The sequence below is a fragment of the Candidatus Manganitrophaceae bacterium genome, assembly GCA_012960925.1.
Taxonomy (GTDB): domain Bacteria; phylum Nitrospirota; class Nitrospiria; order SBBL01; family JAADHI01; genus DUAG01.
This window is the reverse complement of record DUAG01000011.1, coordinates 115344-159324: the sequence shown is the minus strand read 5'-3', so window position 1 is coordinate 159324 and position 43981 is coordinate 115344. Positions and strand designations below refer to the sequence as shown.

General features: G+C 50.8%; 35 protein-coding genes (1 of these 35 running past the window's edge). 26 read left to right on the top strand and 9 right to left on the bottom strand.

Going from position 1 to position 43981, the window contains the following annotated elements:
- Positions 1-391 precede the first annotated feature (391 nt).
- Complete coding sequence (locus EYQ01_02105; protein HIE64607.1) at positions 392-805, top strand: DUF4365 domain-containing protein; 414 nt, start codon at positions 392-394, stop codon at positions 803-805.
- On the opposite strand, the gene EYQ01_02100 is transcribed toward EYQ01_02105, so the two are convergent.
- Positions 785-2032 (bottom strand): IS256 family transposase, encoded by a 1248-nt coding sequence (locus EYQ01_02100; GenBank protein HIE64606.1) that lies wholly within the window; start codon positions 2030-2032, stop codon positions 785-787. The two genes, EYQ01_02105 and EYQ01_02100, sit on opposite strands and share 21 nt — an antisense overlap.
- A gap of 1079 nt (positions 2033-3111) precedes the next feature.
- On the opposite strand from EYQ01_02100, the gene EYQ01_02095 reads away from it, so the two are divergent.
- From EYQ01_02095 to EYQ01_02085, 3 genes are all read left to right on the top strand, one after another.
- Positions 3112-4569 carry a hypothetical protein gene (locus EYQ01_02095; GenBank protein HIE64605.1) on the top strand — a complete coding sequence of 486 codons (1458 nt, stop codon included), beginning with the start codon at positions 3112-3114 and terminating at the stop codon, positions 4567-4569.
- A 1281-nt stretch (positions 4570-5850) separates the two neighbouring features.
- Positions 5851-7311 carry a circularly permuted type 2 ATP-grasp protein gene (locus EYQ01_02090; protein ID HIE64604.1) on the top strand — a complete coding sequence of 487 codons (1461 nt, stop codon included), beginning with the start codon at positions 5851-5853 and terminating at the stop codon, positions 7309-7311.
- Entirely contained in the window at positions 7312-9261 is a 1950-nt protein-coding gene (locus EYQ01_02085; GenBank protein ID HIE64603.1) for a hypothetical protein, read from the top strand.
- Between the two features lie 17 nt (positions 9262-9278).
- On the opposite strand, the gene EYQ01_02080 is transcribed toward EYQ01_02085, so the two are convergent.
- From EYQ01_02080 to mpl, 4 genes are all read right to left on the bottom strand, one after another.
- Positions 9279-9497 (bottom strand): hypothetical protein, encoded by a 219-nt coding sequence (locus tag EYQ01_02080; protein ID HIE64602.1) that lies wholly within the window; start codon positions 9495-9497, stop codon positions 9279-9281.
- A 205-nt stretch (positions 9498-9702) separates the two neighbouring features.
- A complete protein-coding gene (locus tag EYQ01_02075; GenBank protein ID HIE64601.1) occupies positions 9703-10614 on the bottom strand; it encodes an LD-carboxypeptidase in 912 nt (303 codons plus the stop codon).
- Positions 10607-11731: a class A beta-lactamase-related serine hydrolase gene (locus tag EYQ01_02070; protein HIE64600.1), complete on the bottom strand. Its 1125-nt coding sequence runs from the start codon at positions 11729-11731 to the stop codon at positions 10607-10609. The genes EYQ01_02075 and EYQ01_02070 overlap by 8 nt, the downstream gene beginning before the upstream one ends.
- A complete protein-coding gene (mpl, locus tag EYQ01_02065) occupies positions 11728-13149 on the bottom strand; it encodes a UDP-N-acetylmuramate:L-alanyl-gamma-D-glutamyl-meso-diaminopimelate ligase (GenBank protein HIE64599.1) in 1422 nt (473 codons plus the stop codon). The genes EYQ01_02070 and mpl overlap by 4 nt, the downstream gene beginning before the upstream one ends.
- Positions 13150-13313: 164 nt before the next feature.
- Here mpl and trpE point away from each other — a divergent pair, with 164 nt between their 5' ends.
- The 7 genes from trpE (at position 13314) to EYQ01_02030 (ending at position 20152) form a co-directional block, all read left to right on the top strand.
- Positions 13314-14795: an anthranilate synthase component I gene (trpE, locus tag EYQ01_02060; protein HIE64598.1), complete on the top strand. Its 1482-nt coding sequence runs from the start codon at positions 13314-13316 to the stop codon at positions 14793-14795.
- A 169-nt stretch (positions 14796-14964) separates the two neighbouring features.
- Entirely contained in the window at positions 14965-15528 is a 564-nt protein-coding gene (locus EYQ01_02055) for an aminodeoxychorismate/anthranilate synthase component II (GenBank protein HIE64597.1), read from the top strand.
- Between the two features lie 30 nt (positions 15529-15558).
- A complete protein-coding gene (gene trpD / locus EYQ01_02050) occupies positions 15559-16587 on the top strand; it encodes an anthranilate phosphoribosyltransferase (GenBank protein HIE64596.1) in 1029 nt (342 codons plus the stop codon).
- Positions 16588-16592: 5 nt separating this feature from the next.
- Positions 16593-17375 (top strand): indole-3-glycerol phosphate synthase TrpC, encoded by a 783-nt coding sequence (gene trpC, locus EYQ01_02045; GenBank protein HIE64595.1) that lies wholly within the window; start codon positions 16593-16595, stop codon positions 17373-17375.
- A 1-nt stretch (position 17376) separates the two neighbouring features.
- Positions 17377-18006, top strand: coding sequence for a phosphoribosylanthranilate isomerase (locus EYQ01_02040; protein HIE64594.1), 630 nt, complete (start codon positions 17377-17379; stop codon positions 18004-18006).
- Positions 17990-19177 (top strand): tryptophan synthase subunit beta, encoded by a 1188-nt coding sequence (trpB, locus tag EYQ01_02035; GenBank protein HIE64593.1) that lies wholly within the window; start codon positions 17990-17992, stop codon positions 19175-19177. The genes EYQ01_02040 and trpB overlap by 17 nt, the downstream gene beginning before the upstream one ends.
- A gap of 177 nt (positions 19178-19354) precedes the next feature.
- The gene (locus EYQ01_02030; GenBank protein HIE64592.1) at positions 19355-20152 is read left to right on the top strand and encodes a tryptophan synthase subunit alpha; all 798 of its coding nucleotides are present in this window, start codon (positions 19355-19357) and stop codon (positions 20150-20152) included.
- Between the two features lie 38 nt (positions 20153-20190).
- Here the strand turns inward: EYQ01_02030 and EYQ01_02025 are convergent, their stop codons facing one another.
- Positions 20191-20940, bottom strand: a complete 750-nt coding sequence (locus EYQ01_02025) for a ribonuclease HI (GenBank protein HIE64591.1) — start codon at positions 20938-20940, stop codon at positions 20191-20193.
- Positions 20941-21736: 796 nt separating this feature from the next.
- Between EYQ01_02025 and EYQ01_02020 the strand changes: the two genes are divergently transcribed.
- The 5 genes from EYQ01_02020 (at position 21737) to EYQ01_02000 (ending at position 27330) form a co-directional block, all read left to right on the top strand.
- Entirely contained in the window at positions 21737-22723 is a 987-nt protein-coding gene (locus EYQ01_02020; protein HIE64590.1) for a hypothetical protein, read from the top strand.
- The gene (locus tag EYQ01_02015) at positions 22716-23855 is read left to right on the top strand and encodes a M20/M25/M40 family metallo-hydrolase (protein ID HIE64589.1); all 1140 of its coding nucleotides are present in this window, start codon (positions 22716-22718) and stop codon (positions 23853-23855) included. Before EYQ01_02020 ends, EYQ01_02015 begins: the two co-directional genes overlap by 8 nt.
- A gap of 150 nt (positions 23856-24005) precedes the next feature.
- Positions 24006-25460 (top strand): aldolase, encoded by a 1455-nt coding sequence (locus EYQ01_02010; protein HIE64588.1) that lies wholly within the window; start codon positions 24006-24008, stop codon positions 25458-25460.
- Between the two features lie 205 nt (positions 25461-25665).
- On the top strand, positions 25666-26469 hold the full coding sequence (locus EYQ01_02005) for a hypothetical protein (protein ID HIE64587.1): 804 nt from the start codon (positions 25666-25668) through the stop codon (positions 26467-26469).
- Between the two features lie 90 nt (positions 26470-26559).
- On the top strand, positions 26560-27330 hold the full coding sequence (locus EYQ01_02000) for a DUF481 domain-containing protein (protein ID HIE64586.1): 771 nt from the start codon (positions 26560-26562) through the stop codon (positions 27328-27330).
- A gap of 49 nt (positions 27331-27379) precedes the next feature.
- On the opposite strand, the gene EYQ01_01995 is transcribed toward EYQ01_02000, so the two are convergent.
- Positions 27380-27820: a hypothetical protein gene (locus tag EYQ01_01995; protein HIE64585.1), complete on the bottom strand. Its 441-nt coding sequence runs from the start codon at positions 27818-27820 to the stop codon at positions 27380-27382.
- Positions 27821-28073: 253 nt separating this feature from the next.
- Between EYQ01_01995 and elbB the strand changes: the two genes are divergently transcribed.
- Positions 28074-28736 (top strand): isoprenoid biosynthesis glyoxalase ElbB, encoded by a 663-nt coding sequence (gene elbB / locus EYQ01_01990; GenBank protein ID HIE64584.1) that lies wholly within the window; start codon positions 28074-28076, stop codon positions 28734-28736.
- A gap of 273 nt (positions 28737-29009) precedes the next feature.
- On the opposite strand, the gene EYQ01_01985 is transcribed toward elbB, so the two are convergent.
- Positions 29010-31217: a hypothetical protein gene (locus EYQ01_01985; protein ID HIE64583.1), complete on the bottom strand. Its 2208-nt coding sequence runs from the start codon at positions 31215-31217 to the stop codon at positions 29010-29012.
- Between the two features lie 162 nt (positions 31218-31379).
- Here EYQ01_01985 and EYQ01_01980 point away from each other — a divergent pair, with 162 nt between their 5' ends.
- The 3 genes from EYQ01_01980 to EYQ01_01970 all read left to right on the top strand — a co-directional run bounded on the left by EYQ01_01980 (position 31380) and on the right by EYQ01_01970 (position 36038).
- Positions 31380-32981 (top strand): hypothetical protein, encoded by a 1602-nt coding sequence (locus EYQ01_01980; protein HIE64582.1) that lies wholly within the window; start codon positions 31380-31382, stop codon positions 32979-32981.
- Positions 32982-32984: 3 nt separating this feature from the next.
- Positions 32985-35426 carry a primosomal protein N' gene (gene priA / locus EYQ01_01975; protein HIE64581.1) on the top strand — a complete coding sequence of 814 codons (2442 nt, stop codon included), beginning with the start codon at positions 32985-32987 and terminating at the stop codon, positions 35424-35426.
- Between the two features lie 261 nt (positions 35427-35687).
- Positions 35688-36038, top strand: a complete 351-nt coding sequence (locus EYQ01_01970; protein ID HIE64580.1) for a hypothetical protein — start codon at positions 35688-35690, stop codon at positions 36036-36038.
- A gap of 266 nt (positions 36039-36304) precedes the next feature.
- Here the strand turns inward: EYQ01_01970 and EYQ01_01965 are convergent, their stop codons facing one another.
- Positions 36305-36796 (bottom strand): hypothetical protein, encoded by a 492-nt coding sequence (locus EYQ01_01965; GenBank protein HIE64579.1) that lies wholly within the window; start codon positions 36794-36796, stop codon positions 36305-36307.
- A 764-nt stretch (positions 36797-37560) separates the two neighbouring features.
- Between EYQ01_01965 and EYQ01_01960 the strand changes: the two genes are divergently transcribed.
- From EYQ01_01960 to gspE, 6 genes are all read left to right on the top strand, one after another.
- Positions 37561-37917, top strand: coding sequence for a hypothetical protein (locus tag EYQ01_01960; GenBank protein ID HIE64578.1), 357 nt, complete (start codon positions 37561-37563; stop codon positions 37915-37917).
- A complete protein-coding gene (locus tag EYQ01_01955; protein HIE64577.1) occupies positions 37874-38545 on the top strand; it encodes a hypothetical protein in 672 nt (223 codons plus the stop codon). Before EYQ01_01960 ends, EYQ01_01955 begins: the two co-directional genes overlap by 44 nt.
- Before the next feature lie 223 nt (positions 38546-38768).
- Positions 38769-39482 (top strand): rhomboid family intramembrane serine protease, encoded by a 714-nt coding sequence (locus EYQ01_01950; GenBank protein HIE64576.1) that lies wholly within the window; start codon positions 38769-38771, stop codon positions 39480-39482.
- 263 nt (positions 39483-39745) lie between these two features.
- Entirely contained in the window at positions 39746-40735 is a 990-nt protein-coding gene (locus EYQ01_01945) for a hypothetical protein (protein ID HIE64575.1), read from the top strand.
- 9 nt (positions 40736-40744) lie between these two features.
- Complete coding sequence (locus EYQ01_01940; GenBank protein HIE64574.1) at positions 40745-42220, top strand: hypothetical protein; 1476 nt, start codon at positions 40745-40747, stop codon at positions 42218-42220.
- Between the two features lie 190 nt (positions 42221-42410).
- A protein-coding gene (gene gspE, locus EYQ01_01935; GenBank protein HIE64573.1) for a type II secretion system protein GspE crosses the window boundary here: on the top strand, positions 42411-43981 show its 5' portion. 139 nt of this gene lie beyond the right edge of the window; 1571 of the gene's 1710 nt are visible here — the first part of the coding sequence; its start codon is at positions 42411-42413; its stop codon lies off the right edge, out of view.

Here is a 43981-nt window from a genome sequence, read left to right as displayed (position 1 = left end):
TTTGCGACAGAACCTAGAAACCCAGTTACAAATAACTACGATGAGCGTAAGTACTTTCTTGATTCATTGGGCGATATGTCGCTTTTAGAGTGTGAAATCTTAGCGTTCATAAAAACACAGCCTCAGCAAACACAAGTTGGTGAAATCAGTAAGCCAGGAGTAGATCAATATGCAATCGTTGGAGTAATTGGTCGTCTTAAATCTCGTGGATTTATAACTGGGGCTCAAGGCTCATTTTCAATCGGTGGCGGCGCAGACAATTCTCTTCAGGGGTTAGTTTCAATATCACCGTATGGTGAGCGGTTTTGTATATTTTGTCTAAGCGCATAACAAGGTGCTCAAGCGAGGACGCGCTAATGCGCGCCGCTGGGGTTAGGCCCCTAGAAGTTAGATGCTGAAAACCACATATAAGCACCTTAATACAGTTCAAAAAGGATCATTTGGAGAGGCCTTCTCCAAGATGGCCTTCACACTAGAAGGCTTTGAGGTATACAGCTCTGAATATGATGATCGTGGTATTGACTTTATTGTAAGGAATAATTCTGGGAGGTATTTTGCTGTCCAAGTAAAGTCGACTGACGCCAGTTCAAATCCGTCTATAAAGAAAGACAAGTTTCAGGTAACTGCCGATTTTCTTTTTTGTGCAGTACGAATAATAGAAGGTAAGCAACCTGCCCTATATATCGCCAGAGGCTCCGACTGGCAGTCCAACATTGAGTGCCTGAATTATAATCCCAAGGGCGGTGCATCGAGTTATTGTCAAATCTGGTGTATGAGATCTTCATTAAGCGGCGACCTGATCTGATTTATTGATCTCAATCCCATCTTTAAATGGAACTCCTTCGATGACTTTGGCGAGGTAGTTAAAACCTCTCAACCTGCGCCAGTTCAGCTCAGCACATTGGCTGAGTTTGAACATCATATGCAACATTCCATCTCTGGATAAACAACCTTTCGAACGTTTGGTTCGATGCCGAATGGTGCCAAAGGTGGATTCGATCGGATTACTCGTTCTCAGACTTTGCCAATGTGTGGCAGGGAAATCATAAAAGGCCAATAACTCCTCTCTGTCTTTTTGAAGACAAAGTGTCGCCTTCGGATATCTGGCCTCATAGGTTTTTATAAATAAATCAAAAGCACTTTCTGCATTTTCCAGCGTATCCGCCTGCCAGATATCGTGTAATGCCCCTTTCCCTTTGGCTTGTAGCGACTTTGGCAAGGCATTTAATACACTGCAGGTCTTATGCATCCAGCAACGCTGTTGGCGTGTGTCCGGATAGATCTCTTCCAGGGCAGCCCAGAACCCCATGGCCCCATCTCCGACAGCAAGCTGAGGACTGTTCATGCCCCGAGATTTCAATTTCAACAGGACTTCACGCCAACTCTGTGTGGATTCCCGGACCCCATCTTCTATTGCCAAAAAGTGCTTTTCACCTCGGTCATTGACCCCAATGATCACCAAGGCACACAGCTTTACCTGTTCCCCTCTCAGGCCGCTGTAGATGCCGTCTGCCCAAATATAGACCCAACGATCTTTGCCCAATTCGCTCCGATTCCAATCTCGATACTCCTGTCCCCAGATCTGCTTCAAGCGTGAAACGGTATTGGCCGAAAATCCAGAAGCCTCGGGGCCAAGTAATACCTTGAGGGCTTCACTCATCTCTCCGCTACTCACGCCCTTCAGATATAACCAGGGGATGGTCGCTTCCAGCGAACGGGTCTTCCGGATATACGGCGGAACGATGGCAGACCGGAAGGTGACGGATTCTCCTATTCGAGACCGGACTTTCGGAATCTTCACGGTCACTGGGCCGATGCCAGTCTGAATGGATCGCTCAGGAAGGGAGCCATTTCGAACAACCGCAGCATGACCTTGATCGGTTTGTTGTCCGGAATATTGAGATAACATCTCTTGCAATTCCACTTCTATCGCCTGTTCAATCAATTTCTGGGCGCCCGTCCTAAGTAAATCTCTGAATGGGTCTGAAATCTCTTCTCGATCTTTTAACGAAATAACGGTATGATCTTTCATGGTGGCGTATCCTCCAGGTTGTTTGATTCATTCGCAGTTTCAAATCAACCAGATACGCCGCTTTTTTTCAAGCCCTCCATACACCACTTTCAGTTATAACTCTCGTAAAACGGGTTGCTGATTCATTAGATGCCACAATTAATTTAGACGCAGGCAATCAAAATAAAGGCCTGAACATCTCCATCTCCATTCCCAGGGCCTAGAGTTAGGCCTTCTCGCAATAAACGATGTTCGCCCGGAACACGGGGAGGACGCACTTTTCAGACCCCCGATACGCTAAAAGTACTGCATTACTTTATATTTTCCTAAGCTATTGCTAAGATTCAATCCGTATACTCACTTACATTTATCACTAGGGTCTCAATGTTTCCAGGTTCCATTATCGGGACCATATGAATTAACGAACAAATTTACCCGAAATTTGGCCCGTATCTATGACTGTCTCATCGTAAGAACTTGCACAAACCTTACTGATGGAGGAAAGGCCCGTACGACAAGGAGTTATCCCAGAGAGTCGGTAAACTAAAAAAGGGTGTTCTGTGGGCTCTCGAGGCCATATGGAGGCTGATGATGATAAAACCCTGTACTCTGGATTTCTATTCGAGTGGTGGGCGAATACCTTAAATAGCGATTTAAAAATTCTCGTGTGCGGATGCGTTCCGGCACGCAGAAAATATGGCCTTAAAAGAAAGATCATCGAATCGTTGCGTGTGTTTCAAAATTTCCAGGCGAAGAGCCTGGAGACTTCTGAATAAGTTATGGATCATTTTTTCGGGGCAAAAATGTCTCGTTTCTGCGTTGTAAACTATTGAAAGTAGCGGGCTATTATCTGCAATTTTCGTCTTGAAAAGACTAATTCAAGGTTTGTCTGACAGCATGATTATTAATGTTTATCGTGCTCGTGAAAATTCAAAATAGGATAACAACAAAGAGGAGGTAGAGGAGACTGGAGAAAAGAAAGTTAATCTCGAGCGTGTGCTTTGCACACGAGGCCATAACTAACTGACTTGGGACCGTGGATGACGAAACGAACGCCAAGAAGATCCGTTCCCTGGTGGGTTGATTAAGGAGGATGTGTAATGATTATTAAAGAAAGAGCACTGTCTATTGGAGACAAGACCTGGAGGGTAATCCGCAGGTGTGGTACTTTCAGCCTTGTTATAAGTGTTATCGGGTTTTCCGGCATACAGGCCTTTGCTCAGACGGCAACACTAGCGAACGGAACCGTATTGACGCGAGTGAACCCACCCAAAGTGTTTGCGACAGAGGGTCCAATAACGGATATCAACGTTGCAGATAGGACACTCACCGTCACCGGAAAGCTCCTGACCTTCCCGGTGACGCTCAACTCGGGTTTAGTGGGTGCCCTTGATGTGCCATTCGAGATGAGCGGTTCGTCGGCCCTCGGACAGGACGGAGAGGCCACGACTGGGATCGGCCCGGTAGGGACCTTTGATCGCCTGCTCGACGCCAATGCCACGGTTCGTGATGTGAATATGACCGACCCCACGCTTTTGACGCGTGAAGCAACTAAGGACCGCCGAGGCGCCGCCCGGTCGATCTTCAGCTCGATCGAAGCTGGCAGGGACCCAATTGCATTGGCGGCTTTGCAGGACAATTACTTTAGTTATGTTCAGAAGGCTTGGGCCGTTCATCAGGCCAATCTTCCATTAGATTTCCTCGATCGCGCAGGGATTCGAACTGGTGGCAATGTCTATCCGGCGACCGCGGGTGCAACCCTTAAGTCGGCCGGCCATGTCTATGAAGATAGCGCGGTTCCACCTAACCCATATTTCATCACAGACATCGAGACCGTTCTCGAACTCTCTGAGAATGTCGCCAGCGGGGAAGTCGTCAGCATCGATGGGGGAGACAAGGCTTCAGGTCGACCGGCCTCTATGGTGATCGGCGATTTACTCCTGATCTTCAACCAGGATCCCCGCTTCGGTTCCGATATCTTCGGAATCCTTGAAACGACGATCCCGTTTAACCTCTTTCTCTCTTCAGGAACGGGTATAACGGTTGACACCATCGGGCACATGGTCGGCGGACACGTCCTCTTCATCCAGGAACTCGTCACTGAGCTGCTCGACACGACCGGGGGTGTTTTTGCGATCACCGAACGTTGGCGTTTCGATGAAGGGGGCAACAGGATTCGCTTCCGCGGCGAAGTCAGCGAGGTGAATGTCGATACCGACGACGAAATTGAAATGGAGGTCGTAATTTTTGACCCAGGACCAGACTCCCAGTGTAATGCTACGACCGGTTGTCGATTTGATGTCGACATTCTGCCACCCGAGGCAGCTATCGGCGTAGGTATCGGTGCCGGAACAACTCCGGGCGGGGTCTTCGGTTTCAGGGTCCGTAGAGATGTCACCGTAGCGAATGTTTCTTTTGTTACCATCAACTTGCGCTACAAGAAGGACATTGGGGCTCCTGTCCCCGGAAGTTCTCGAGATCGCCTTGCGCATCCCAACAAAGGAGACATAGCCTTCACCGAAACGATAGCTCGGGTGGAGGTCGATGGAGTCAGGTAAGAGAGTGTGGAGGTAATAGAATAGGGGCAAGATCCGTCTGGCCCATTGGATGAACACGCCGACCCCGGGAGCATAATCTTCCGGGGTCGGCGTCATTTGAAGGTAGAATCATAAACCTTTCCATGCCCCGCTTATGACTGCTCCAGTTTGAGAGATCGCTGAGTTATCTCCATTGCATGAAGAGGGTAGTAACGTATCCCTTTTCGGTTTTCAGGGTTTAATCAAAAAACTGGCTAACACCATACATAATGCTAAAATAGAGGTCGATATACCGCTTCGCCTTTATCATAGAAATTCCGAGGTTTTCTGAGGAGCCATAAGGGCTCTGGCCCGAAATAATTCCGAATCCACGGCCTTGATCGTCCGGCTCATCTCAGAGGTGATTGCCCTTTTGGGAGATCGAAGATCTCAATCGCCGCCCGTGTATGTACAACCTCCCCTACAAAGTACACAATCAGTTTCACATCTTCGGACATATTGTACCCCCCCCCATAATAGGGGAGGGTTACATGTAGACCGGGGGCAGCAACAAGTATTTTTTTAGTTGGCGAACATGAAACCGCCGGATTTTAAACTAAAAAGATCTAAGAAATGGGGATATTTGCCATCATCCGGGAAGCCAGATTCTGCTTTTTCGTGAGGCCCCGGTCTCAGCATGTGGGAGGATTCGTGCCTGAATGGTTTTGCGTTCTCTCGGTTCAGGACTGGGATCAGGGCCAGGTGAGGAGGTTTATCTTCAAACCCTCTGCATCGAAATCGAATGGACGGAAACCCCTGTCGAAGGTCACCCTCTGGTGATGACCACCCGGGTAAGAGTCACCTCGCCCTTCAGGGACCGGGTTTCACCTAATTGAGAAAAGAGGAAGCCTGAGCTATTCTCTTGGGCACTTTGGTTCCAGCATTTTGTTTATCTGTTCGAATTCGCAGGGGGGGGCACCAATAATTTATTTTGTTCCAGAACTTAAGGAAACTGTATGCGATTTTTGTAAACGGGACAGAAAACTCAAGAAAGCCTTCTGGTTTCGCCACCAATTTCATTTTCTTTCCACATTCAAAGCACCGCATTATTTTTCCCTCATTGGAGGACCTCTCACGCGTCCTGACAAATTTATCAGGCGGTTCCCCGAGGATCAATACGAATAACTTGTCATTTGGCTGAACATTTCAAGATCACAACAAAAATATTCCGAATCCCACGAATTTTGTTATTTTTTGGTATAGTGGTACATTCAATAAACGAAAACTCTTTTTGGCCTTCAAAAGGCCAGTTGAATCTTGCCTATGAAAAATCTCATCTCTGCCTATAAAACAGACAACTTTTTTGACGAGATGTTTGAAAGCCCGCAATCGCCTCGTCCGCACTACCGCCAATTCTGCAAGCGGCTTTCAGAACTTTCTATGAAAGAATTTGACAGGCGGCGGCGTCAAGCCGATCAGGTTTTTTTGAATCAGGGGATTACCTTTACGGTCTATGGAGATCCACAGCAGACAGAACGGATCTTCCCCTTTGATCTGATCCCGCGCATTATCCCGAATAGTGAATGGCAGCATATCGAGCAGGGTTTGCGCCAGCGCATCCATGCCCTGAACGACTTTTTGGGGGATATTTATGGAAAGCAGCAGATCTTAAAAGACAAGATTGTTCCACGTGAACTGGTGGAAGGCTCTGCGGAGTTTCTCCCGGATCTTGTCGGGTTCCGACCGGAAAAGAATATCTTTGTCCATATCTCCGGTGTCGATCTGATCCGTGACGAAAAGGGCACCTATACGGTCCTGGAAGACAATCTCCGTGTCCCTTCCGGGATTTCATATGTCCTGGAGAATCGTGTTGTGATGAAACAGGTCTTCCCGAACCTGTTTTCGCGGATGCGTGTCCGGCCAATCGATCACTATCCCAACCAGTTGCTGGAGAACTTAAGATACCTTGCGCCGCGCTCAGTTGAAAACCCTACGATCGTCCTCTTGACCCCCGGTGTTCACAACTCCGCCTATTTTGAGCATACCTACCTTGCCTTGCAAATGGGAATCGAACTGGTTGAAGGTCAGGACCTGGTGGTGGAAGGGGACCGCATCTATATGAAAACGACTGAAGGGCTCCGAGCCATTGATGTCATCTACCGTCGTATCGATGATTCTTTCTTGGACCCGGAAGTCTTTCGAAGCGATTCAACGCTAGGCGTTCCCGGACTGATGCGCGCCTATCGTGCGGGCAACGTGACCTTGATTAACGCGGTCGGGACGGGTATTGCGGATGACAAGGCCATCTATGCCTACGTCCCCAAGATGATAAAATACTATCTGAACGAAAACCCGATCCTCCCCGGGGTCCAAACCTATCTTTGTCATCATGAGTTGGATCGCTCATATGTCCTGGAGCATCTTTCTTCTCTTGTGGTCAAGGCGGTCGGCGAATCCGGGGGATATGGTATGCTGATGGGGCCGGCCTCGACCAAGACCGAACAGGAGGAGTTCCGGAAAAAGATCATTGCCTCCCCACGAAACTATATTGCTCAACCGGTCATATCGCTTTCACGGCACCCCTCCCGTGTGGGAGATCGCATAGAAGATTTTACATTGGCCGGACGTCATGTCGACCTGCGGCCCTATGTTCTTTATGGCAAGGAGATCACGATGTCCCTTGGCGGGTTGACCCGGGTGGCCTTGAGAGAAGGGTCCCTCGTCGTCAACTCATCGCAGGGCGGGGGCAGTAAAGACACCTGGGTCCTTTACGGAGAAGGATAGATGCTCAGCCGTACCGCAGAAATGTTTTTTTGGATCGGCCGCTACATGGAACGGGCAGAATATACCGCGCGCCTGATCGATGTTTATTACGACCTTCATCTTGAAAGCGCGGGCTATGATGAATCTGTTGCTGATTGGGAGCGCTACCTGGACGGAAGAGGGGATGCCCCTTCCTATGGTGCTTTGTATCAGGAGATCAATACAGAGAATGTCCTCGATTTTCTCATTCTCAACAAGCAGAATAAAAATTCATTGGTCAACCTCATCCAGATGGCGAGAGAAAATGCACGCGGCATTCAGGAGCAGCTTTCAATCGAAGCCTGGTACCATCTGAATCGTTTTCACCTCAGTCTCAGAGACCGCACACTTTCTGAGTTAAGGGCAAACCCGCATAATCTTTTGAACGAGATCAAAGTGGGATGTTATACCCTGGCCGGTGTTTTTCGGAGTACCCTGCTCCGGGGTGAGGGATGGGCCTTTTATCGGCTTGGCAAAAACGTTGAGCGGACCCAGCATACCGCACTCTTGCTGATTCACCCGGCACTCCTTTCCCCGGACCCGGATGTACGGGCCTTGCCCGCATACCAGCAGTGTATTGCCATCTTGAAATCAGCAAGCGCGCTTCAGGTTTATCGGAAAGTCTACGGCGGGCACCTTTCTCCCAAAACCATTGTGCAGTTTCTACTGTTTCATAACCGCTTTCCCCGGTCCGTCCGTTTTTCCATCAACCTGGTTCAGGAACTGCTGCCGGGTCTCTCGGGTCCTGCTCGAAGCCCCAAGCGGCGTGAAGCAGAACGGTTGTCCGGGCAGTTGGTTTCCGATTTAAAATACAGCAGTGTTGAGGAGGTTTTTCAGTTGGGTCTGACCACCTTTATTACCGAGGTGCTCGAACGTCTTGACCTCTTGAGTCATGGGATCGAAAATATTTTTTTTGGATCAAGCCATTTTTCCGATCAACTTGTGCCGGCTTTACAGCGAAAACGGCATCGTCATCGCGAACCCGGGGTTTCTCCGGGCCATGCCACCAAGGCGGTCCTTTCTGTTCGTCACCAGTTTGTCTACACCTATGACTCCCTGGTCACACAGGTACAAACACTTATGCGCCTTGCTCCGCCGCAACGCTACGGACGTCAGCGACGCCTGGATATCCGCTGGCATATGGAACCGCCGGCGGACTATCGAAATTTTACCGATGCCTTCGGAAACCTGGTTTGGCAACTGGACCACGTGAACATTAAAGAGATCAGCTGTACCATAGAAATGCGGGTCGAAACACAGGCCCTCTATGGGATGGATCGGTCATTGATCTACCAAGGGATCTCCGCACAGGAATCGGAATGCACCGTGGATGCAATGGAATTCAAGCGCTTGACGGCCCTGGTCGACCATTCAGAGACGATTGACCGGTGGGCAAAGAATTTGAAAGAACGGGGGGTATCTTCAATTGAAATGGCGGAGACCATCCTTCATCAGGTGGGGTCTCATATGCAGTATGAGGCCGGGCAGACCCATGTCGGAACACGGGCTTCTGAGGCCTTCAAGCTGGCAAAAGGCGTCTGTCAGGATTATGCCCATATCATGCTCTCTCTTTGCAGGCTGGCGGACCTTCCCGCCCGATATGTCTCCGGCTATCTGCCTGGAGAGGGACAGATGCACGCCTGGGTGGAGGTCCTCCTCCCGGTGGGCCCGGAACAGATCCCGATATGGGTTGCGTATGATCCGACCCACATACGCCGATGCGACGAGCGGTATATTACCGTTGGGATCGGTCGGGATTATCAGGATGTCGCCCCGACCAGCGGTTTTTATTCCGGAGATGCGGCCAGCACACTGGAATCACAGGTATCGGTCACGGTTGACTCACAAGGCCCTGCGGAGAAACTCCTCCCTCCACCGCTGATTGGTGGGAATGCTTCCCCCTCAAGGGCGGAAGCGCAGCAACAGCAGTAAGCATCACTTCCTGAGATCTATTCCTTTCCCGAAAACCCCTCTAATGTTTTGAGTCGCCTCTCCTCAGCTTCTTGTAGCGTTTTCTCTAAGCCCCTTGCCTTTTTCAGTACATTTACTCGTGATTGAATAAACGTATCCACTGTACCTTGAACCTCATTCTTGGGCGGGGTCTGTTCCATTTTTGGAGCATTATTTTCTTCTAATGAGCATGCTGTGCTCAGCAACAGCATGCTCATTAGGATGATGTGTCTGGTTTTTATCATTAGAGTTCACCTTTTAGGATCCCGACAAGAGGTTGCACCAATATTTTTCGTTGATATTTTCTGTCCATGATCAACAATTATACCTGATGCTTGTCTTTTTCGGGTTTCAGGGAGAAAGGGAGTGGTATTTTAAGGAATACGGAAAAATGGAGGAGATGGATACGAAGGCTCCATCAACTTATGAGACGGCCGGCTCAAGCATGCGAAGCGTTCCGGTGTCTGCATTCAACTGCATGGGAATCCCGAGGGGGAGGGTGGCTATTCCTAAGCCATGTCCGGAGGGAAACCCAAGAAGCATGGGACACTGGAAATCCCCTAATATGTCGAGGATGATTTCCGGAAGATTCTTGGGGTTGCAGCCAGGCATTTCACCAAAAATAACCCCTCGCACGCGGTCAAACTTCCCCAGCAGTTTTAAATAAGAAAGCATTCGGTCGATTCGATAGGGGGCCTCATTGATATCTTCGATGAAGAGAAGCCTATCGTCGGTTTCGATCTCAAAGGGGGTTCCGATCGTGGTGCAGAGCAGCGTAAGACACCCCCCTGTCAAAATCCCTTCAGCGGTCCCGGATTTGAGGGTTTGAAGGTCTGGAAATTTCATTTCAGCAGTCTTCCCGGAAAGGATTTCGAATAAATGCGTTTCCAGCGCCGGAGAGGCTTCCCTGCCGAAATGAGTGGCCGCCATCGGGCCGTGGAATGTGACCCAGCCCAGGGAATGTGTGAGGTAGAGGAGCAGGGTGGTAATGTCGCTTGAGCCGACAACAATCTTCTGAGATCCAGCCAGAATATTTCGATCCAGATGGGGAATCATCCGGGCCGTCCCCACCCCTCCGCGGGCACAAAAGATGGCGTCAACCTTTTTGTTCAAGGCCATGGCCTGAAAATCTCCGGCCCGGTCGAGATCTGTCCCGGCGAAATAGCGTTGGCGCCGGGTCACATTTTTCCCCGGAATAACATGGAAGCCCAGGTGTTCCAGTCGGGCAATTCCTTTTTGGAGCAAGTCTGACTCGACCCAGCCAGCGGGCGCGACGATGCCGATGGTCCCTCCCGGAGAGAGTCGGGGTGGTTTCTTGAGGGAGAGACTATGCATGGATCACTTCCCGGTAGATGATGTTATGCAGAACGGGGCGAAAAGCCCGGATCTGTTCGTTTGCTGTGTCCGGATGGACGCGGTTGGTCAGGAGGATGACGGCGAGGTCTGTCGTTGGATCGACCCAGATCGAGGTTCCCGTGAAGCCCAGATGGCCGAAACTTGATTTGGAAAAATGGCGACCTGAGGAAGAGGGTCGCGAGGGGGTGTCCCAACCCAGGCCCCGTGAAGACCGCGCCGGGATCATTTTTCCTCTTTGACACGTGACAAAGTTTTTTGCCAGGGCTGCGTTGAAAATCCCTTCTCCTCGGAGTCCATCAAGCCAGAGCCGGACCAGTTGGTAAACTTCTTTTGCCGTTGAGAAGAGACCGGCGTGGCCGGAGACGCCTCCCATCGCGTAGGTGTTGTCATCATGGACAATGCCACAGACAACCCTTTTCCGCCGTGCGGAGTCTTCCGTCGCCGCGAAGTCCCTGTTTCGGGCGGCGACAGGCCGACGGCCCTGATTGATGAAAAAGGTTTCCCTGCAAGGGATCTTTGAAAAGAGGCGCCGGGAACAGATCCGGTGAAGAGATGCCTCTCCAACCTTCTCAATGATCTCTCCCAGAAGCATAAATCCGATATCGCTGTAGCGGCTGACCTCTCCGGGGGCGGAGATAAGCGGCTCCTTCCGGGCCAGTGTGTAAACGGCTGCTTTGGCCTCAGATGACCCGAGAAAGCCGGATTCTTTTTTTGCCCGCCTTGCAATCGTCTGGAAATAGGGCTTCCAATCGGGGAGTCCGGAGGAGTGGGTTAGGAGGTGGCTTAGGGTGATCTCTCTTTTTGGGCCGCGCGTAAAGCCAGGGATAAATCGGGTCAGCGGGTCCTTGAGGCTTATCCCTTCCTCCTGGATCATGAGGAGAAGGATGGCGCTAGTCGCCAGCGGTTTGGTCAGGGAGGCGAGATCAAAGAGGGTATTGCGTTTCATTGGTTTTTTTTCAGGAAGGAGTGAGGCGTGACCAAAGGCCTTGTGATAAACGACTTTTCCCCGATGATGGATCAGTAAGACCCCTCCCGGGAAGACCTTTGTTGAGAGGCCTTCTTTCATCTTTTCTGTCGTTGCGGCAAAGGGTTTCATGAAGATTGTAACTGCGAAAGGAGTTTCTGGTGAATGCCTCCGAACCCGCCGCTGGACATGATGCAAACCAGATCACCAGCTTGAAGTTGGCCGGAAAGTTCAGAAATGATCTCTTCCGGTGTCGGGATGAAGAACGCTTTTTCCCCCGCACGCGTCAGATCTCCAATAATTTTATCAGGATTCAGTCGCTCGTCCGGAGGGAGTTTTTCCAGGGCAAAGGGCCGGGCCAGAACAATCCGGTCGGCTTTCTTAAAGGCTTCTACAAAGGCGTCCTGAAAAATATTACGTCGGCTCGACGCCGATCTGGGTTCAAAGACGACCCAGATCCGTCGGGTGGGATACCGCAGGCGGAGAGAGGCCAGGGTTTCTGAGATGGCGGTCGGATGGTGGGCAAAATCGTCCATGATGATAATATCTCTGGCGATGCCGACAATCTCCTGTCGTCGTTTTACGCCTTTAAAGCTTTTAATCCCCTCCTGGATCTTTTCCCAGGAAAGACCGAGGTGATGGCTGAGCGCGATGACGGCCAGGGTGTTTTTGATATTGTGCCGACCGAAAAGGGGGCTCTCGATGCTCCCCAGTCTCTTCTGATGATAGGAGACATCAAAACGGATCAGACCCCCCGCAACCTGGATGCCCTCGGCCAGCCAATCCATCTTGTTTGCCTGTGCGTTATCGTCCATCTCTGTGCCGTATCGTTCGACTCGACAGCGCAGGTTTTGTGTGACCTCATCAATGGCTTCATCTCCGGCTCCGGCCAATAAAAACCCATCCGGCGGGAGGAGCCGGACAAATTTCTGAAAGACCGCCTTCACGGCTTTGAGGTCTGAGAAGATGTCGACATGATCAAATTCAATACTCGTCAGGATGGCATGGCGCGGGTGGTAATGGAGAAATTTAGGACCTTTGTCGAAGAAGGCGGTATCATATTCATCCCCTTCAATCACAAAATGCGGTCCCGCCCCAAGTCGATGGTTGCTGTTGAGATTCTGGACCCAGCCGCCGATCAGCATGCTCGGATCGCATCCGGCAGAGGTCAGTACCCACCCCAAAATAGAGGAGGTGGTTGTCTTGCCATGTGTCCCGGCGACCACCAGGGACTTCCGCGGCCTAAGAAAATATTCCTCCACGGCCGCAGCCATCGAAAGCGTAGGGAGCTTCCGTTTCAGTGCCTCAACAACCTCCGGATTGTCTTTTCCGACGGCGTTTCCGATAATCACGAGATCGGTTTCCGGATCAATATGATCCGGCGCAAACCCGCTCTTGCAGACAATCGCGGCCTTCTCGAGGAAGGTACTCATCGGGGGATAGACCTGGGCATCGGAACCGGTGACCTCATGCCCTGCTTTTTTCAAGAGCCCGGCCAGGGCCGCCATCCCGGTGCCGCAGATGGCGATCATGTGGATATGTTTGGGCAAGACGGATATCTCCTGATGAACAAGTTGGGAGGAGTTTAACAAGCGAATTTCATTTTATCAAGCCTCGGATGTGATGCAAGCTGGAAATTCTTGCAAGCCCGTTGAATGATTGACAATTTTTGGCCTCTATGGTAGCGTGAATCCTTTTCCGAACGAGAGATTACATGGTCATTCCTTCGTTTAAAGACTTTTGTGAAAAAGCCAAAAAAGGGAACCTGATCCCGGTTTATCGCGAGATTCTGGCCGATACGGAGACCCCTGTTTCCGCTTTTCTGAAGATCAAAGAGGGGAATTACGGCTATCTTCTTGAAAGTGTCGAGGGCGGCGAGAAGTGGGGCCGATATTCCTTCCTGGGGACGGCCCCCTCGGTTGTTGTCAAGGGAGAGGGCCATTCTGTCTCGATCATTCGAAATGGAAAATGCGAGCTTACGACGGTCGAAGGCAATCCCCTTCTCGTCTTAAAGCGGGTGCTCGCGGAATACCGACCGGTTGAAGTTGAGGGACTCCCGCGATTTTTTGGCGGGGCGGTTGGAACCCTTGGCTACGACATGGTCCGTTTTTTTGAGCCGCTACACTTCAAGAAGGGTGGTCGGACGATGCCGGACTTTTTTTTTATGTTGACCGACACCCTCCTCCTCTTTGATAACGTCAAACACCGAATCAAGGTGATCTCGAATGCCTTTATCGGGAAGGACGATCTGAAGGTTGTTTATGAGAGGGCCATTGAAAAGATTGACGCCTTGATTCGACGTTTGGCGCAACCGCTTCCGGCGCAGGCCCCGGCCCCGGGGGGTTTGCAGGCGCCTGTTGCAGCACCTAAGTCTAATTTCACCCGGGACCAATACAAAAAGGCGGTTCTTTCGGCCAAGGAATATATCAAGGCCGGAGACATCTTTCAGGTCCAGATTTCCCAGCGGTTTTCAAGCCGTCTAAAGGCCGAGCCCTTTATGGTTTACCGGGCGCTTCGAAGCATCAATCCCTCTCCCTACATGTTTTACCTCCATATGGGTGAACGTCATATGGTCGGAACTTCGCCCGAGGTTCTGGTCCGTCTGGAGGGAGAGCGCGTCGAGCTGAGGCCTATCGCCGGGACGCGCCCGCGTGGCCAGTCACCGGAAGAAGATTTGTCCCTTGAAAAAGAGCTGCTTGCAGATCCAAAGGAACGGGCCGAGCATGTCATGCTGATTGATCTCGGCCGAAACGACGTTGGCCGCGTCTGCCAATACGGGACGGTGAAGGTCGATGAAGTCATGGTGATCGAACGTTACTCTCATGTGATGCACATCGTCTCAAACGTGATCGGAAAACTTCTCCCGGGAAAGGATGCTTTTGACGTCCTGAGCGCCTGTTTTCCGGCGGGAACCGTGACCGGAGCCCCGAAGATCCGTGCGATGGAGATCATTGATGAACTGGAGCCGGAAGGGCGCTCTCTCTATGCGGGTGCGGTTGGTTATTTCAGCTATCAGGGGAACATGGATACATGCATTACTATCCGGACCATTGTTATTGAAGGGGATGTGGCCACCATACAGGCGGCGGCCGGCATTGTCGCCGACTCCGATCCGGACCGTGAATATGAAGAAACAATGAACAAGGCCAGGGCGATGCTGGAGGCGATCAGCTTGGCGGAACGCGGCTTAGTGTAACGGTCTAGCTCACCCGTCTAAGGCGCCATGGCGGCGTTGTTGCGGTGCTCGAATCCTCATGTAAATATACGTTGCGGTTCTACGCTCCTCATGCCTTGCCCTGAAGCCTGATCCGGGCAATCTGAACCGTTACGGATTTAAAAAATAATAATCTGAGGTTTTAATAGAAATGCTGCTTGTGATTGACAATTACGATTCTTTTACCTACAACCTGGTTCAATATCTGGGAGAGATGGGGGAAGAGATCGCCGTCCATCGAAATGATCAGATCACCCTGGAAGAGATTGATAGCATGCGCCCTGATAAGATTGTCATTTCTCCGGGTCCGGGGATCCCGAAGGATGCCGGAATCTCAATAGAGGTGGTCCGGCGGTTCGGGCAGGATATCCCGATTTTGGGGGTTTGTCTGGGACACCAGGCCATCGGAGAGGCCTTCGGCGGTGAAGTCATTCGCGCCGACCGCCTGATGCATGGGAAAACATCCATTATCTCGCATGATGGTCGTTCGATTTATCTGGGTCTTCCGGTCCGCTTCCCGGCAACCCGGTATCATTCGCTTATCCTGAGGCGGGAGAACCTCCCTGATCTTTTTGAGGTCACCGCATGGACTGACGAAGGGGAACTCATGGGAATCCGGCACAAGACGGCCCCCATTGAAGGGGTGCAATTTCATCCGGAATCCATTCTGACCGAAGTCGGGAAAGATCTTTTGAAAAATTTTCTGAAGAAATAAAACCTGAAAGAAAAGATCCCAGGAGAGATCATGATTAAAGAGGTAATCAGCAAGGTGGTCGAGCGTGTTGATCTGACGGAGGCCGAAGCGGAAGGGGCGATGCGCGAGATCATGGAGGGGACCGCAACTCCATCCCAGATCGCCTGCTATATCACGGCGCTCCGGATGAAGGGAGAAACCGTCGCGGAGATTACCGGGTCAGCGCGGGTGATGCGGGAGAAAGCGACCCTGGTCCGGGTTGATGATCCCCTGGTGGTCGATACCTGCGGGACCGGCGGAGACCGAATGAATACCTTTAATATCTCGACCACTGTGGCCTTTGTGGTGGCCGGGGCGGGGGTGACAGTGGCGAAACATGGCAACCGCTCTGTCTCAAGTTCCTGCGGAAGTGCCGATGTTCTGAAGTCGCTGGGCGTTCGGATTGATCTTCCGCCGGATGAGGTGGAGCGCTGTGTCAATGAGCTCGGCGTTGGTTTTCTCTTCGCGCCGCTCTTTCACGGGGCGATGAAGCATGCCATGATTCCTCGCAGGGAGACCGGTATACGGACGATATTTAATATTCTTGGCCCTTTGACCAATCCGGCCCGGGCATCGGTTCAGGTCCTGGGCGTTTTTTCGGAGGAACTGACCGATCTTCTGGCACAGGTTCTTGTCAATCTCGGAACCCGTCACTGTTTTATCGTGCATGGGATGGATGGACTGGATGAGATCACGGTTTCCGGAAGAAGCCGTATTTCAGAAGGAAAAGAAGGGCGGGTCGCGGCCTATACGCTTGAGCCGAAAGACTTTCAGTTTTCCAATCGGGACTTGAAAGACCTGATGGGAGGGAGTCCCGAAAAGAACGCGGAGATCCTCCTCTCCGTCTTGAGAGGCGAAAAAGGGGCGAGGCGCGAGGTTGTTTTGATGAATGCCGCTCCGGCGTTTGTGGCAGTCGGGAAGGCGAAGACTTTGCAGGAAGGGGTGGCCCTGGCCGCTGAATCGATTGATTCCGGTCGCGCGCTGGAAAAACTCAATCGCCTGATAAAGATCACAAATCAATCGTCACGACCGGAAAGCTGAGGACGATGCGCTTTTTAGACGAGATCGTCAAGGTGAAGCGTGAAGAGGTCGCTGGTCGCTTAAGCCGGGCCGCCCTCAGGGAACTTCGATCACGGATTGGAGATGCTGAACCGACGCGCCCTTTCCAAAAGGCGCTGTCCGCTAAGGACCACGGTTGGCCGAGCTTGATCGCTGAGATCAAGAAGGCCTCGCCGTCGAAAGGGATTATCCGGGAGAGGTTCGATCCACTTGAGATTGCACAAATCTACGAAGACGGGGGCGCTGCCGCCCTGTCCATCCTCACGGAAGAACATTTTTTTCTTGGAAACCCTGCCACGCTTAAGGCGGTGCGGTCGAAGGTCTCTCTTCCGCTTTTAAAGAAGGATTTTATCATTGATGCGATTCAGGTTTATGAGGGCCGTGCCTGGGGTGCCGATGCTATTCTCTTGATTGCGGCCCTGTTGGAGAAATCGGAGGTGAAAGATTACTTTGATCTGGCGAGGGAACTTACTCTGGATGTTTTGGTTGAAGTGCATACTGAGAAAGAGTTAGAGATGATTGTTGAGTGGGCGCCGATGATCGGGATCAATAATCGGAATCTGGAAACCTTCGAGACGAACCTCGAGACGACGTTTCGCCTGCTCAAAGAGGTTCCGGAAGGGCGGACCCTCGTCAGCGAAAGTGGGATTGCTTCACGAAAAGATATCGAGGCACTTCAGGAAGCGGGCATCGATGCCATCCTGGTGGGGGAGTCCTTGATGGCATCGGAAGACATCGGAAAAAAAATGAAGGAACTCATTGGAGAGTAAAATGAAGGTCAAGATCTGTGGTTTGACAAATTTAGAAGATGCGCTGGCCGCTGTTGAATATGGGGCGGATGCCGTCGGTTTTATCTTTGTGCCCGAGAGTCCGCGCTTTGTTTCGTTTGAGGATGTTGCTGAGATAACCTCCAAACTCCCGCCGTTTGTGACCACGGTTGGCGTTTTTAATTCGGCGGGAAAGGGGATGCAGTCTGTAATTGATCGGTGTGCGATTGATCTGATCCAGCTGTATGGGGCCTTTCCCAAAGAGATCTCGTTCGACTTTCCAAGGAGGATCATTCAGGTGATTCGTGTTCAGGATGAGAAAAGCCTCGATGTCGTCCCTCCCGGTCCGGTCCGGGCCTTTCTTCTCGATACCTACCGGGAGGAGGTTCTTGGCGGGAGTGGCGTTTCGTTCGATTGGGATATCGCTGCCAAGGCAAAACGCTTTGGAAAGGTTATTCTTGCCGGTGGTTTAACGCCCGAAAATGTTCAGACCGCGATTGAGAAGGTCAGGCCGTATGGTGTTGATGTGAGCAGCGGGGTGGAGATGCGTCCGGGGAAGAAAGATCATCTTAAGTTGAAAGCGTTTATCAAAGCGGCAAAAGAAATGAAGGAGACTCATGCTTCTTCCGAATAAGAAGGGCCGCTTCGGCCCCTATGGCGGGAGATATGTTGCCGAGACCTTGATGCCGGCCCTTCAGGAATTGGAAACGGTTTATCAGTCGGTTCGTCGAAAACCGGTATTCAAGAAAAAGCTGGCGGATATCCTGAAGCATTTTGTCGGTCGTCCGACCCCCCTTTACTTTGCCCCACGTCTTTCGGAGCACCTCGGCGGTCTGAAGATTTATCTGAAAAGGGAAGACCTTTGTCATACCGGTGCCCACAAAATCAATAATACCCTTGGACAGATCCTGCTCGCAGAGGAAATGGGAAAGAACCGGGTGATTGCCGAGACCGGAGCCGGTCAACATGGTGTGGCCACCGCGACCGCGGCGGCCCGTTTCGGTCTAAATTGTGAGGTTTATATGGGGACGGAGGACATGAAACGCCAGGAACTCAATGTCTTCCGGATGCGCCTGCTCGGGGCGAAGGTCACCGCCGTTGATGCCGGGAGCAGAACATTAAAAGATGCGATCAGCGAGGCCTTACGGGACTGGACGGCGAATGTCCGGGACACCCATTATATCCTCGGGTCGGTTCTGGGACCGCATCCTTATCCGATGATGATCCGGGATTTCCAGTCGGTCATCGGTCAGGAGGCGCGGGAGCAGATCCTGCGCACCGAGGGACGCTTTCCAGATGTCATGATTGCCTGTATCGGGGGAGGAAGCAATGCGATTGGTCTCTTCACTCCTTTTCTCTCCGAGCCCGCAATTCGGATGATTGGGGTGGAGGCGGGCGGCCTGGGTATCGAAACTGGAAAACACGCGGCCCGGTTTGCCACCGGGACCCTGGGTGTCCTCCACGGAACGATGACAACCCTGTTGCAGGATGCTGATGGTCAGATTCAGGCAACCCATTCGATCTCAGCCGGCTTGGACTATGCGGCGGTCGGTCCGGAACATAGTTATTACCGGGACAAACAGCGGATCGAATACACTTCTGTCACGGACGATGAGGCCTTGTCGGCCTTTCGCCTGCTGGCCGAGGCGGAAGGCATCCTCCCCGCCCTGGAGTCTGCGCATGCGGTGGCCTACCTGGTGAAGCTGGCGCCCTCCCTCCCCAAGGGACAGATTGTTGTCCTCAACCTATCCGGTCGGGGAGACAAAGATGTGGATCAGTTGTCCCGAATGGAAGGTTTTATGTAACGACCCAACACTCCGATCTTTACCTCCATGGAAGCGTTGCTGTGGTACTTGAATCCTCGCGTAGTGATCCCTACGCTGCGGGTCTGCGCTTCTCGCGCCTTACCCTGAAAGTAAATCTAGGCATGCTGAATCGTTACACGGATTGAATGAATATCTTAGAGTAAAAGGGAGTACAGAATGAGCCGAATCGAGGCCGCCTTGAGAAAGGTCCAGGCTAAAAGGGAGAAAGGCCTGATCGCCTATGTGATGGCAGGCGATCCGAGTCTGGAAGAGAGCGCAAAGATTATCCTGGAGATAGAGAAAGGAGGCGCCGACCTGGTTGAAATCGGCATCCCCTTTTCCGACCCGATTGCGGATGGTCCGACCATTCAAAAGGCATCTGAGCGTGCCCTTCGACAGGGGGTTAACGTCAGGAAGGTTCTGGACCTTGTTGCAAACCTTAGACGGCAGACAAAGATCCCGTTGATTCTCATGAGCTATTGCAATCCAATCTATGCCTTCGGTATTGAGTCTTTTTTTAAAGAGGCCAAGCGTGCGGGAGTGGATGGGTTGATTGTTCCGGATCTTCCTCCCGAAGAGGCCGCTGATTTTATCCTGCAGTCACGAAAGACGTGCATCGACCAGATCTTTCTGGCCGCACCGACGACACCTCTTGAACGACTTGAGAAAATCATCAAAGTGGTGACGGGGTTTCTTTATTATGTTCCGCTCACCGGAGTCACCGGTTCGGAATTGAAGGGAAAAAATAGTATTGGCGAGAGAGTCCGTCAGATCAAATCGCTGACGGAGAAACCGGTCGCTGTTGGGTTTGGGATCTCAACGCCTGAAGACGCCAAAAAGATCGGGTTGGAAGCCGATGCCGTCATCGTCGGAAGTGCTTTGGTGAGAATCATCGAAACGGCATCAAGTGATTCCGACTATCTTTTACGCCTGTCCGGATTTGTGTCTTCCTTAAAACAAGCCCTCAGGTCTTAGATTTGAAGCGGGTTGACGCGACAGGTTATTTTAAAAAATTACCCCCTTCGATAATCCAGGAGTTTCTTGATATCCATCGGCTCAGAATACCGGAAAAAAGAAAGCTCTCTTCGGTCGATCCCGAAAACGGACATGCGGTCGGCCAGTTCGTTGCCTTCAATTCCGCTGTGGGCTTTGACATGTGAGATGACAGCACCCTTTCTTATTTTTTCATACAGGGCATGCGCTTCCTGGATGATTTCCAGGTTTTTGATGTCTCCCGCCTTCTTTCTTCTCCAGCCCTTTTTCTTCCAGCCATAGGCCCAAACCGTGACGCAATTGATGGTGTATTTTGAATCGCAAAAAATTTGAACGGCCCTCCCCTGAGCAGTATAAGGTTTCGCGATGAGCAGGGCCTGATGCAAGGCATTCAATTCTGCGGTGTTGTTCGTCCCATGGGGGTTGTAGAGCCCGTACCAGAGTTCCACGAGTCTGCCACTACGATAAACAGCCAGCCCTGACCCTGCTTTGCCTGGATTGGGATCACAGGCGCCATCACAGTAAATCACAACCTCGAATGTTTTAGTGGAGGCAAGCTCTAACCCGGACAGCTTCGTGATTTCTTTTCTAACCTTTTTCGTAGGGGATGATTTCCACCCTGCGGTATAAGCTGCTTCTGATTCTTCCCGGCTTGTAAACGACTTGTATATTGCCCCGGGAAACTGATCAACCTGTTTTTTCGTATACAACCAGCTTGTGAAAACCCCCGTCTTCCGACCCACCCAGACGACATAAAACTTTTTTGGCATACCTTTTTACCTGGGAAATCAGTGATTCTGAGAAGATCTAGACGCTTTCTCCCTCATCCGGAGACTGATCTGAGTTCTCATTGGCCTGCGCATCGCTCTTTTCCAGTTTGCGTTTCTTTTTTTCTTCTTTCTTTTTTAACTTTTCTAATTCTTTCTTTCTTTTTTCAAATTTGAAATTTGTTCTCGCCACTCTGTGATCCTCTCTGATAAGATTTTTAATTCTTCTCCGCTTACATTGGGTCTCTGTTAAGGAAGCTCTGATTAAGTCTGAGTTGATTTTTTTTCAGGAGATCTTATGTTTCGTTTCAAAGCGAAAGTCGCAGAGAATCGCCCCCTATGTTCAAGATTTGCAACGCAAAAGCGGGACATCAGTGCCCTGAAAAAACAATTCATGACTTATTCAGAGGTTCCTTAATAACGCTTATATCTTTGTAAGTCAACCTGGCATCGGGGTCACTGTTTTTGAAATGACGGGGTGTTTCTGCTATAGTGTCGTCCAATTGGAAGACAGAGATTAAAGAATAATCTTTTGTAACTATTCGACAAGCCCCTCTTCGGCTTCGCGTGACCCATTTCTCCATGAGGCGGCGTTGTTGTGGTATTCGATTCTCACGTATGATACATACGTTGCGGTTCTGCGTTCCTCGTGCCTTGCCCTGAAGCCTTATGGTGGCATGCTGAACAGTTACAAACCTTATTTAACGCGGATGTAAATCAGGGCGCTGTGGTGCGTCTCCTTGCGGATGTTTTTCGTTGAGTGATGCGACTGATTTCCCCATTCAGATATTGAAGGCCAATGGTTTTTTATCTTTACGAAGAGGCAATGAAGGGTGTTGCCAAGATTTCGGTCGATGGCATTGTCCCGCAAAGTTTTCACCTCAGTCACTGGAAGGGGAATAAAACCCCTACGCCTCTGAAAGCAGACACCGCCACAGAGATTGCGATGCGCTATATTTCCCACCCGGATCGCAAGTCCTTCTTCCCGCAGGTCAATATTCTTACGAATAATCATTTTGATACGGACGGTCTCTTGTCGGTATGGGCGTTGTTGCACCCACATAAGGCGGAACCGATTTCTGGGAGATTGGTCGCCGCCGCTGAGGCGGGAGATCATTCCATCTTTTCATCGGAAGAGGGAGTTCAGGTGAATCTTTTGATCGATGCCCTCTGCCATTCTGAAGAAAGTCCGATCGCTTCCCAGATCGCCAGCTACACTGGCCCCAAAGAAGTGTTTTATTACAAGGCCCTCCTTCCCCTCCTGCCGGATCTTTTTAGAAAAAAGGATGACTACCGTTCGCTATGGCGGGGAGCTTTTGACGAAATTCTCCTTTCAATGGAACTTTTCGAAAAAGGGATTATCGGCCTGGAGGAATATCCGGAGGCCGGTCTTTCCGTCGTGATCGATGAGCAGCGTCCGCCGCGAGAGGCGATTGATCACTTCTGCCAAGGGAACCTTTTCCTGGTGATTGAAGACCGGGAGCGTGAAGAGGGCGGGTTCGCTTATGAACTGGAATACCGCTACTACGCCTGGGCCGAGACGGTGACACGGCCTCTTATTCCAATGGTTCCGATGGAGTCTCTGGCGGAGCATCTTAACCGGGAGGAAGGTCCTGCTGAAGGGAAATGGCTCACACAGGGCTACTCGGGGCGGTCGATGACCTCTGCTCTGAGATTTACCGACCCGGATGGAAAACGGCACCTCAGCCGGCTTCACCCGGATCAGGTGATTCAATGGGTTATTTCTCACCTCCCATCTTTGGAGGAGGATTTTGATGATGATTAACACGGACCGGATGATTGCGCATTTTCTAAAGCTGGTCCAGATCGACAGCCATTCAAGGAAAGAGGGTAAGGTTGCCCTTCAACTCAAGTCAGACCTGGAGGCCTTGGGTGCGGAGGTCGTCTTTGATGAGGCGGGGGAAGCGGTTGGGGGAGAAGTCGGGAACCTGATTGCCCGAATCCCGGGCACGAGTAAAGGCCATGCGCCTCTTCTCTTATCTGCTCATATGGATACCGTTGTGCCGGGAGAAGGGATCAAGCCGGTTATCGAAGGAAAAATCATAAAGAGCGACGGGACGACGATTCTCGGCGGAGATGACAAGTCGGGAATCGCGATTATCATTGAGGTTCTCAGGGTTATCCGGGAAGAGAAGGCGGAACATGGTGAGATTGAAGTGGTTCTGACCATATGTGAGGAGGATGGTCTGGTCGGAGCGAAACACCTTGATTACAAAAATCTGCATGCCAGAAACGGCCTGGTGCTCGATTGCGACCGTGTGGATTTTCTCTTCACCAAATCACCCGCGTCGGACCGGATGGAGTTCATTGTTCACGGACTTGAGGCGCACTCCGGACTCGCTCCGGAGGCCGGAGTCTCCGCCATACAGATTGCGTCTGAGGCGATCAGCCGGATGCGTCTCGGGCGGATTGATTCTGAAACGACCGCGAATATCGGCTTGATTGAGGGTGGATCGGCGGTCAACATCATCCCCAAATGTGTCCGGGTCAAGGGAGAATCGCGGAGTCGGGACGAGGAAAAGCTTGAGGCCCAGACCGCCCATATGAGCGACTGTTTCCAGGAGGCCGCCGCAAAGTATTTTGTGGAAATTGATGGCAAAAGAATTTCCGGTCGGGTTGAAGAAAAGATCTGGCGGGATTACAATAAAATGAATCTTTCAGATGCCACGCCGATAGTGAAATCGATCATGCGTGCGGCCAAACGGCTTTCCGTTTGTGTTCAAACCCAGGCAACTGGCGGGGGCTGTGACGCCAATATCTTTAACGAAAAGGGAATCGTGGTCGCAAATCTCGGGACCGGGATGCATGCGATACACACGGTCCGGGAGTGGGTTCATATTGACGAAATGAGTCAATCGGCCCGGATGGTCCTGGAAGTGGTCAAAGATCCCCCCTGATCGTCCTCCTGGGACTTTCTGCAACCTTCAAGACTCTTTATCCTGCCTGCACTCGCCGTTCTTCGGCGGGGTTCTTCAATTGACCTTTTTGTGTGCTTTTGATAAGGTGGCGTCGGTTTTATATTCAGGCCTCATTTCAGGGAGAATCAGATGTTTTTTCAGACCATGAGCCAGCTGGGGGACACCCTGAAAGGGATTATTGAAATCTCGGACAGGAAGATCTCTGTCATCGATGCCAGTCGGGTCCGGGGTGCGCTCATCGACCGCCTGGTCTGGACTGCCGTATTTCATGAGAAGGATGAGATGCGAGGAACGGCTCGCTGGATCATCAAGATGGCTGCGCCTCATTTGGGCATTCATTTAAGTTCCATCCAGCCGCTTTACGAGGCCAGGGGGAGGGGAGAAAATAGTGGATTTACCGTCCCTGCGATCAACGTCCGGGTGATGGCCTACGACACGGCACGTGCTATTTTTCGGGCCGCTTCCCATGGGGAAGTCGGGGCCTTTATCCTGGAGATTGCCAAGTCGGAAATGAATTATACGCATCAGTCTCCCGCAGAATATGCCGCTGTCATGACTGCGGCAGCGATACAGGAAGGTTTTACGGGGCCTCTGTTTATCCAGGGAGACCATATTCAAGTTAGCGCGAAGAAATACACCGCAGATCGTGAGACGGAGCTGGGCGGCATTCGTCAACTGATCAAAGAGGCGATCACAGCAGGTTTCTACAACATTGACATTGACTCTTCAACCCTCGTCGTCCTTGATCGCCCGAATATCATTGAACAGCAGCGGGACAACTTCGAGGTTGCGGCAGACCTGACGGCCTATATCCGCTCTCTTGAACCGGCAGGAGTAACAATTTCTGTGGGTGGGGAGATCGGTGAGGTTGGGGGGAAAAATTCGACGGTGGAGGAATTCGAGGTTTACCTCGATCAGTTCCTCGAAAGTCTTCAAAGGCAAGGATCTAAGCTTACAGGGATCAGTAAGATCTCTGTACAGACGGGAACCAGTCACGGGGGGGTTCCTCTGGCCGACGGAACGGTTGCAGAGGTCAAGCTTGATTTCAGCGTTCTTAAAGAAATTTCTAAGGTGGCCCAGGTAAAATATGGCTTGTCCGGCGCCGTCCAGCACGGGGCATCCACCTTGCCGGCTGAAGTGTTTGACCGCTTTCCCACGACCGGAACCGCCGAAATTCATCTTGCCACCGAGTTTCAGAATATGATCTATGACCGTATTCCAAGAGTGTTGAGAGAAGAGATCTATACCTATTTGCGGGAGACCTGCAAGGGGGAGAGGACGTCGGACCAGACAGAAGAACAATTTATTTATAAGACCCGAAAGAAGGCGATTGGCCCCTTTAAAAGACGCCTTTGGGAGCTTCCCTCTGATCTTCGTGAAAAGATTGGTCGGTCACTTGAAGAGAGGTTTGTCTTTCTCTTTAATAAGTTAAACGTCGTCAAGACCCGGGATGTGGTTGCGAAAACAGTCCAACCCGTCGCCGTGTCTTTCACGATACGGGACGAGATCGCCGCCGCAGAAGCAGAATCTAGGAAGGCCTCAGGGCCGCAGGTTCAGAAAGATATAAACCCCCTGGCCGATTAATGTAACTATCCAGCACACCCCTCCTTTCCTCCATGGCGGCGTTGCTGTGGGCTCCAACCCACGTAGCATACACCTGCTGTGGTTCTGCGCTCCTCGCGCCTTGCCCTGAAGGATGGGTCTCGCGAAGCCAAAGTAGTGGCATGCTGAACAGTTACAGTTGGATAGGCTCAGAGTCAAAAGTTTACGAACGATGTAGGAGGAAGCAATGTTTCAGCGGAAGATCGGTTTCTTTATTTTTTTAATTATTACGATGTCGGCCTCTGCCGCCTCCGCCGGTCTGATGCTTCGCTTTGAGGCCAAAAATTCAAGCGGAGAGCTGAGCCATATGGTGACCTTCATGCTGGAAGGAAAAAAACTGCGTGTCGAGGATTCGAGAGGCGGCATCATGATTTTTGATGGTGATCAGCAGAAGCTCTGGACGATCGATTCAGAACAAAAAATTTATTCCGAGATCAGCGATGCGGACATTGCGCGAATCAAGGAAATGCGGGACAAGATGAAGCGCCGGATTGAAAAGCAGATGGAGCGATTGCCCCCGGAGCAGCAGATGGAACTCAGGGGCATGTTGAAACAGATGGCGCAGGGGACGGCTGAACCTCCCAGGGCACTGACCTTTAAAGCAAGTGGGACAAAACGAAAGACGAAAGATGGCTTCTCCTGTACCCCTTTTCGTGTGATGGAGAAGGAGCTCCCGCTTGAAGAGATCTGTTTTATTGTATGGGATAAATCGGGGTTCTTGCTTGAGGATTTTCAGGCCTTTGACGCCTACGAACGGTTTTTGGTCAGGATCGGGGCCAACACCACAGGTCAAAATAAGATTTTTTTTGACCTGAAACAATCGCCGGGAATTCCGGCCCATGTTGCCGTGGTCAGCCCGGGCAACCGGAGCGGGCGAGAGCAGGTCCTTACGCTGCTGCACCGGAAGCGGATCCCTAAAAAGAAATTCACGCCTCCCCAAGGATTTCAAAAAAAACCGACATTAACCGGTCCGGGCGAACTCAGCCGCTAGAGAATGCTTGTGTGTGCAGATCCTGGATGAGGCCTCATCCCTCGGAACGGGCTTCTGTTCGAGTTAACCCCGTCCTTTATAAGTGAAGTTATGAACCGAAAAATTCTCTGGACTATCCTCCTGAGCTTAAGCCTCTGGCCGAGTTTCGCGACAGGACAGATCGTCAATATCCTCGACGAGGTCGATGACCTTCCTGAGGGATATTCCGGTGCCGTGAGCCTTCCGCTGCAATGGCGGACGGGAAATCCTGACCTCTTTCAGGTTTCAGGAGAGGTGGATGTGGGGTTCCGGAAAAGGGATCGTCTTATCCTTTTTATCGCGAGAGGCGAATACGGGGAAAAAGAAGGCGAAAAGTTTCTCTCCGGTCACTTTGAGCATCTACGCTTCCGTAAGAAAAAGACAGATCGATTCTCTTGGGAGCTGTTTCTTCAGAATTCTCACGATGAATTCCAGAGGTTGTCTATTCGTGCCCTGGCCGGTATCGGTGTCCGCTTGACACTTGCAAGGTGGGATGAGGGTCGCTTTACTTTTGGGACGGGATATATGGCGGAGTATGAGGAACTGACCGGATCCCCGGAAAGCAGTCAGAACGATCTGACGACCTTTTCGAACCGATGGTCGAACTATATTCAGCTGAATCTGAACCTTCAGGAAAACCTCTTATTTTCAGAGACGGTTTTTATTCAGCCGGTGATTGAACAGCCGGATGATTTACGGATCCTCAATGATACCTCTTTGAAGATCAGCGCCGGGGCCTTTTTTATCAGGAACAGCTTTCTGCTGACGATTGATACCCGTGCCCCGGAAGGGGTCGAGCGGCTCCAGACCACTCTAAAATCGAGACTCGGGTTCGACTTTTGAACAGGTATTCCAAGTGCAATCTCCGTCCCTCAATCGTTTGTCTTTTTTCTTAGTCTTTAAGATCTGAAGGCCTCGGGGATGGAGAGGGTGTAGGCGAGTCTGAAGCACCCCAGTCCCTGACAACGGCATCTGCTACGATAAAATGCTCGGTAGGCAAGCCGCCAAATCGGCCTTCATGGTGATAGACTCCCTGGACGATGACCCGGCTGTTGACCATGTTGTAGTTGGGAAAATCGCTGAAGACGGTGACCTCGTCTCCTCCCTCTCCCACGGTTGCACTGACAAAGCTCGAGCCCATCCGGCCTCTCATGAGGACAGCCGAACGTGCCCAACCCATGACGGTGACCCGCCGGTTGTCATATTTCTCTCCAAGTTCAGAAACATCGAGAAGGAGTGGGAGTTCTCTCGCCAGGAGGGTATAGGTCATTAAGAAGAGAACAGAGATGATCACTAAGGACGTTACTGTGAAAAATCGTCTTAATGTATTCATTTTTCCACCTCCAATTACATTATACCACCGATCTTCAATTCTGTCTTATATCCATATAGTATATTAATGTTCTAGTCTTTTATGTTCCGTAGGAATCCTTCTCTTCGCGATTGCGCTCACCTACATTGTTTCCATATGTCCTACCGTTCTTATCGGTTGAGTTTGACCTGAACTTGAGAGGCTTGATTTGACTTTTTTTTAAGACTTCTGATAGCGTATGTTTCATCAGTCCAACAAGGAAAAGGAGGAAGAAATGAGAAGAAAAATTGGCGTCGTGTTGTCAGGCTGTGGCCATCTGGATGGAGCAGAAATACAGGAGACGGTTGTGACTTTGCTGGCGATTGATCGTGCCGGGGCAGAGGCGGTCTGCATGGCCCCTGATATTGATCAGATGCATGTCATCGACCATCGGACCGGAAAGGAAATGTCCGACAAACGGAATGTCTTAATTGAATCCGCCCGGATTGCGCGTGGGAATATACAAGACCTGAAAGGGGTCGATCCCGCCGGGCTGGATGCCTTGATTCTTCCGGGGGGCTATGGAGCAGCAAAGAATCTCTGTGATTTTGCAGTGAAGGAAGAGAACTGTCAGGTGGATCCCGATGTAGGAAAACTGGTCCGGTCGATATTGGATGCTCGGAAACCGATCGGGGTGATCTGTATTGCCCCGGCGCTCATGGCGAAAGTGGCACAGGGAAAAGGAGAGCTGGTCAAGCTGACCATCGGCAATGATGGCGAGACCGCAGCTGCGCTTCAAAAGATGGGAACTGAACATGTCGACACAAAAGTGGAGGATATTGTCGTCGATGAGGTGCATCGGATTGTATCAACACCGGCATACATGCTGGGCAAAAGGATTTCAGAAGTTGCGGAAGGGATAGAAAAACTGGTCAAGAAGGTGGTGAACATGATTTAGAAGCGGCTTTGTCCTACTTAAGGAATCTCTGATTGAGTTTGGGTTAGATTTTTCGGGAGATAAAATGTTTCGATTCAAGGCAGAAATCGCAAGAGGATGGTTCTCGCGAAGCCATAGCCCGCTATTTGGAAGAACCACGCCCCGAAGGCGAGGATTCTTCGACACGAAACGAAAAAAGTCTTTATCTTTATTCGCTCGCTAACTCCGGACACTTGTTATGCGTGTCAAGATTTATAACGCAGTAGCGGGACATTTTAGCCCTGAAAAAACTATTCATGACTTAGTCAGAGGTTCCTCAAAGAGAGAGGTAAACACCTCATTGGCTTGGGTCATGTGTTGTTGAATGTCGGCTTCCAGTTCAATGCTTCCTTTCTTCCAGTCACCTCGACCGTAGCCCATTCTGCGACTCAGGAAGGTGAACTCTTCTGAGCGGGTTTTCGGAAGGAGGAGGTCTTTTGCATTTCCCCGGACAATCCGAAGAGCATCGATCAGGGTTCTTAGAAAAAGATAGGTCCTTTTCAGTTTCCTTCCGGTCTCTGCCGGAATTATCTTGAGCAAGGATAACTGGTGAAGGGCCTTCAAGGTGGTGGGTGTCCTGATTGCCGGCTGCCGATGACCATGGATGATCTGAAGATATTGTGCCAGATATTCAATATCGATGATCCCTCCAGGACTGTATTTGACATTGGTTTTCCCTTTGGGGACCAACTCATGGACCTGTCTTTTCCTGAGCGCGATGGCTTCCTTGAGGTCCCAGGGCTGATGACTGTAGACAAATCGGTTCCGCGCCGCTTCGCAGGCCTGTCCCAGGTGCTTGTCTCCCCCGACGGTTCTGAGTTTGATCAATGTCTGTCTTTCAAAAGGAGCGGCCTCACCTTCTGAATTGTAATATGTGTTGAAGAGTGTAAGAGGAAAGGCGAGGCGGCCCGAATCACCATGAGGCCTCAACCGAGTATCGATATGAAAAATCCCTTCTTTCTTTGTCCGAATGAAGCGGATGATTTCCTGCGCCAGTTTCTCAAAATAGACCCTGTTGTCGATGCTGCTCGTCCCCTTTGTCTCTCCGGAACCTTCGTAAACAAACAAGAGCTCGATGTCTGAAGCATAGCCCAATTCTCGTCCGCCAAACTTGCCGAGTCCACAGATGGTGAACGCACAGGAACTGCCGTCTTCTTTCAAGGGCTGTCCATGTTGTTCTTCAAGATGGCGACGGCAGAGTTGGTAGACTTGGTTGATGACCACTTCGGCCAGGTCCGTCAATGCCTCTGAAAAATGCCTGAGATCTCCAGAGGGTGCGAGCAGGTGTTTCATGTCTATACGGAACATCTCCTGATCTTTGTAGGTATTCAGGATTCGCTTTTGATCTTCTATCGTGTGAACCATTTGGAGTCGCCGAAGAAGTGCGTGCCGGGTTGCAGGCTTTCCGATTTGGAGTTCTTCCATATTGAACTGTTCAAGGATGGGGAGAAGGCTTTTGAACTGCATTCTTAGAAAGTCTTCCCATAAAAATTGACTTGTTCCAAAGAGACGCGCCAGGACCTGCATTGTCTCCTTTTTCCTCAGGAATGAAAGGAGGGAACGTGAATGGCCCACCTCCAGAATTTTGTCGAGAAACTGGTCATAATGACCGATCGCCATCGTCGGGTCCGGAGCTCCGGTGAGGAAATGGGTAAACTGTTTAATCAGGATGGCGGAGACCCGGAGGGCCTTCTTATCTTCTTCACGTTTTATCTTTTTGCCCCGTCGGTCAGAGATGTGAAATCGGTCGTCGATCCCCTGTCCTTGTTTTTTTATTTTAACCTTGTGGAGGTATATGTTTCGCATTGCGAGGGCATTTGAGAAGGCGTAAAGAAAGAAAGGGGTATCTTTTCCATGAATATCCAGAATCGTCCATTTTTTCGATATTGTGTTATTAAAACGGACGGTGATTGGATGGGAAAGACCATTTTTAAGCCCGGCGGCATTTCCTGTGGTCCGACTCAGGGTGGCGACGAGGCGATGATTTACCCTTTCCCGGGCTTTCTCGTAATGTTCTGCCTCCAGAAGTTGTATGAGTGCTTGGAATTCTTCCTTAAAACTTTTCTGTTGAGGGAGGTCAAAACGGCTTTCAGGGTTTGCCGTCTGGACATGAAGGACATCGATAATCTTCTTTCTTGAACTGTCGGAATAGGTATGGACATCTCCTGAGATGATCTCAAGGCCTAAGGAGGAGAGAAGCCCGCAGAGGATGGAAAACCCTGAGAAATAATCGAATGCAACGACGGTTATCTTGAACCGGCCTTCATCGAGTGGGTTCACGTTTAAAGAGGTGGGATGTCTCGCATCGATCCAACGGGACATTTGAATATGTTCGGCGACTTCGGGCACCGTGTACAGAGAGAAATAATCCCGATCCATTTCAGAGAGAAAAGTATGGATGAAGGATGCATCACTCTCTTGAAAATGTGATGTCAGTTCTTTGATCCATTGTGTCTTTCGCATTGAGAGGACTCCTTGGCCCCAAGATACAAGAAAACGGGTCCCTTGATCAATCCTTTGAAGAAAAGGGCCAAGGTTTCATGATAGCAAAATTGCATCGCCCATTCCTGATGCGTATAATGCCCTTAGACTCTTATCAATGTGGAATTTTTGGCGGAATTTGTGATGGGTAAATATGCGATAAAAGATCTCCTCCTAGCGCCGGAACTTGATTCTCAGGAGGTTGCCGCACTCTTGAGGCCCTATGGATTTCAGGATATCAAAAAGGCCGATACCAATATACAACTGATTGCAGCAGACCCGGAGGCACGGACCCTTTTTGCCGAGATACTGGAGGAGTGTCTGCGTTGTTGTTCGCTTACGCCTTTTCCGGATCTGGCCATGAACCATCTTGAGCGGTTTTCCCGAGCGGTTTTTGTCAAGACAGCGTTTCTTTCTTATTTACAGAAATCTCCACAAACCCTCTGGCTCCTGGCACAGGTTTTTGGGAGCATCCCTTTTTTTTCAGAGATCTTAATCAGAAATCCGGAATATCTTTATTGGGTTTTTTCCCCTGAAGTTCTGGATCAGCCGAAGAAGCGGAGCGTGCTTTCAGCTGAACTTTCAAGTGCCCTGCGCCTCTTGAAAGCCCAAGAGACGCGGCTTGATTTTCTCAGGATCTTTAAACGGAAAGAGATTCTTCGAATCGGGGTCAGGGACCTCTTGGGCAAGTCGGTTGTCGAGGAAACCCTGACGGCCTTATCTGACCTGGCCGAGGTCCTCATCCAGCAGGCCTATTGGATTTGTGAAAAAGAGATGCGGCGGAAATATGGGATCCCTAAAGGGCGAACCGGTTCAGGCAAAGGGAGCCGGATCGGATTCACGGTCCTGGCGATGGGAAAATTGGGAGGAAGTGAGTTGAATTTCAGTTCCGATATTGACCTGATGTACCTCTATGCCCAGAGTGCAGGTGAGTCGTCTGGCGGGCGCGGGAAAAAATGTATCCCAAATGCGGTCTATTTTGAGAAAATGTCAAAGGAGGTGACGGTAGCCCTGAATGCACCCACCGAGCAGGGGTATGTTTATCGGGTTGATCTTCGTCTCCGACCTGAAGGGAAGGCGGGACTGATTGCAACCCCTTTTCAAGGGTATCGGCGGTATTATGCCTCCCGCGGTGAAACCTGGGAACGACTCTCCCTCGTCAAGGTTCGAGCGGTGGCTGGAGACCGTCTGCTTGGCAGGCGCTTTCTCAAAATGGCGGAGCCCTTTATCTACAAAAGGCCCTTTGGATTTAAAGGGTTTAAAGAAGTGAGGATGATCAAGGAGCGGATTGAAGGGGAGTGTTCTGAAATGAAGCAGCGCCTGAGAGATGTGAAGCGAGGGAGGGGCGGAATACGAGAGATCGAGTTTGTTGTTCAGTCCTTACAAGTTGCGTTTGCCGGAAAAGATCCCAGGATTCGAGGCCGCGGGTCTATGGATGCCTTAAAGAGATTGGCGCGGGGCCGGTATCTCTCTGCCGAAGAGGCCCGCCTGCTGTCAGAGGCCTACCTGTTCTTTCGAGACCTGGAAAATAAGCTTCAAATGGTTCGTGACCGGCAGACCCATCTCATTCCAGACGATCCGGATGAACTCAGGGCAACGGCGCTCAGAATGTCTTATAAAGATCATGTCCGGGGTGCCGCATCCGTACGGCTTCTGAAAGATTACAAGGGCCATACAGAGAGGGTCCACACGATCTTTCGGAGGGTTTTTTATTCAGAGCCCCCCTTAACTGAATCTGGTGTTTAATCAATGAACGCACAAAAACGACATTATGTCGAGGTGGTGACGCCAGAGGTGGAAGGACGTTTTCATTACCACCTGCCGCCAGAGCTTGCGGGAAGGAAATTTTCTCCCGGGGTTCGGCTTCTGGTTCCGTTTGGAAGAGGCTGGCGGATGGCCTTCTTTGTCCGAGCCGTTGGACGGCCGGATGTGAAGGCGACAAAGGCCGTGCTCGCCGTTCTTGAGGAGACCTCTCTTGTCGTTCAACCACTTTTTGATCTGCTACTCTGGATTGCGGACTATTATTTTGCTCCCTTGGGCGCCGTGATCAAAGGGAGCCTTCCCCAGGGGATACATCTCTCGGTTCGACGAAGGTTCAGCCTCGTCGGCTCCGGTGAAACGAGTCAGGCGGAAAAGAAAAGGCCGGTTCAGAAAAGTGTAATTGATCTTCTGGAAAGCGAAGGTTCTTTAACGGAACCACAGCTTAAGAAGCGTCTTGAACGAAAGGGCTTGACCCGCATCCTTTCCATTCTCGTGAAGGCGGGCAGGGTTCGGGCGCAGTGGGAGATCGCGCCTCCCGTTGTCAAAAAAATATTTCGCCGCATCCTTGTTCTAAAGAAGAACCCCGAAGAGACAGCGGCCTTAGCGGCGTCTCTTTCCAGGCGCTCGCATCGACAGGCGGCCCTCCTCGAAATCCTCCTCTCGGCAGGGGGCTCACTTCCGGTCGCCGCCTTGGAGTCTCCGCTTCGCGCCCCCTTGAAACGCCTGATTGAGAAAAAATGGATTGATCAGCGTGAGGAAGCGGCGCGGCGCATTCCAAGGCTTGAAAGCGGTTTTCGTCCGAAGGGGACGATCCGTCTTAACGCGGATCAGAAGAAGGTAAGTGAAGAAGTGTTGGACGCGATAGAAACAGGGGGTTTTGCCCCCTTTCTCCTCCATGGAGTGACCGGGAGCGGAAAGACCGAGGTTTACCTCCAGGTGATTGAAGCGGGGCTCCGACAGGGAAAGGGGGCGATCCTTCTTGTCCCCGAGATTTCGCTGACCGCTCAGCTCGTCGCCCGGTTTCATGAGCGCTTCGGGGACGAAGTTGCCCTTTTTCACAGCGGGCTTTCAGCCGGGGAGCGTTACGACGAGTGGCTCAGAATAAAGGAAGGTCAGGCCCGTCTGGTCATCGGGGTTCGTTCGGCCATCTTCGCGCCGATGAAAGAGGTCGGCGTCATCATTGTTGATGAGGAGCAGGATTCTTCTTATAAACAGGACGAGGGTGTTCGCTATAATGCGAGGGATGTCGCCCTGGTCAGAGCCCGGTCCGAAAAAGCCGTCGTTATGCTGGGGTCGGCCACCCCTTCGTTTGAGTCCTATCACCACAGCCAGAGCGGAAAGTATCGCTACCTTCATCTCCCAAAACGGATTGAGTCGCGGCCTTTGCCGTCGGTCTTGTTGGTCGATCTGAGAAAAAAAGAGGAGATGGTCAAGCCCTTCCTCACGAGGCCTTTGATTGCGGCGATTGAAAAACGTCTTTCGGAAAAAGAACAGGTTCTCCTATTTGTCAATCGACGCGGTTTTTCGTCTTCCCTTCTCTGCGCGGATTGCGGTGAGCTCCCTTCCTGCCGGCATTGCACGGTTTCTCTCACCTACCATAAGAAGCGGAAACGGCTTGTTTGCCATTATTGCGGGTATGAGACGCCGCCCCCGACCGAATGTCCCAAATGCCGGGGGTCGCGCATGATTTATCTGGGGATCGGGACGGAACAGGTGGAAGAAACGGTTCGGGGGTTTTTCCCTTCGGCAAGGGTCGCCCGAATGGATCGAGACACCACGCAGAAGAAAGGATCTCATCAGAAGATCATTGCCGCGATGGTGCAGGAAGAGGTAGATATTCTGATCGGAACTCAGATGATCACGAAGGGGCATGATTTTCCGGGTGTGACCCTGGTCGGCGTGCTTTGTGGAGACCTGTCGCTCCAATTTCCGGATTTTCGCGCCTCGGAACGGACCTTCCAGCTCCTTGCCCAGGTGGCGGGCCGTGCCGGTCGGGGTGAACGTCCGGGAGAGGTGATGATACAAACCTTTCAGCCGGATCATGCGAGTATTGCTTTCGCGACGGCCCATGATTATATTTCTTTTTATCAGGGAGAGATTCAGTCCAGGAAGGAGGGCGTCTATCCGCCATTTTGCCGTTTGACCCGCCTCCTCCTTCGGAATCGCCGGGAAGAGGCCGTCGTCAGAGGGGCCGAGTCGCTGACGGTCTTAATCAAGGACTATCTCCCCGGACGAGGAGTTGAAATACTGGGGCCGGCCCCGACCCCGATGGCGCGAATCCGGGGGGAATATCGATATCAAATCCTGATGAAGGGGAAAGACCAGAAGCGGATTTCAGCCGCGCTGAAACCGGCCGTACACCGCTGGAAGCGCAAGGCGAACGAGGGGACTCGGCTGGAGGTGGATGTCGATCCGCAGCAGTTTGGTTGAGAGGAGGTCTCTGTTCTTTGGGAAGGTTCTTCCATTTTCCAGGAGATCTTATGTTTTGATTTAAGGCGTAAATCGCAGAGGATGGTTCTCGCGAATCCATAGCCCGCTCTTGTCAAGATTTACAACGCAGAAGCGGAACATTATTTGCCCTGAAAGAACTATCCGCGACTTATTCAGAGGTTTCCTTAGTATACTGAGGTAGCAGGAAACTCACAAAAACTTTCATAAACACATTGCGTATGGATGACAACACACTGATTCGTGAAGCCCAAAGGGGTGATAAAAATGCCTTTGGAAAACTCATTCAGCACCATTATATTGTTCTTTACCCCTAACGTAATATATGCTCAGCAGGGGATGGGAGAAGAGCCACAAAAGAAACAGATGCATAAAAAAATAATCGAAGCAGTGTTAAAAGGAGAGACCGAAAAATGGATGGCCTTGCCGGGCGTCGTCGGAACCGACCAGGGGGAGTGTCAGGGGAAGCCCTGTATCAAGGTCTTTGTTGTGAGGAAGACCTCCGAACTTTTGAAGCAAATCCCATCTAAGATTGAAGGCTACGAGGTTGTCATTCAAGAAACCGGAGAGTTCCGGGCGCTTGAACCGAACTAAAATATCATAACGGCGTTCAGGGGAGTTGGTGTAGTTCAAAGAGTTGTCGGGTGTCGAACTTCTCTGGTTGTATCGGCGAGGCACCGTCAACCTGAAGCGGATAAGAAGTTAATCCTTCCTCAAGCACCTTTTTTCCAAGGACGAGGCCATCTCATATCCTCGTAAATCGTTCGATTCGAAGCCGGATATTCCCAAGGGCCGGATCGGCCAGATAGATACGATCCCCCCGAATTCCTTTGAAGAAGGTCTCATTTAAATCTTCAAAATCATTTTATCAAGGCGGAATGGCTTTCGATCTTGCCGGGCGGCTCAATGCGGCTCCCGAGGTGCTTCGCAAGAAACGCTTCTATCGTTGCATATAAGTGACGTTTATTTTCAGGATGCAAGAAGTAATGTCCTTCATTGGTATAGACAAGATACTCCACCGGCTTGTTTGCCTTTCGAAGCGCGTTCACGATCTGTTTGCTTTCCGCCTGTTTGACGCGCGATGGATGTATTTCAGGGCGGGAATACAGGCCGAAAGGGGCTTGGCTGATTGTCGAAACGACGGTTGTTACGACCCTGCTACCTGCGCGACGGGCTTGCGCACAAGCACGGGTCCTAATCTTGGACGGTTTGTTGGGAAAGGGATTATTTTTCCGGAGGATCTTGCCGTCTTCCTTCTTCCAGACTTGAAACAGGCTTCTGCTTTTTTGAAGAGAGTTTGGAGACCGGCAAGATTTCGACAATCGAGTTCGATCGTTTTCTGGGGATACCAGCCGATCCCTTCACCCCAGGAGAGGAGACGAAGGTGCAGGTATCCAGCCTCCCCTTTCTCAGAATTGAGTAAAATTTCCACCTTTTCTGATTGGTTCTTGCCATCTAGTACGCCGATGACTTGTTCCATAGACTTCCTCCCTATTCCCTCTAACGACATGTTTCGGATGTATAATGCAAATGGTACTTGCTCGCTCTGTGCGGGTGTTCGATCCTTTCTAAGATTCGAACCGTGCGGCTCTATAGAGATACCCTTGGATTGACGGGTATCTCTATAGAGCAATGAAGTTGATAATCATTATCAATAATTGAAATACTACATTGTAATAGGGTCCTACGTCAAGCACTTTATTTGTCCCTAATTCCGTGATTTCGAAATTAGAACCCGCCGATGGCTTGCGCGAGACCCATCCGCCTGAAATGACTGCGTTGTCGGCCAACAGTCTCCTCACCGTACGGATGAGTACGCTTCGGTCGTCCTTATGGCCTCTGGCATTGTCTTTCAGGCGACTTGACTGTTTGCCCCAAAATCAATCGCTGATCTTGGGTTTGCGTGAGTTGTGATCGCTTTTTACCCTTCCACATTGACAATAAATTGTGAATGTGATTAGTTCTGAAAGATCTGATCAATAATGGGTCGTCTTCTTGAACATGCGAAGGGAGCTTCCTTCAAAGGGGTTTCCCCCCGGCTTCTCCGGGGTACTTTCTACTATGCCAGTGAGAGGAGGGGTTGTGAGAGCGTTGATGGAAATCCGAGGTTAAAGTGATGTATCAAAAATATTTTGGTTTTAGTACGCCTCCTTTCAAGCTTGTCCCGGATCCACACTTTTTTTTCTCCAGCAAAAAACACGATGAGGCCATTTCACACATTCAATATGGCCTGAAGGAACGGAAGGGTTTCATTGTCATCGTTGGGGAAGTTGGGACCGGAAAGACAACCCTCTGCCGGCTTCTCTTAGGAAGACTTGATCCATCGTTCAGGACCGCACTTCTTTTTAATCCGCAACTTTCGGCCATCGAACTTCTCCAAAGCATCAATCAGGATTTTGGGTTAAGGGGGAAAAGCCGATCTAAAAAAATTGATCGACGAACTGAATCACTTTCTCCTCGGTCTGCTGTCTGAAGGGAAAACTGCGCTCCTGATTGTTGATGAAGCGCAACTTCTTCCCATCGCTTGCCTAGAGGAGATCCGTCTTCTTTCAAATTTAGAGACCGAGCAGGAAAAGCTGATCCAGATTCTCCTTATGGGTCAACCTGAATTGAAAGAGAAACTGGCTTTCCATTCGCTTCGGCAACTCAAACAACGTATTTCGCTGATCCATGAGATCGGTCCACTTAGAAGAGAAGAGGTTGGATTATATATCGCGTCCCGGATCAAGGTTGCCGGCGGGGCTGATTCTGTTACCTTTTCACCGAGAGCGATCGATAGAATTTTCCGCTTCAGTGAAGGGTTCCCCCGTCTTATCAATGTTGCTGCAGATCAGGCGCTCCTGGCTGCTTATGTGGCCAACGCAACTTATGTGGCAGAATCACTTGCAAGTCAAGCAATCGGAGAACTTGAAAAGGGGTCGCCGGAATCGTCTCTCCCTCCTGTTAAAGAAGTTGATACGAACCCGAGGAAGAGGGCATTGACGACCTTTCTCTTTCTGATTGTCGTATCTCTTTTGTTTGCCTCCGGTTGGTATTGGAAGGACCGGCTTATCACCGGGATGAACCTCCTGAAGACCTTCCTCACGGAAAAGGCCGTCTAGTTCGTCCCCCCCCTAAGCTCTGAAATGAGGGTGAGTACCCATAGCGAGCGCAAGCCTCCATCCTTTACTGGATCGGGGGTTTCCCAGTGAATAAAATTAGAGGATTGCTTCTTTTTGGGTCAGAGGTTCCCTCATTGTTTTCTCTTCCCCCGCAGATTATAATTAGTCTGGTTGTTCGTGTGGTTTCATTAGGATTTTGAACCGTTTTTTGTATGAGGAAAACATGATTCCGATCAAGGCGGATCTTCCGACTCGCACATTTCCATTGGTCACCATCTTAATAATCTCAATTAATATTTTTGTTTTTCTCTACGAGATCTCTCTCGGGGAGTATTCAGAACAGTTCATACTTACTTTCGGGGCGATCCCCTTCAAGCTTACGCATATATTTCCCTTGCTTACGCGTGGTGAGCCAATCTCTCCTATCTTCAAGAGCATGATAACCTCTATGTTTCTTCATGGTGGATTCTGGCATGTGGGGGGGAATATGCTCTACCTGTGGATTTTTGGGAATAACATAGAAGATGAGATGGGGCATCTTCGTTTTATCTTCTTTTATCTCCTTTGCGGGGTGATCGCAGTCTATTCTCACGCCGCCTTCGATCCAATGTCTCAAGTCCCGATGATCGGTGCCAGTGGCGCAGTGTCCGGGGTGCTGGGGGCCTACTTGATTCGTTTTCCCGGGGCAAAGATTCTGACGCTGGTTCCTCTTGGGTTTTTTGTCCATATGATCCGGATCCCGGCGATTATCGTTCTTGGTTTTTGGATCGTTGCACAGCTTGCGAATGGGATGTTCAGTCCTCAAGGGGGGGGGGTTGCCTGGTTTGCTCATGTCGGGGGTTTTATTGCCGGCATGTTATTGATTTACAAATTTTCAAAAAGGCGAAAAAAGGGCATAGGTCTGCGGAAGTCTTCCGGAACCCCTTCTCCTGGGTGAGGAGACCTTTGTCCGATAACGCACTATGAACAGGCGAATCAGCGGTTTTTAATTCCGAAATCTCAGAATCAGGGCCATCCGGACTGCTCGTCTCGGAAGGCCTGGCTGTGCGAGGACGTTTGACTTTATTCCTAGAAATATTATAATGTTACCAAGACCATATGTCCTGATCGACCCTAGGTAGGTTCATTGAACGTGCTGAAGGTTGGGTGGCGGAACCGTGGGCTTGTGGAAAAGAGAGGTTGTTGCATTACGTCCGAGAAATGCACTCACGAAATTGGTGTCTTTCAGGACCTTATATTCTTTTTGGGTGTGGAATTGAGACTGCTATGAAGAAATCTTATTTCTGGATATTGCATCTTGTCATGATCGCCGTCGGAGCCTATTTTGCTGCGGATGTGGTGAATCTTGTTGTGGGATCCTACCTGGAGGCGTCGATTGCAATACCCGATAGAGGCCGTTCTCCCCAAAGCGGGGTCATCCCGGTTGCCATAAGGGGCAGAGGTCTGGAATATGGTTCCATTGTGGAAGGGAATATATTCAATTCTGAGTTACGATTCAAAAAGCCCGAACCTGTGAGGCCGGTGGAACTTCCCCCCAGAATAGTAGCGCCGGTTCCAAAGATTCCGCTGGACTTTATCCTTGTTGGGACCATTGTCGGAAGGACGAGGTCTTTTGCGATTATTGAGAATAAGAGAACACGGGAGCAGTCCCTCTATCGCGTGGGACACATCTTAGAAGGAGGCGCGAGGATTACGAATGTCGCCAGGAACAGGGTGGTGATCCTTCGCGGGGAGGTTGTAGATGTCCTGGAGGTTGCTTATATTCCGAATCAAAAGGGTCAGCGGGGAAGCCAGGTGATGCCGTCATCCAGACCACCCGTTCCGGCGGCACCCGTGCCGATGCAGGGCGGAGGGGTTCGAAAGGTTTCAAAAAATCAGTGGGTCCTGGACAGACAGGAAGTTGATGGTGCAATTGGCAATCTCCCTCAGCTTTTGACCAAGGCACGGATCATCCCGAATTTTAACAATGGCAAGCCGGATGGGTTCCGAATATTTGCGATCTCGAAGGGAAGTCTCTATGCCAAGATTGGGCTTCAGAACGGGGACATCCTTCATAGAGTAAATGGAATCGATGTGAAGGATCCCAAGAATTTCATGCAGATATTTGAGCAATTAAAAGATGAGTCTCAAATTACGGTCGATCTGGTTCGCAGAAATGTGAAAGAGACCTTCAACTACGAGATACGATAAGGAAACTTTATGAGAGGTTGTATTGGGGCCGGTTTAATATTGGCCTTTTTTCTTGTTGGAATGATGTTCCCCTGCTCTCTCCGGGCCGAGACGCCGCCTGCCCCGGAAGATTCCCAGGAAGAGAAAATCACGCTCGATTTTAACAATGTGAATTTGCCCGTCCTTGTCCAGTTTATCAGTGAACTGACCGGGAAAAATTTTGTAATCGATGAGCGCGTCAGAGGAAAGGTGACGATTTTTTCACCTAAAAAAATCCCGATCAGCCGGGTATACGATATTTTTGTCTCCGTCCTCGAATTGAAGGGGCTTGCGGTTGTTGCTCACGGAGACATCTACCAGATTCGACCGATGGTAGAGGTTCCGCCGATCCGGTCCGTTCACGTCTATACCCTGGAGAATACAAATGCTGAGGAGATAGCGAAGGTACTCCGGGGGCTTGTATCGAAACCGGCTACACGTGGCGGACGTGCCAGACGGGCGTCCCGAGGAGTGGGAGCATCTGGACGCGTAATCGGAGAATTAAGCGGGCCGACACAGGTCCTCGCCGATAAGGCCACCAATAGCCTGATCATCACGGTGACCGATCAAGATTATGAGATCCTTAAAACGGTCATTCGGAAACTGGACAAGAAGCGCTCTCAGATTTTTGTTGAGGCCGTCGTCCTTGAAATGAGGGCGGACAAATTCAGGGAACTCGGGACCGATCTCGGCACCGTCTTTGGCTACACCAGTCGAGGCAGAGATGTTGCCGCGATCGGGGGTTTTAACCAGGATCCGAGTGATCTACTCTCTATCGCTTCGATCCCGGGCGTCGTGGAGTTGGGAAAGGTCAATATCCGGGCAGTGTTGAAGGCACTGCAATCTGCCGATGATGTAAATATTCTCTCAACGCCCCAGATTCTCACCAGTGATGGGATGAAGGCTGAGATTGTCGTTGCCGAAAATATTCCTTTCCCCGGTGCGCAAAGCCAGACCGTGGGCGGTAATGTTCAGACGACGATCGAGCGAAAAGATGTCGGGGTGATTCTTCGGATCACCCCGAAGGTTCTGGAGAATGACTTGGTGCGGCTGGATGTCTATCAGGAGATTTCTTCGGTGACGGAGACCTCCCAGTCTGTCGCGAATATTGTTCTGGGTCCGACGACCAACAAGCGATCAGCCAATACAACCGTTGTGGTTCGTGACGGGCAGACAGTGGTGATCGGAGGGCTGATCCGTGATAATGTTGTCATCACAGAGCGGAAAATTCCTTTACTGGGAGATCTTCCGCTTCTTGGCTGGCTTTTCAAGGTGCAATCTAAACGCTTTGAAAAAACGAATCTTATGATTTTCCTCACCCCTCATATCGTGAAAGAGCAGAGTGATCTGGACGATATTCGCTTAGAAAAGACCACTCAGGCGGGCATTTTTATGGAGGACAACCGCTTGCCGAGACGTGAGAGCCGAGAGCTTGTATTTGAAAAAATGGTGAATCTCCCTCAGTGACGGATACTGGGAGTCTGTCGGACTTAGGTGGTCGTAGCGAGAGAAAGCCATTTTGAGTCCATTTTTTTGATCATTTGAGGCGAATATCTGGCATATTTAACGAGAATGATCTGGGAAATGGGCCACAATGGCTTTTTCTTCGTAGTAGATTCATCCTAAGTCCGACAGACTCCCAGAATGAGGTCTTGTTTTGATTTCAAGGAAGCGGCCCTTCATAGGCCAGATATTGGTCGAAAAGCGTTTTGTCACTCCGGCTCAACTTGCGGAAGGCCTTCGTGTGCAGAAGGTGCAGGTGGGAAAAGTTGGCGAGATACTGGTCCGGTTAAAATTCCTGAATGAGGAAGCGGTCCTTGAGGCCCTTTCTCATCAATGGCAGATCCCCTATATCCGTATGGTCCCCGTGACCGAGATTGATCCGAAACTCATCGAGAAAGTTCCAATTTCTTTTGCAAAACGGCACGAGTTCCTTCCTTTCAAACGGGAGGGAAACGTGGTCCAGGTTGCAACTTCAAAGCCGCTGAACCTTACTGCCCTGGATGATCTTCGCCTCCTAATTCAAGAACCGATTCAGATTATCGCAGCACCCTCCCTTGTTGTCATCGGAAGTATCAATCAGGCGTATGAGCGTGCCACTGATAGTGCCGAACAGGCAATCTCGGATCTCGACGGCGGGAGTCTGAGCGTATTGGCCGAGGAGCTTGCCGAGCCGGAAGACCTTCTTGATGCGAGTGACGAGGCCCCGATGATCCGACTCGTGAATTCGATCCTGTTTCAGGCTGTTCAACAGCGGGCTTCCGATATTCACTTTGAGCCTTTCGAGCGTGAGGTGATGATTCGCTATCGGATTGACGGGATTCTCTACAATGTTCTGACACCCCCCAAGCGGCTTCAGTCTTCCTTGCTGTCACGCGTTAAGATCATGGCGGGGATGGATATTGCGGAAAAAAGATTGCCCCAGGATGGTCGGATCGGCCTGAAGATCGGCGGCCGGGAGATCGATATCCGCGTATCGGATGTCCCGACCGCGCACGGTGAGCGCTTGGTCCTCCGTCTGCTCGATAAATCCAGTATCGTGTTGAAACTGGAGGATATCGGTCTCGAACGTGAAGGTTTATCAACACTGGAGGGCCTGCTTCGTTTATCGCACGGAATTCTCCTGGTGACCGGACCGACCGGGAGTGGAAAGACAACAACACTCTATGCCGGGTTAAATCGCATCAATTCGACCGAAAAGAATATCATCACCATCGAAGACCCGATCGAATACCAGTTGAAAGGGGTGGGCCAGATTCAGGTCAATCCCAAGATCGAACTCACCTTTGCCAAAGGACTTCGGTCCATCCTTCGTCAGGACCCGGACATCATCATGGTGGGAGAAATCCGGGACACCGAAACGGCAGAGATTGCCATTCAGGCCTCGCTGACCGGCCACCTTGTCCTCTCAACCCTACATACAAATGATTCGGCGGGAGCCATGACCCGTCTCCTGGACATGGGGGTTGAACCTTTTCTGGTTTCTTCTTCAGTCATTGCCATCATTGCACAGCGGCTGGTCCGACTGATCTGTCCGGAGTGCCGGGTTTCCTATCACCCCACCCAGGAAGAGTTGAATAAACTCGGAATCAAAGAGGAGAGGACCGAGCGTCTTTTTTATCGGGGAAAAGGATGTTCCCACTGTATGAAAACCGGCTATCGGGGGCGTTCCGGACTCTATGAGATCCTCTTGCTGGATGATGAGATCCGGAATATGATTCTTTCGAA

Coding starts and splice junctions, on each gene's coding strand:
- EYQ01_02105 (HIE64607.1), top strand. CDS start 392: ATGCTGAAAACCACATATAAGCACCTTAATACAGTTCAAAAAGGATCA.
- EYQ01_02100 (HIE64606.1), bottom strand. CDS start 2,032: ATGAAAGATCATACCGTTATTTCGTTAAAAGATCGAGAAGAGATTTCA.
- EYQ01_02095 (HIE64605.1), top strand. CDS start 3,112: ATGATTATTAAAGAAAGAGCACTGTCTATTGGAGACAAGACCTGGAGG.
- EYQ01_02090 (HIE64604.1), top strand. CDS start 5,851: ATGAAAAATCTCATCTCTGCCTATAAAACAGACAACTTTTTTGACGAG.
- EYQ01_02085 (HIE64603.1), top strand. CDS start 7,312: ATGCTCAGCCGTACCGCAGAAATGTTTTTTTGGATCGGCCGCTACATG.
- EYQ01_02080 (HIE64602.1), bottom strand. CDS start 9,497: ATGAGCATGCTGTTGCTGAGCACAGCATGCTCATTAGAAGAAAATAAT.
- EYQ01_02075 (HIE64601.1), bottom strand. CDS start 10,614: ATGCATAGTCTCTCCCTCAAGAAACCACCCCGACTCTCTCCGGGAGGG.
- EYQ01_02070 (HIE64600.1), bottom strand. CDS start 11,731: ATGAAACCCTTTGCCGCAACGACAGAAAAGATGAAAGAAGGCCTCTCA.
- trpE (HIE64598.1), top strand. CDS start 13,314: ATGGTCATTCCTTCGTTTAAAGACTTTTGTGAAAAAGCCAAAAAAGGG.
- EYQ01_02055 (HIE64597.1), top strand. CDS start 14,965: ATGCTGCTTGTGATTGACAATTACGATTCTTTTACCTACAACCTGGTT.
- trpD (HIE64596.1), top strand. CDS start 15,559: ATGATTAAAGAGGTAATCAGCAAGGTGGTCGAGCGTGTTGATCTGACG.
- trpC (HIE64595.1), top strand. CDS start 16,593: ATGCGCTTTTTAGACGAGATCGTCAAGGTGAAGCGTGAAGAGGTCGCT.
- EYQ01_02040 (HIE64594.1), top strand. CDS start 17,377: ATGAAGGTCAAGATCTGTGGTTTGACAAATTTAGAAGATGCGCTGGCC.
- trpB (HIE64593.1), top strand. CDS start 17,990: ATGCTTCTTCCGAATAAGAAGGGCCGCTTCGGCCCCTATGGCGGGAGA.
- EYQ01_02030 (HIE64592.1), top strand. CDS start 19,355: ATGAGCCGAATCGAGGCCGCCTTGAGAAAGGTCCAGGCTAAAAGGGAG.
- EYQ01_02025 (HIE64591.1), bottom strand. CDS start 20,940: ATGCCAAAAAAGTTTTATGTCGTCTGGGTGGGTCGGAAGACGGGGGTT.
- EYQ01_02020 (HIE64590.1), top strand. CDS start 21,737: ATGGTTTTTTATCTTTACGAAGAGGCAATGAAGGGTGTTGCCAAGATT.
- EYQ01_02015 (HIE64589.1), top strand. CDS start 22,716: ATGATTAACACGGACCGGATGATTGCGCATTTTCTAAAGCTGGTCCAG.
- EYQ01_02010 (HIE64588.1), top strand. CDS start 24,006: ATGTTTTTTCAGACCATGAGCCAGCTGGGGGACACCCTGAAAGGGATT.
- EYQ01_02005 (HIE64587.1), top strand. CDS start 25,666: ATGTTTCAGCGGAAGATCGGTTTCTTTATTTTTTTAATTATTACGATG.
- EYQ01_02000 (HIE64586.1), top strand. CDS start 26,560: ATGAACCGAAAAATTCTCTGGACTATCCTCCTGAGCTTAAGCCTCTGG.
- EYQ01_01995 (HIE64585.1), bottom strand. CDS start 27,820: ATGAATACATTAAGACGATTTTTCACAGTAACGTCCTTAGTGATCATC.
- elbB (HIE64584.1), top strand. CDS start 28,074: ATGAGAAGAAAAATTGGCGTCGTGTTGTCAGGCTGTGGCCATCTGGAT.
- EYQ01_01985 (HIE64583.1), bottom strand. CDS start 31,217: ATGCGAAAGACACAATGGATCAAAGAACTGACATCACATTTTCAAGAG.
- EYQ01_01980 (HIE64582.1), top strand. CDS start 31,380: ATGGGTAAATATGCGATAAAAGATCTCCTCCTAGCGCCGGAACTTGAT.
- priA (HIE64581.1), top strand. CDS start 32,985: ATGAACGCACAAAAACGACATTATGTCGAGGTGGTGACGCCAGAGGTG.
- EYQ01_01960 (HIE64578.1), top strand. CDS start 37,561: ATGTATCAAAAATATTTTGGTTTTAGTACGCCTCCTTTCAAGCTTGTC.
- EYQ01_01950 (HIE64576.1), top strand. CDS start 38,769: ATGATTCCGATCAAGGCGGATCTTCCGACTCGCACATTTCCATTGGTC.
- EYQ01_01945 (HIE64575.1), top strand. CDS start 39,746: ATGCACTCACGAAATTGGTGTCTTTCAGGACCTTATATTCTTTTTGGG.
- EYQ01_01940 (HIE64574.1), top strand. CDS start 40,745: ATGAGAGGTTGTATTGGGGCCGGTTTAATATTGGCCTTTTTTCTTGTT.